The sequence below is a fragment of the Fictibacillus sp. Mic-4 genome (assembly GCF_049843615.1).
GTDB lineage: Bacteria > Bacillota > Bacilli > Bacillales > Fictibacillaceae > Fictibacillus_A > Fictibacillus_A gelatini.
On record NZ_JBBHZM010000033.1, the window covers coordinates 1 to 41,493 of the forward strand.

Annotated in this window: 39 protein-coding genes, 1 tRNA gene, 1 pseudogene and 1 other annotated feature; of the genes and pseudogenes, 14 read left to right on the forward strand and 27 right to left on the reverse strand. The window is 42.4% G+C overall.

The window, feature by feature from the left end; translation table 11 throughout:
- The coding region (locus tag WD019_RS17210; RefSeq protein WP_425712303.1) for a 2-oxo acid dehydrogenase subunit E2 at positions 1–121 on the forward strand (121 nt) is incomplete at its 5' end.
- A 153-nt stretch (positions 122–274) separates the two neighbouring features.
- Positions 275–775, forward strand: coding sequence for an acyl-CoA thioesterase (locus tag WD019_RS17215; protein ID WP_425712282.1), 501 nt, complete (start codon positions 275–277; stop codon positions 773–775).
- Between the two features lie 119 nt (positions 776–894).
- Here WD019_RS17215 and argH read toward each other — a convergent pair whose 3' ends face one another.
- The 6 genes from argH to WD019_RS17245 are packed head-to-tail and all read right to left on the reverse strand — an operon-like array spanning position 895 to position 10,077.
- A complete protein-coding gene (gene argH / locus WD019_RS17220; RefSeq protein ID WP_425712283.1) occupies positions 895–2,403 on the reverse strand; it encodes an argininosuccinate lyase in 1,509 nt (502 codons plus the stop codon).
- A gap of 30 nt (positions 2,404–2,433) precedes the next feature.
- The gene (locus tag WD019_RS17225) at positions 2,434–4,119 is read right to left on the reverse strand and encodes an ABC transporter permease (RefSeq protein ID WP_425712284.1); all 1,686 of its coding nucleotides are present in this window, start codon (positions 4,117–4,119) and stop codon (positions 2,434–2,436) included.
- Positions 4,109–5,215 (reverse strand): ABC transporter ATP-binding protein, encoded by a 1,107-nt coding sequence (locus WD019_RS17230; RefSeq protein ID WP_425712285.1) that lies wholly within the window; start codon positions 5,213–5,215, stop codon positions 4,109–4,111. The genes WD019_RS17225 and WD019_RS17230 overlap by 11 nt, the downstream gene beginning before the upstream one ends.
- Before the next feature lie 18 nt (positions 5,216–5,233).
- Positions 5,234–6,319, reverse strand: coding sequence for an extracellular solute-binding protein (locus WD019_RS17235; RefSeq protein ID WP_425712286.1), 1,086 nt, complete (start codon positions 6,317–6,319; stop codon positions 5,234–5,236).
- Positions 6,320–6,340: 21 nt separating this feature from the next.
- The gene (locus WD019_RS17240; protein WP_425712287.1) at positions 6,341–8,851 is read right to left on the reverse strand and encodes an NEW3 domain-containing protein; all 2,511 of its coding nucleotides are present in this window, start codon (positions 8,849–8,851) and stop codon (positions 6,341–6,343) included.
- A gap of 14 nt (positions 8,852–8,865) precedes the next feature.
- Complete coding sequence (locus WD019_RS17245) at positions 8,866–10,077, reverse strand: ROK family transcriptional regulator (protein WP_425712288.1); 1,212 nt, start codon at positions 10,075–10,077, stop codon at positions 8,866–8,868.
- 501 nt (positions 10,078–10,578) lie between these two features.
- Between WD019_RS17245 and WD019_RS17250 the strand changes: the two genes are divergently transcribed.
- The 3 genes and pseudogenes from WD019_RS17250 to WD019_RS17260 form a co-directional block, all read left to right on the forward strand.
- Complete coding sequence (locus tag WD019_RS17250; RefSeq protein WP_425712289.1) at positions 10,579–11,643, forward strand: acyltransferase family protein; 1,065 nt, start codon at positions 10,579–10,581, stop codon at positions 11,641–11,643.
- A gap of 191 nt (positions 11,644–11,834) precedes the next feature.
- Positions 11,835–11,910, forward strand: a tRNA-Arg gene (locus tag WD019_RS17255).
- A gap of 218 nt (positions 11,911–12,128) precedes the next feature.
- Positions 12,129–12,779: pseudogene (locus tag WD019_RS17260) on the forward strand (DnaA N-terminal domain-containing protein); the annotation flags it as partial.
- Positions 12,780–12,802: 23 nt separating this feature from the next.
- On the opposite strand, the gene aroA reads toward WD019_RS17260, so the two are convergent.
- The 5 genes from aroA to aroC all read right to left on the reverse strand — a co-directional run bounded on the left by aroA (position 12,803) and on the right by aroC (position 18,600).
- Positions 12,803–14,080, reverse strand: coding sequence for a 3-phosphoshikimate 1-carboxyvinyltransferase (aroA, locus tag WD019_RS17265; RefSeq protein ID WP_425712290.1), 1,278 nt, complete (start codon positions 14,078–14,080; stop codon positions 12,803–12,805).
- Between the two features lie 18 nt (positions 14,081–14,098).
- Positions 14,099–15,202, reverse strand: a complete 1,104-nt coding sequence (locus WD019_RS17270; RefSeq protein ID WP_425712291.1) for a prephenate dehydrogenase — start codon at positions 15,200–15,202, stop codon at positions 14,099–14,101.
- A 65-nt stretch (positions 15,203–15,267) separates the two neighbouring features.
- Positions 15,268–16,341, reverse strand: coding sequence for a histidinol-phosphate transaminase (hisC, locus tag WD019_RS17275; RefSeq protein WP_425712292.1), 1,074 nt, complete (start codon positions 16,339–16,341; stop codon positions 15,268–15,270).
- Between the two features lie 4 nt (positions 16,342–16,345).
- Entirely contained in the window at positions 16,346–17,428 is a 1,083-nt protein-coding gene (aroB, locus tag WD019_RS17280; protein WP_425712293.1) for a 3-dehydroquinate synthase, read from the reverse strand.
- Complete coding sequence (gene aroC, locus WD019_RS17285) at positions 17,428–18,600, reverse strand: chorismate synthase (RefSeq protein ID WP_026679347.1); 1,173 nt, start codon at positions 18,598–18,600, stop codon at positions 17,428–17,430. Before aroC ends, aroB begins: the two co-directional genes overlap by 1 nt.
- A gap of 93 nt (positions 18,601–18,693) precedes the next feature.
- Positions 18,694–18,918, reverse strand: a binding site (T-box leader).
- A gap of 244 nt (positions 18,919–19,162) precedes the next feature.
- On the opposite strand from aroC, the gene WD019_RS17290 reads away from it, so the two are divergent.
- A complete protein-coding gene (locus WD019_RS17290; protein WP_026679346.1) occupies positions 19,163–20,254 on the forward strand; it encodes a bifunctional 3-deoxy-7-phosphoheptulonate synthase/chorismate mutase in 1,092 nt (363 codons plus the stop codon).
- A gap of 185 nt (positions 20,255–20,439) precedes the next feature.
- On the opposite strand, the gene WD019_RS17295 is transcribed toward WD019_RS17290, so the two are convergent.
- Together WD019_RS17295 and WD019_RS17300 are read right to left on the reverse strand one after the other, a co-directional pair.
- Positions 20,440–21,180, reverse strand: a complete 741-nt coding sequence (locus WD019_RS17295) for a YqjF family protein (RefSeq protein ID WP_425712294.1) — start codon at positions 21,178–21,180, stop codon at positions 20,440–20,442.
- Positions 21,181–21,243: 63 nt separating this feature from the next.
- Positions 21,244–21,651 carry a gamma-glutamylcyclotransferase family protein gene (locus WD019_RS17300; protein WP_026679344.1) on the reverse strand — a complete coding sequence of 136 codons (408 nt, stop codon included), beginning with the start codon at positions 21,649–21,651 and terminating at the stop codon, positions 21,244–21,246.
- 241 nt (positions 21,652–21,892) lie between these two features.
- Here WD019_RS17300 and WD019_RS17305 point away from each other — a divergent pair, with 241 nt between their 5' ends.
- Both WD019_RS17305 and fabL read left to right on the forward strand, forming a co-directional pair.
- A complete protein-coding gene (locus WD019_RS17305; RefSeq protein WP_026679343.1) occupies positions 21,893–22,306 on the forward strand; it encodes a YjdF family protein in 414 nt (137 codons plus the stop codon).
- 215 nt (positions 22,307–22,521) lie between these two features.
- Positions 22,522–23,283: an enoyl-[acyl-carrier-protein] reductase FabL gene (gene fabL, locus WD019_RS17310; RefSeq protein WP_211235591.1), complete on the forward strand. Its 762-nt coding sequence runs from the start codon at positions 22,522–22,524 to the stop codon at positions 23,281–23,283.
- 46 nt (positions 23,284–23,329) lie between these two features.
- Here the strand turns inward: fabL and WD019_RS17315 are convergent, their stop codons facing one another.
- The 6 genes from WD019_RS17315 to WD019_RS17340 form a co-directional block, all read right to left on the reverse strand.
- Positions 23,330–24,235 carry a COX15/CtaA family protein gene (locus WD019_RS17315; protein ID WP_425712295.1) on the reverse strand — a complete coding sequence of 302 codons (906 nt, stop codon included), beginning with the start codon at positions 24,233–24,235 and terminating at the stop codon, positions 23,330–23,332.
- A 683-nt stretch (positions 24,236–24,918) separates the two neighbouring features.
- Positions 24,919–25,089, reverse strand: a complete 171-nt coding sequence (locus WD019_RS17320; protein WP_425712296.1) for a hypothetical protein — start codon at positions 25,087–25,089, stop codon at positions 24,919–24,921.
- Between the two features lie 56 nt (positions 25,090–25,145).
- Positions 25,146–25,970 carry a phosphonoacetaldehyde hydrolase gene (phnX, locus tag WD019_RS17325; RefSeq protein WP_026679339.1) on the reverse strand — a complete coding sequence of 275 codons (825 nt, stop codon included), beginning with the start codon at positions 25,968–25,970 and terminating at the stop codon, positions 25,146–25,148.
- 196 nt (positions 25,971–26,166) lie between these two features.
- A complete protein-coding gene (locus WD019_RS17330; RefSeq protein WP_081412770.1) occupies positions 26,167–26,703 on the reverse strand; it encodes an MgtC/SapB family protein in 537 nt (178 codons plus the stop codon).
- Between the two features lie 17 nt (positions 26,704–26,720).
- Complete coding sequence (locus WD019_RS17335) at positions 26,721–26,936, reverse strand: hypothetical protein (protein WP_425712297.1); 216 nt, start codon at positions 26,934–26,936, stop codon at positions 26,721–26,723.
- 68 nt (positions 26,937–27,004) lie between these two features.
- Positions 27,005–27,832 (reverse strand): aldo/keto reductase, encoded by an 828-nt coding sequence (locus tag WD019_RS17340; protein WP_425712298.1) that lies wholly within the window; start codon positions 27,830–27,832, stop codon positions 27,005–27,007.
- A gap of 169 nt (positions 27,833–28,001) precedes the next feature.
- Here WD019_RS17340 and WD019_RS17345 point away from each other — a divergent pair, with 169 nt between their 5' ends.
- The 4 genes from WD019_RS17345 to WD019_RS17360 all read left to right on the forward strand — a co-directional run bounded on the left by WD019_RS17345 (position 28,002) and on the right by WD019_RS17360 (position 31,933).
- Positions 28,002–28,679, forward strand: coding sequence for a response regulator transcription factor (locus tag WD019_RS17345; protein WP_026679336.1), 678 nt, complete (start codon positions 28,002–28,004; stop codon positions 28,677–28,679).
- Entirely contained in the window at positions 28,676–30,058 is a 1,383-nt protein-coding gene (locus WD019_RS17350; RefSeq protein ID WP_425712299.1) for a sensor histidine kinase, read from the forward strand. The genes WD019_RS17345 and WD019_RS17350 overlap by 4 nt, the downstream gene beginning before the upstream one ends.
- A 79-nt stretch (positions 30,059–30,137) precedes the next feature.
- A complete protein-coding gene (locus WD019_RS17355; protein WP_425712304.1) occupies positions 30,138–31,238 on the forward strand; it encodes an ABC transporter permease in 1,101 nt (366 codons plus the stop codon).
- Positions 31,238–31,933 (forward strand): ABC transporter ATP-binding protein, encoded by a 696-nt coding sequence (locus tag WD019_RS17360; protein ID WP_026679333.1) that lies wholly within the window; start codon positions 31,238–31,240, stop codon positions 31,931–31,933. The genes WD019_RS17355 and WD019_RS17360 overlap by 1 nt, the downstream gene beginning before the upstream one ends.
- Positions 31,934–32,066: 133 nt before the next feature.
- Here WD019_RS17360 and WD019_RS17365 read toward each other — a convergent pair whose 3' ends face one another.
- The 4 genes from WD019_RS17365 to WD019_RS17380 form a co-directional block, all read right to left on the reverse strand.
- Positions 32,067–33,233, reverse strand: coding sequence for an ABC transporter permease (locus WD019_RS17365; RefSeq protein WP_026679332.1), 1,167 nt, complete (start codon positions 33,231–33,233; stop codon positions 32,067–32,069).
- A gap of 3 nt (positions 33,234–33,236) precedes the next feature.
- A complete protein-coding gene (locus WD019_RS17370) occupies positions 33,237–33,974 on the reverse strand; it encodes an ATP-binding cassette domain-containing protein (RefSeq protein ID WP_026679331.1) in 738 nt (245 codons plus the stop codon).
- A 230-nt stretch (positions 33,975–34,204) separates the two neighbouring features.
- On the reverse strand, positions 34,205–34,291 hold the full coding sequence (locus WD019_RS17375) for a putative holin-like toxin (RefSeq protein ID WP_407636419.1): 87 nt from the start codon (positions 34,289–34,291) through the stop codon (positions 34,205–34,207).
- Positions 34,292–34,367: 76 nt separating this feature from the next.
- Positions 34,368–34,727: a hypothetical protein gene (locus WD019_RS17380; RefSeq protein WP_051291618.1), complete on the reverse strand. Its 360-nt coding sequence runs from the start codon at positions 34,725–34,727 to the stop codon at positions 34,368–34,370.
- A 232-nt stretch (positions 34,728–34,959) separates the two neighbouring features.
- On the opposite strand from WD019_RS17380, the gene WD019_RS17385 reads away from it, so the two are divergent.
- Both WD019_RS17385 and WD019_RS17390 read left to right on the forward strand, forming a co-directional pair.
- On the forward strand, positions 34,960–35,307 hold the full coding sequence (locus WD019_RS17385; RefSeq protein WP_026679328.1) for a hypothetical protein: 348 nt from the start codon (positions 34,960–34,962) through the stop codon (positions 35,305–35,307).
- A gap of 14 nt (positions 35,308–35,321) precedes the next feature.
- The gene (locus WD019_RS17390) at positions 35,322–36,737 is read left to right on the forward strand and encodes a protein kinase domain-containing protein (protein WP_425712300.1); all 1,416 of its coding nucleotides are present in this window, start codon (positions 35,322–35,324) and stop codon (positions 36,735–36,737) included.
- Here WD019_RS17390 and WD019_RS17395 read toward each other — a convergent pair.
- The 4 genes from WD019_RS17395 to WD019_RS17410 all read right to left on the reverse strand — a co-directional run bounded on the left by WD019_RS17395 (position 36,728) and on the right by WD019_RS17410 (position 41,145).
- Positions 36,728–37,543, reverse strand: a complete 816-nt coding sequence (locus WD019_RS17395) for a GNAT family N-acetyltransferase (protein ID WP_026679326.1) — start codon at positions 37,541–37,543, stop codon at positions 36,728–36,730. The two genes, WD019_RS17390 and WD019_RS17395, sit on opposite strands and share 10 nt — an antisense overlap.
- 41 nt (positions 37,544–37,584) lie before the next feature.
- Complete coding sequence (locus WD019_RS17400) at positions 37,585–38,703, reverse strand: mandelate racemase/muconate lactonizing enzyme family protein (protein ID WP_425712301.1); 1,119 nt, start codon at positions 38,701–38,703, stop codon at positions 37,585–37,587.
- Between the two features lie 108 nt (positions 38,704–38,811).
- Complete coding sequence (locus WD019_RS17405; protein ID WP_425712302.1) at positions 38,812–40,143, reverse strand: hypothetical protein; 1,332 nt, start codon at positions 40,141–40,143, stop codon at positions 38,812–38,814.
- Between the two features lie 444 nt (positions 40,144–40,587).
- Entirely contained in the window at positions 40,588–41,145 is a 558-nt protein-coding gene (locus tag WD019_RS17410; protein WP_026679323.1) for an isochorismatase family protein, read from the reverse strand.
- Between the last annotated feature and the right edge of the window lie 348 nt (positions 41,146–41,493).

Here is a 41,493-nt window from a genome sequence, read left to right on the forward strand (position 1 = left end):
AATGATGTATATCGCTCTATCTTACGACCACCGGATCGTCGACGGAGCAGAAGCGGTAAGCTTCCTCGTCGCGATTAAGAAAATGCTCGAAGATCCAGAGCAATTATTGCTAGAAGGTTAAACAAATAAATTTTTAAAAATGGCTTCCTGGCAGGAAGCATGCTAGATTCTTGCCAGGAAGCCAAAAATATATCATGGAAGTTAAATGTTGAAACGCCCTTAATGGTGGGATCATAGTATGAATAGATTTCGATTAGTTTAGGGAGAAGTGTCTATGGAAGCGAAATATTGCAAAGAATCTCGAGTGATTCGGACAAGCCGGGTATTCCCAAACGATGTTAATAACCACAATACGTTATTCGGCGGCAAGTTAATGAGTGATGTGGACCAGGTCGCCTCCATTTCCGCAGCGCGCCACAGTCGAAAAGAATGCGTAACTGCTTCAACAGATTCAGTCGATTTTTTGCATCCCATCCAGCCAACAGATTCGGTTTGTTTTGAATCTTATGTAACATGGACAGGCACATCGTCAATGGAAGTATTCGTGAAAATTATAGCTGAAGACTTAAAAAGCGGTGAACGCAAAATTGCGGCAACTGCCCTCCTGACATTTGTCGCACTTGATGAGAATAAACGCCCAACGCGTGTTCCGGAAGTCATCCCGGAAACAAAAGAAGAGAAAAAATTGCATGAAACCGCACCCGAGCGGGCAAGAATGCGGAAGAAAAGAAAACAAAAAAGTAAAGAATTAGCTGCGTTTTTGACGATCGCTTAAAAAATACCGGGCCGCAACGATTTTGCGACCCGGCATTTTTGGTAAAAAAAGGCGTGGATCGAATTATTATCCCAAAACGCCTTCCTGCTATGATGCTTCATAGTTATCAAAAGTATTGATTAAACAGTATCTTCGGTTATGTTCCTAACCGCACGGTCTAATTGTTCAGCGGCAGCTCTTAACCTTTCTTTTTCCGTACATAATTTATTGATCGCTTCGTTTAACTGTTGATCCCTTAACGTAATCATTCTTGAAACTTCTTGCGGATTTGGCCCGCCCTGTACTTTTCTTCTTTTTACGAACTCGTTCGGGCATGTGATCGCTTCCCAATCTTTTTGTGAAACTTGAGCCGGGTACACATGCGCAATCATTTCATTTACTTCTTCAACCGAAAGCTCATGCAGCTCTTTGTTTTGGGATGTGCACGTTTTTGCAATGATGCTTGCGATTTTGTGTGATAAGCGAAACGGCACATGCTTCTCCCTCGCTAAGACGTCCGCCAATTCCGTAATTGTAATGCAAGATGTTCTTGCCCGCTTTGTCACTAGCTCTTCATTGACCGTCATTGTTCGAATAACCGCATGCATTAAATGCATCACCCGATTGGCTTTTTCATAACTGCGATATAAATGAGGCTGCAAGTCATCCTCCGTATCAACGATATCCCCAAACGGCGTATTATGGATCATTTGAATTGCAGATAGCGCTTCCCCAACTGAACTGCTTGCAAGCGAGCGGGAATGTTCAATCGACACCGGGTTTCGTTTTTGCGGCATGATGCTGCTAATTTGTACATAAGGATCGGCTACCCGAATAACACTAAATTCACGTGTTGCTTGCAGGAGAAAATCTTGAATCCACCTGCCTGCATTGGTCATTAGCGACAAGACGGAAGTCGCCGTCTCGATTAAATAGTCACCTGCGGCAATGGCATCATACGAGTTCTCAACAAGTTCTTGAAATCCTAATAACTCCCGGACCCGGTTGCGGTTGATCGGGAACCCTGTTGTCGATAGCGCCGCCGCACCTAGTGGCGAACGGTTCACGCATCTATAAGCAGACCATAATCGGTCAACATCCCTTGAGAGCACATCATGGATCGCAAGCAAATAGTGCCCTAACGTTGTCGGCTGGGCCGGCTGTGTATGCGTATAAGCCGTCATTACGGTATGCTTATGGCGGTTCGCTTGTTCCAATAATGCTTCTCCTACTTGCAAACTGCTTCCAATTAACTGCAAGATATGCTTTCGCAATACCATCCTATACATGGCCACACCCATATCGTTCCGGCTGCGGGCAATGTGAATTTTTCCTGCCAGGTCAGATCCGATTTCCTCGCTTATCTTCTGTTCCATCATAAAAAATAAATCCTCAAAATGCGGATCGTATTGCAAGCTGCGGTAATCCGTTTTTGATACGTTCTCAATTCCTTGCAGCATGACTTTCGCTTCGCTTTGCGGGATAATGTTTTGTTCGGTTAACATGACAACATGCGCCCGGTGGATTTTAAACATATCCGTAAACAAATAATCGCGTTGATCTTCAAAGACGTGGCGCAGCAAATGCTCAACATAGGATTTCCCTGGAAACACAGAGCCTTCTTGCTCGATAAACTCTTCTTTTTTCATTATGCCGGTTCGCCCCTCCCTATTTAAAGACTAAAGTGACCGCTCCGCTTTCACACCGAAAAATTTGTTGGATATAAACAGCACAATGGCAATTAAACTAATTTGAATCATTCCATACGCTGCAGCCTGGCCCATATTAAACATCCGAAGCTGGTTCATAATTTCGATTGATATCGGCCGGTTGTTTAATGTATAAAGCAGCACCGATGTCGGAAATTCGCCAACTGCTTCTACAAACGCGAGCAATGTCCCGGAAAGAACGCCCGGCAGGACGAGTGGCAGCACGATCCTTCGAAACGTATAAAACCACTTTGCGCCTAAATTTCTCGACGCTTCCTCCAACGAATCATCCAATTGTTCCAGCGCCGCATTTGTTGAACGGACAACAAGCGGGATATGGCGAATAAAGTAAGCCAGCGGCAAAATCCAAAACGTCCCTACTAGTATATGGCCGAACGTTAAGATCGATCGTTCATTGAATGCCAGAATAAGATTCATCCCGACAACGGTAGCCGGCAATGCCCATGGAAGCATGACCATACTATCAACCAGGTTTTTACCGATAAACTTGCGCTTCACTAGCACATAGGAAGTTATGACGCCAAATACCAGGTTTCCGAGTGTTGCAATAAATGCCAGCGTCAAACTGTGGCGCACGGGATCCCAAATAGCCGGGTCCTTAAATAGCAACATATAGTTTTCAAAATTAAAAACTGACGGATACGTTTGCCATGTCCACGTGCCGTCCGGAACGAGTGATAATACTAAAATCGTCGCATGAGGAAGCAGCAAAACAATAACCCCTATGACACCGATTGCGACCATCGTCCATTTGACAAACAGGTTCTTTACCTCGCTTCGGTGGGCACCGATTCCTTTCGCCTGCATCCGGTAATCTTTTCGATTTTGGTACCATCTCATAAATAATAAAAAGGAAATCGATACAATGGATAAAATGACGGATTGCGTAGCGGCCATCTCCATATTTCCGTTTATTTTTGAAAAATAAATTTGCAAACTTAAGACTCGAAATCCACCGGCGAGAAGAAACGGAGCGCTGAAGGACGCCATCGATGTCATAAATACGAGCAAGGATGCTCCTACTATCGCTGGTGTTAATAACGGCAAGGTGACTTTACGAAAAACCGTCAAGCGGCTTGCCCCTAAATTGAATGCGGCTTCTTCAAGCGACGGGTCAATATTTCGAATGGTAGAGGAGACGGTCATGTAAAAATAAACATACATCGTGTACGCATGGACGATTAAAATTCCGGATACGCCGCCGATTTTAAAAGGCACCTTTTCAAGTCCAAATAAATCCTTTATTGCATTTGGAATAAGACCTGACTCCCCGTATAAAAACATAAACGCCATCACGCCAACTAGTGAAGGAAGCACCATCGGCAAAATGGCAACACTTGAAAAAAAGCTGCGTCCCGGAAATTCATATTTATTAAAGATAAATGCCAGCGGAATGCCGATAAGGGCACTGCATAATACACTTAGCAGCGAAATATACACCGAGTTCCACAGCGCCTCTAAATTAGACAGGCTTTCCGGGCTAAAGAATGCCTTATAGTTGCCAACCCCTATGCTCCCTTTATAAAAAAAGCTTTCCCAAAGCGTCCGGATCGATGGATAAAGAACATAACCGACCAAAACAAGGACAACCGGAATAAGAAGGAACATCGTAAAACGCATCTCTTTATTTCTCATGGGCGCCCTCCCCCAATACATTCGGTATAATCCGCACATATTCTTCAGGGAATCGGATCCAGACAGACTCGCCCTTTTTCCGCTCACTCCAAAGGTGATTATTTAAAACAAGCGCCTGGATCGTTTTCTCTCCAACTTTAATAAATAGATGTTCCGCCGCACCCGTAAACTGAACCATCTCTATCGTTCCTTGAAAACAATTGGTTCCTTCTAATTCTTTTGTTGAAACTTCAACCGCTTCCGGGCGGATGGAGAGAGCGGAAGGGGTGTCTTTTATCGTATTCGAACGATCCTTTGGAATAACCATTTCCGTTGTTTCATCATTTTCTAACCGAACATAGATCTTTTCATCATCTTCCCTTGCCAATTGTATGGAAAGTAAATTCGTCTCACCGATAAACGAGGCGACAAAATCATTGGCTGGTTCATCATAAATTTGTTTCGGTGTCCCGACTTGCTGGCACTCGCCAGTGTTGAAAACAGCGATCCGGTCACTCATCGTTAAGGCTTCAACCTGGTCATGCGTCACATAGATGGTTGTAATGCGATATTCTCTCTGCAAACGGAGGATTTCCGCCCTCATTTCATCGCGAAGTCTGGCATCCAAATTACTGAGCGGTTCATCCAATAACAGGATGTCCGGTTCAATGACAAGGGCCCGAGCCAATGCAACACGCTGTTGTTGGCCCCCGCTTAACTGGCTGACTTGCCGATCGATCAATTGTTCAAGCCGCACTTTGCGCAACGCTTCCTCAACCCGCGTTATGACCTCGCTTTTTGCGCATTTTCTTACCTTTAAACCAAAGGCTACATTCTCAAAGACGGTCATATAGGGAAAAAGGGCATAGTTTTGGAAAACCATGCCCGTATTCCGCTTTTCGGGGGCAACGCGTGTCATGTCTTTATCCCCAAAATGAATCGTACCGATTGTAGGATAATAGAATCCGGCAATCATCCGAAGTGTTGTAGTCTTCCCACAACCACTCGGCCCTAAAAAGGTGAAAAATTCTCCCTCTTTAATTTCAAGGTTCAACTCTTTGACAGCACTGAATGTATTAAATTTTTTTGTAACGTGCTTTAGCGTAATGGATGACATCGTCCTTGCCCCCTATGCTTACTCTTTCTTCTCTTTTTCCTTGCTCTTAATGTTCGTATCCCAATACTCCATCCACTCATTCGTTTTCTTCTCAAACACGTTCCAGTCAATTTTCATCGGTTTAATTTCCGTATCCTCAATCCACTTCGGAAGACCATTGATGTCATTGCGCGTTGGGATCCGGTAATACTTTTCGGCTAGAATTTTGTTCGCTTCTTGCGAGTTGACAAATTCATAAAATTCCTTCGCCGCTTTCGGGTGCTTCGCTCCTTTCACAAGCGCAATTCCTTCCGTTAATACAGGCGTTCCGCTTTCCGGAATGACAAATTCAAACGGGTATTTCTTCTGTTCTTTTAGCATGACAACATCTGGCATATCCCAAACCGTAATGCTTCCTTCTCCTTTTGCAATTTTGTTGTACATGATTTCAGGATTTGCAGCGTATTCCTTTGTGCTGCTATCCAGCTTCTTTAGCCAGTCATAGCCTTTTTTCGGATCTTGCGTGTCTTTATAGTCGCGATAAATCATCGCGGCGAATATCGTTTGCATCGTTCCCGAGGCGAGAGGATAGCGGATAATAATGTTGTTTTTCCATTTTGGGTCCAATAAATCGTCCCAATCTTTTGGGGCTTCTTCCTTCTTTACAAGCTTGGAATTGTACATAATGACTTCAGGTGTTTGGCTCGTTCCTGACCAGTACCAATCTTTGTCATGGAATTCATCTGCCAGCGCTTTCGAATAGCTCGGCTTGTATTTTTCAAGCAGCCCCTGGTCTTTTGCTTGATTAAAAAGAACAGAAGGCGCTCCCCACCAAAGATCCGCTTGAGGGTTGTTTTTTTCTGAGCGGACGCGGTCGAAAACTTCTTGTGATCCTAAGTCCAGCCATTCGACGTCCACATTGTATTTTGCTTCAAACTTTTTCTCAAACTCTTGCAAAATATCTTTTCCGTGCGGTGAATAAATGACGACTTTCTCTTCTAAGCCTTTCTTATTCCCATTGGATCCGCCACCCGCCTTTTCACTGCTTCCCGCCATGCAGCCCGTCAATAGCAAGGAAAAGCCTAGCATTAGCGCAGATAAACCTATCCCTTTTTTCCCTATCATTTTTTAACCCCTCCTTGTCTTTTACTCTCCGTTATAATCCATTAAATTGGTAAAGAGTCGATAGCCTCCCGGGACCTGGTTTTGGATTTGCCGGTACCAGACGAGGCTTGAATAAATGTATGTCCCTTTTCCGTAATGGGCGAGTAAAATGCCGCCATCGAACGGCTTTTCATTCGGGTCTGCCATACGCACCAATGGCTCAAATTGATCGGACCATTCACTAGGATAATAGAGTCCCCTTTCTTGAATCCAGTTGTCCCAATCTTTGTCCGTTATTTTGTTTGGCGTGTTAAAGAGTGCATGCTCTGGCTTCAATACCGTTACGTTTGCCTGCTCGTCGGTTACCCGCCATTGAATGGACGGACTCCCGATAACGAGTTTATATGGCGCTGTGGAGTCTGCGTCCCAATGATCTTCCGGTTTATTGTATTGAACGACAAGATGCCCCCCGTTTTTGACATAGTCTAGCAGTTTTTGATTATTGGCAAGCAAATCTTCCCTTGAAAGATAAGCGCGAATGCCGAGGACAATCGTGTCAAATTGCGAAAGGTCTGTCGTTTCCAATTGCCCTTCTGTCAAGCTTGCTATATTCATCCCAACTCTTCGCAACTCATCCGCGACATTGTCAAATCCGCTTTCAACATAGCCAATTTTCAAATTCTTATTGAAAGCGAGCGGGAATGAAACGCCTTTTGTTTTTGCATCATATAGATAATAGAATGTGCCAATATGATCGTAGTGAATGACTTGAACGGCCGTATTGACCATTCGCTGATGAACAACGGCAAACGGATCGAAAGTGAAGTTCCCTTCCTTTACGTCTTTAGGCGGCTTCACTGTAAACGTGACTGTTTTTTCTTCGTTTTGCTTAGTAAACGAAACTGGGACGGCACTTGGCGTTACCTTCCAATTTCTTGGCACCTTTAATGAGAGGACAGAATGCAACGGCCCTTTTTGGTAATTTTTCGCTTTAACGCTAACTTCCATTTTTTCTTTCACGTCAGCTGTATTGACAACAAGACTTTCGGGATCAGACTGGAGGCTAACTTCCGGCAGAACCGTTACCGTTTGTTTCGGCTCAAATTGATGGGTTGTTTTCGTCCGTTTCACGTCATACGTCACTTTTGAGTGGATGACCGGCGGATCATACGGCTGGTAATAGGATGCGTTTTTCGGAACATGAACGGTGAAGTGAATGACAGCCCTTTCCCCGGGTTTTACCGTTTTCGCTTGATCTTTTCTCGTTACTTTCCATTGCTCAGGGACCGAAAGATTAACATTGACATGCTGGAGCGCCTTTTTCCCGTTGTTCGAAATCGCAACTTTCACTTTCGTCGATCCGTTTCTAACGAGTGTTGGATTTTCTACGTCTGTTTCAACTTTTACTTTTGAAGCGACTTCACTTAGTTTAGTTAACTGCTGTTCCTTAATTGATAAGCGGAAAAGCAAGTCTTCCTTTGTCGTTTTATCCATGTTGCTTGCCTTTACCATCTTCGCCACTTGCCGTTCATGCTGCAAGACATCATAGGTTAAATCAGCGATTTTGTCATCGTTCGGATAAAGGCTAATCAATTGTTCCAATTCATTTTGCAATTTCTTTAATTCTGTTGAAATCTTCGGTTCATTTGAAACGTTAGCGGCATATTCTTTAAAATCATATGGAATCGAATCAAACATGCTGCTTTCCTTTACCGGAATACCCGTCACGGATTTCGCAAGGTTTAAATGAATCGTTCGAGGCTCGGCAGGGATTTTCTTCCCCATCCCCTGGCTTTTATGTAAGAATCGAGATTCTTCGCCGAGCTGCGGGTAAGTCATGCCATAAATGTCATCGTACATCCCGATTTCAAAAGAGGTCGTGGCACTGCTATCTGACGCAGGCAAGTATAACTTTTTAATTTGCCATGGACTCAGGCCCTCTTTTAGTTGTTCCGGGAAAACCTTAGGGTCAGCCGCGTCTTTGAATGCCCGGAGCGTCAAAACATTAACTGTTCGATGATGTCCGTGTTCAGTATTCACATTTAAAAACGACGGCATGATAATATCCGGCCGGTATGTGCGAATAATGCGGATCAATCGCTCATACGCGACATCTTCCCCCCATTTAGATAACGTCTCTTCGACCGACTTTGAAAAGCCAAAATCATAAATTTCGTCGTCAGGATTCTGGCTTAAATGAAAAACTTGAACGCTAGTAATTTTGGCTGCTTCCATCAATTCCCTTGAGCGAATAATTCCAAGGGCGTTTCCCAGTTCGTTCCCAATTTCGTTTTGTCCGCCTTCTCCCCGGTTTGCAAGCAGGCTTGCCGTTCGGACACCGCGGCCTCTTGATAAATAGGCGAGCATGTCACTTCGTTCATCGTCCGGATGCGCACCCGTATTCATAAAACTTACGATCGTGTCCAGCGGTTTCAGTGCCCCCCATAGTTCTACAGGCTTTTGGTCTTTTTCCTTTCCGTTTGCTTGAATAGGGACCATAAGTGAAACCAATAATAAAAAGCTGGCTAAACAAGAGAACCATTTTTTCCGCATTCGACAGACTCCTTTCAACTAAGAGTTTTCAAGACGCATTCCCTTTCCCTTAAAACTAATGAAACGGCTCCAAGCACGCCAATTTCCGAACCGAATGCTGACCTTTTCACTTCTGTCGGAACTGAGGCAAATTGCGAAATGATTTCTTCCAATCTTGGCAAATACCAATCGGCGCTTTTGGATATCCCACCCCCCAGAATAATCACCTCTGGATTTATAATTGAAATCACATTGGCGATGGCAAAGCCAATATGATCAATTACCTCTTCGATAATTTTTAAAGCTATAGGATCATCTGATTTCGCATAATCAAAAACATCTTTTGCGGTTATGAGCGCCTTCTCTTGCAACGGGTGATTCGATTGTTTCTTCAACGCTTGACTCGCCTTGTTGGCGATCCCCGCCCCTCCAGCATGGCGGTCCAAGAAGCCATACCCGCTATAAATTGGATCATCCTTTTGCTTTGCCTGATGAATATCTGTGACGAAGTAGCCAATTTCTCCAGCCGCCCAGGAAGACCCTCGATAAAGATTTCCTTCTAAAATCATGCCGCAGCCAATTCCAGTCCCTATTGAAATTAATACGACATTCGACATTCCTTTCGCTGCTCCTAACCATTGTTCTCCTAAAACGGCGACGTTGACATCGTTATCGATAAAAACCGGCCAGGGGAATATTTTTTCTGCCTCATGTTTCAGTGGGTGCATTTTCCATCTTAAGCTCGGCGCATCAATCACAATGCCGTCTTTTACATTTGTCATCCCGGGAACGCCGATGCCTATCCCGAGAACTTTTTTTTCATCAATATTCAGTTCAGCCAGCATTTGTTTGGCTACCATATTCACTTTGTGAAGGATCCCGCATTGAACTTCTTCTTGTGTGTGAAATAATGTTGTGGCCAGCAAATTCCCCGATAAGTCACTAATGGCCGCCAATGTTTTTGTTCCGCCGATATCCACTCCGATAACAAAACGAGCTTGATGGTTAAACATGATCTGAATCGGCCTCCTCCCCCCCTGGGCTCCTGCAGTTCCAGCCCCAATTTCTTTAATCCATTCTTCCTGCAAAAGCTCCTCTACTATAGAAGAAACAGTAGGCTTGCTTATTTTGAGCTTTTCTGCGATTTCTGACCGGGATAGAGGCGAATCGTCTTGTATGCATTGCAAGATCAGACGCTTATTTTTTTCTTTCATAGTAAAAGGAGTTCCTTTTTCAAACACACTCATCTCTCATCTCCTTAATCAAACGTAAAAAGTCCCTCAACTCGTTTCATCCGTTATAGTTTCAGGCGACCGTTATTCGATCCTTCAACAAATACTCCCGAAGGTTAGTTTGTTACCTTTACTAACTTAATCGAGTCCATCATACTATTTATTTCCAGAATGAAAAAGACCTAATTTTAGAAATTTTCAAAATCAGGTCTTTCTCTCTAGTTACGGGACTAATGGATTAAAAACCGCACAAGATGATCCTCATGCGGTTTCCGTTCATTTTATATCAATGGTTCTTTTCCCTATCCTTTTTCTTATTAACGACTGAGCCGAAAGACTTATCTCTAAAACGATCGTATAAGAAGAGAATTCTGAACCCCCCTGAAAACTTAATTTGTTCCGAAAGTCTGTAATAGATTTTCCATCTAGAATAGGGCACTATCCAATATGTTCTATTGATTGCGCGGGATTGAAAATGATTCGATTCTGCCGAAATTAAGTTTTGGAGGAGGTAGAATGGCAAAACAACGCATACCATGGTTTGATAATATGAAAGGGATTTTAATCTTTCTAATGGTATTTGGACATTTAATTGAAACGTATCGTGACAGTTATTTCTCGGCTCATTATTTATATAACGTGATCTATTCCTTTCACATGCCCTTATTTATTTTAATAAGCGGATATTTTTTTCGCCCCAACCGAATTGACCGAATCGTGCAAGTACTATCCGTTTTTGTCATTTGGCAACTAATCAATGGCGTGTTTCAGAAATTAATCAATGATAATGAAATCGTAAGCTTTTCATCAGATAGCCGAATCATGGATATTTTTGATCCGTATTGGGCGATGTGGTTTTTATTAGGGATTGCCGTTTGGAGCGCGATCACACCTTACGTATTGCGACTTCGTTATCCTTTGCTTTTTGCGTTAGGATTAGCGATCTGGATTAGCTATGTAGATGATGTAACAAAATGGTTTTCGTTACGTAAATTAATTAACTTTTATCCTTATTTCTTAATTGGCTACTATTTAGCGAATAAAAACATCGTAATGTCTCTTAAAAAGAGAGCGCATTCATGGAAACAGCCGTTTCGCTGGGGTGCCATTGCCATTGTGCTCGCCTATTTCGGTTCGGCCCTGTTCTTAACAAAAAAAGGCGGCTTTACGGAGCTATTATTTATGAGCAAATCCTACGATTATTTCGACTGGTCCTTTCTCAAAGGCGGAACGATCCAGCTTATTCTTTATGGAGCTATAACCATTTTATCTATTGCATTAATGCTATTAGTGCCGCAAGAAAAGAAGCTCGCTTTCTTTAATAAGCTAGGTGTGTATTCGCTTTTCATTTATATGATTCATACGAATATTGTCCGTTTATTCCGCAAATTTGAAACCGAATTATTAACCCTTCATATAGCTCTGGCATTAGTGATTTGCTTGCTATTTGCTGCAGCAATTTGTTGGCTAGTCACACGACAACCTGTTCTCAACTTCTTTAAACCTTTAATACAGCCAAAAATGCGCTGGTCATTAAAGCAAGTTAACGACCATTCAAAGCAAAAAGAAGTCGCTTCTTGAAACAACTGCACCCCAACTTTATCAATGAGGGGTGCAGTTGTTATTTTGTATGCTATACCACTTCTAAATTTTACATTCAAAAGTCTAATTACTTAATTCAAGAAAAAAGTAATAGAAAATCTTTTCAAATGGAACGTCCTATTATATAATATTTAATGCACTGTATTTTGAATTGACAAATGAAAAAATAAGGCTCCGTAGCTCAGTGGATAGAGCGTCGGTTTCCTAAACCGTGCGTCGGAGGTTCGAGTCCTCTCGGGGCCGCCATACATACAAAATTAACTCTACATTACAACAATCAATTAACTGTAGGTATGAACACGTCACTTTTTCAATTTCAAAATAATAGGATCATGTATTCTGGCACCGTAGCAAGTAGCCCTCCAGCCGTTATAGACTGAAGGGTTTTTATTATTTCTTTACAATTTGGAAAGAAAGTGCAACAAATGAACGAGGCTCGCGCATTATGAACAAACGTTTTACAACACCTTGAACATCAAATGAGCAGGCCGAGTTTTGAAACGTGGTTAAAACATACAACCGTAAAAGAGAGGAACGGTGACAGCTTAATCGTTTTAGCCCGCAATGAATTCAGCAAGGATTGGCTCGAAGCAAGGTATTCCTCTTTCAAACTGGAATCACGGCTTAGCTGGGGAATCACAACGGACATTCAACCGCCCGATGAAGACTTACAATATAAATTAATCGATTTTTACTGTAAAAGAGAGGGAATTAGTTTGCCAGAGAAATTAATTGAACACTATAATCGACAGTCTTTCAAAAACGTGTCCGAATTGTTTTCAACATTAAAAAATGCGGCCACCCATGAAGAATTAACAAATCAATGGCCCGCTATTGAAGAAGAACATCCTGACGTTTCAATAAAAAGCAAGTTTTACGAGAATGATCAATCTATTGAAAATCAACATGAGTTGATGTCGAAGAATGAGGATCCTTTTTCCGATAGTTTCGATGATAAAATTGAGTCTTCTTTACACGATATCCCTGAAACGAGCCATGAAATGAATTTAATGTACGAAAAACAAATTGCAGCCTTGAACGAAAAAATGAGTACATTAATGAACAAACTTGAAAAACTCGAAACAGAAGTCAACATATTAAAGGAACATAAGTAGTAAAACTTATGTTCCTCGTTTTTTTATCGAGATAATTCGTTTAGCTGGTCAAAAAAGCCAGGGTAAGATACGCGAACGGCATCGCTGTTGTTGATGGTCATTTCGCCAGTTGCGATGCATGACGCAATTCCGAGCATCATACCGATCCGGTGATCGCCGTGGCTATCGACAGAACTTGCCGCTAAACGGGTTTTCCCGTGAATGATCATGCCATCCTCTGTTGCTTCAATGTTAGCGCCAAGTTTCTTCAGTTCATTGACGACCGTGTCAATCCGGTTCGTTTCCTTTACTTTTAGCTCGGCAGCGTCTTTAATGACCGTTGTCCCTTCCGCCTGTGTCGCCATAAGGGCGATAATTGGAATTTCATCGATTAATCGCGGAATGAGTTCTCCACCAATTTCAATGCCTTTTAGAGAAGATGTTTTAATATGAAGATCCGCAAATGGTTCAATCGCTTCGTTTTGTGCATTTTCAATCGAAAGATCCGCTCCCATCAGCTGCAAAACATCAATGATGCCCGTGCGGGTAGGATTCATTCCGACTTTTTGAATCGTCAGCTCGCTTTCCGGAACGATCGCCCCGGCTGCCAAAAAGAAAGCGGCAGAAGATATGTCGCCGGGAACCTCAATGTTCGTTCCTTTCAGCTTCTGCTTTCCTTCGATGGAAACCGTCAATCCATCGACCTGGACATTGACGCCAAACGCCTGAAGCATTCGTTCGGTATGATCCCTTGATTTATGCGGCTCGGAAACGGAAGTCACACCTTCCGCCCCTAATCCGGCAAGCAAGATAGCGGATTTCACCTGGCCGCTCGCGACCGGAGATGTATATTGGATGCCTTTCGTATTTCCGCCGCGAATGCTGAGCGGTGTGAAATTGCCTTCTGCACGGCCATCGATCGCCACCCCCATTTCAGTAAGCGGAACCGTCACCCGCTTCATCGGCCGCTTCGCAATCGATTTGTCACCGATAATGCAAGAATGGAACCGCGTATTCGCCAGGGCACCTAACATTAGCCGGATCGTTGTTCCTGAATTGCCGACATCGAGCACTTCTTGAGGCTCTTTTAACCCTTCAATTCCATTGCCGTCAATTTCGACATAATCGTCTTCTTGATGAATATTGACTCCAAGTTTTCTGAAACAATCAATTGTACTCAGGCAGTCATCGCCCGGCAAAAATCCGGTCACTTTTGTTTTCCCCTCGGCGATAGCGCCAAACATGACGGAACGGTGGGAAATGGATTTATCGCCTGGAACTTTCATTATACCTTTTAATCGTTGAACATGAGATAATTTCATATTGTTTTGTCCCCCCTCCTACATCGTGATGTATGACTCATAGTTATTTTCTTCTAAACAAGCTTTAGCTTTCGCCCGATCATCTGCCGTTTGAAAACTGATCCTCAACACTCCTAACACATCTTCCCTCGCTTCGATGATCCGTATGTTCGTAATGCTGATTCGCTCAATGGCGAGCAATGTCGTAACATGCGAGATGACTCCCACCCGATCGGGCACATCGACATATAAGTCGTAAAACGATCGGATCGCACCTTTGGAACCGGACGGCAACGAATCACGAAACGCTTTTGCACCGGCGAAATAGTTAAACAGCTCCTCACTGTCTCCTTTTTCAACAAGGTGGCGAACTTCTTCCATTTCCATCATCCATTCATTTAATAAGGAAAGAAGTGTTTTTCGGTTTTGCTTAACGATATCCCTCCACATGTGCGGACTGCTTGAGGCGATTCTCGTGATATCGCGGAATCCACCGGCGGCAAGGCCGCTCACAAGCTCATTTTCATTCGCATGGCTCTCCACCTGGCGGACAAGGCTAGCAGCAACAATGTGAGGAAAGTGGCTGACGATGCCTGTCAGTAAATCATGCTCGCTGGCGTCAAGAGTGAGAAAGTTTCCTTTCGTCCCTTTCAGCCATTCTTTTAATTCCTCTACCTTTTCCTTTTTCGTCTCCGGATGTACCGTCAACATGTAATAGGCGTTTTCAAACAAATGCGCTTTAGCGCTACCTACTCCTGTTTTATGGGATCCCGCCATCGGGTGGCCACCGATAAACGCAATGCCCTTTTTGATAAGAGGCTCTGCCCTTCTCATAATTTTTTCTTTTGTGCTGCCCACATCCGTAATGATGACATTCTCTTTCAATTCCCAATGAAAGAATTGATCGATGAATTTCTCCGCTTCCTCTACGGGAACAGCCAGAATGATCAAATCTGCCTGCTCCGCTTCTGCTTGTAAGCTTTCGGCGCATTCATCAATGACATGCATCGCTTTTGCGAGCTTGCAGTGGTCCCTCTTCACATCAAAGCCGATAATCGTTACTTCTTCATGTTCTTTTTTAATCGAAAGGGCAACCGAACCGCCGATTAAACCCACTCCTATCAGTAATACGCGTTTCTCCACTCCGATTGTCTCCTCTTATCTCTATCCAAATTTGATCGCGTCTTAACAGGCGAGCTATTTAAGATTTAAGCCTGAACGGTAATCAATTCTTTCAACGCCTCTAACACGCCATCATTTTCTTCTTTCGTTCCAACGGTAATGCGTACGCCTCCTTTTTGCGGGCGAACGATATATCCTTTTTGCTGAAGAAGCTGGAACACTTCCATCGGGTCTTTGCCCGGATCCATAAAGATGAAATTACATTGCGAAGAATAATATGGAAGTTGATGCGTTTCGCAAAACGTATAATACTGCTGCAAACCTTTCCGATTTTCCTCTACACAATATTCGATAAACGCTTGATCATCAAGCGCCGCCATGGCAGCTATTTGCGCAAACGTTGAAGTATTAAATGGCAGCCTTGCCACATCCAGCTTTTGCATGAACGACGCATGTCCGATCGTATAACCGATACGGAATGCGGCAAGACCATAGGCTTTTGAAAATGTGCGCATGATCAACAAGTTTTCATAATCATTTAAAAGGGGAATCGACTCCGGATAGTCCTGCGCTACCGCATATTCATAATAAGCTTCATCTAAAACGACGAGCGTTTCTTTCGGGACGTGCTCTAAAAAGTGTTTCAGTTCCGTTTCATTAACATAGGTGCCTGTCGGGTTATTCGGATTGCAAATCCAAACGATAGCAGTTTGCTCATCCACTTGCGCAAGCATCGCCTCTAAATCGTGACAGCCGTTTTTCAGCGGCACTTCACGAATTTCTGCCTGTTCGATTACGGCATGATGCTTATATTGCGGAAACGTTTGTTTAGCCATGACAACATTTGTATCAGGCGAAAGCAATGACCGGCTGATGATTTGAATCATTTCATCCAATCCGGCGCTGAAAATAATCTGTCCCGGTTCGACACCTACATGCCTGGCGAGCTTTTCACGAAGCTGAAAAGCTGCTCCATCCGGATAAAGCGCGTAATCGGTAAAGTCGTTTAATGCTTCACGCACTTTTGGCGAACAACCGTATGGATTTTCATTTGACGCTAATTTGGCGATTTTCGTCAAGCCAAACTCTCTTTTCACCTCATCGATCGATTTTCCCGGTTGATAGGCTTTCAATGATAACAACTGTTTTTTCACTTTCATAAAACTACACCTCCGCGATGAATTCATTTAATAATGGAAGAATGAGATCATCTGACACTTTTACAACTTCTAAATGACCTACTTCTTTCATTAATACCATGCGAATGTTGCCGTATCCTGCTTTTTTATCTTTTTTCATGTTTTGTAATAAATTTTTCGCATTCAAATTTGGAGGCAAATGCGGAAATCCGTAAGAATTAAACCACTTTTTCATTTCTTCATATTGTAAATCTTTTTCATAGACAATTTCACTTAATCGTGTCGCAAATAACATTCCGATTGCGACCGCATCGCCATGTGATACGTTTCCGTAGCCCAATTCCGTTTCGATTGCGTGGCCTAACGTATGGCCGAAATTTAGATGCGCCCGGATGCCGTGCTCTTTTTCATCTTGCAAAACGACATTCGCTTTGACGGCGATCGCCCGCTTTAAGGCGTAAACAAGTTTTTCGCCACGCAAATCTTTTACGGATTTAATCTCGCTCTTAAGCCATTCATAAAGCTCAGGATCGCCTATAAAGGAATGTTTGATCATTTCAGCAAAACCTGAACGCCATTCTTCTTCAGGCAATGACTCTAAAAACGGAAGATGATAAATGACCGCCTCAGGCTGATGGAACGCGCCGATCATGTTTTTTCCAAGCGGATGGTTTACCGCCACTTTCCCGCCTACCGCACTATCATGAGCCAATAGCGTCGTAGGAATTTGAATGAAGCGGATGCCCCGCATAAACGTCGCTGCGACAAATCCGGCCAAATCTCCGATCATTCCGCCGCCAAGGGCGAGAATCAATGAATGACGGTCAAGTCCGGATTCCAAAGCATACGTCTGGCAATCATAATAGTTTTCAAACGACTTGGACGATTCGCCGCTCGGGATGACCTTCGTAAACACCTTATGATGATGGCCTGCCGCTTGTTTGACCGTGTCGAGGTAAAGATCGGCGACCGCTTGCTCGGAAATAATAAGAATGTTCGAGACATCAGGAGTCAAATCAGCGAGGAGTGAGCCTAACCCTTTAATCGCGTCATTTCCTAAATAAAGCGGATATTCTTTTGACTTCGTTTTAATGGCCATGGTTTCCATTAAAATTCCCTCGATCGCTTCTTATGGTTTTCAATATTTTCTTTTATACAATCGATTCGATCTTTGCCAAATTGATCGACAAGCGCTTTGGCAAGCTCCCAGGCAACAACCGCTTCTGCAACGACGCTTGCGGCAGGCACTGCACAGCTGTCAGAGCGTTCAATGCTTGCTTTAAACGGTTCTTTCGTATCGATATCGACGCTTTGAAGCGGCTTATAGAGCGTTGGGATCGGCTTCATCACCCCGCGAACGACGATCGGCATGCCTGTTGTCATCCCGCCTTCAAATCCGCCGGCATTGTTCGTTCTTCTCGTATATCCGTTCTCGGCATCCCATAAAATCTCATCATGGACGAGGCTTCCCGGCTTATGCGCAGCATCAAAACCAATTCCGATTTCAACACCCTTAAAGGCATTAATGCTGACGATAGCGGCGGCCAGTTTCGCATCAAGCTTTTCGTCATAATGAACATAGCTTCCGACTCCGACCGGCATGCCTTCAACAACCACTTCAACAATCCCGCCGATCGAATCGCCGTTTTCTTTTGCGTCATCAATGGCTTTCATCATTTTTGCTTCCGCTTCTTTATCAAGACAGCGCACAGGTGAAGCTTCCGTTTTTTCTTGAAGCTCTTCAATTGACTCGTATTCGGTATGGCTTGCTTTCACGCCGCCGATTTCAATGACATGGCCGGCCACTTTCACGCCCAGCTCTTCTAAAATTCGTTTCGCTACCGCTCCCGCGGCCACTCTGACAGTCGTTTCACGCGCTGATGATCTTTCGAGCACATTGCGCATATCGCGGTGACCATATTTAATCGCGCCATTTAAGTCGGCGTGTCCCGGCCTAGGTCTGGTGATCTGGCGTTTTACTTCCTGCGCTTCACCTTCGCTTAGCGGCTCAGCCCCCATAATTTTTGTCCAATGGGTAAAATCCCGGTTTTCAACGGCTAAAGTTATCGGCGAACCTAAAGTTACACCATGGCGCACTCCGCTCAAAATTTGCACTTGATCCTTTTCAATCTGCATCCTTCTACCGCGGCCGTGGCCTTTTTGCCTGCGCGCCAGTTCAACGTTAATGTCCTCTGCAATGAGCGGAAGACCTGCCGGAACTCCTTCAAGTATGGTCGTTAATTGCGGGCCGTGTGATTCCCCAGCTGTTAAATATCTCATTTTCTCTCTCCTCCTCTATTTCTATCAAAACTCCGGTTAATTGCCCCCGGAGGGAATTCCTTTCCAAAACATCAAAAATCGCCCCTGCATAATCGCAGGGGCGATGTTCATCGCGGTACCACCCTAATTGTGGAAAAACTCCACCTCTTCATTTCGATAACGGCTTTGCCGCCTTTTCTTAATAGACAAAATAATACGTCGTTGGGAAAAGATGCTCAAGGGGTAATTCGCGTTCAACTTTGTACTGATTTTCCACCGACCATCAGTTCTCTGGGTAACAGGGAGATGAACACTACTTTAACCTTTCATCGCGTTTTTTTTATTTGATTTATAAGAAGTTGTACCATGAAAGAGCTCTTGTTGTAAAGAGGTAATTTGTATTTTTAAAAAATTTCGAAACAACCGTGAAAAACTTTAAAATTTTTTCTTGACAGTTGAATGATTTCTGGTTTACAGTATAACACAATATCGAACCATTCGTACACAGATTAATGCGTTAAAGCTCGAAAGCATTCTACTTTAACGCTTAAAAACAATATAAAAAACCGGGGAGGAACTTAAAGTGTCAAACAACGAGCTTGAAGTATTGCGTTCTGAAATGGATCAAGTGACATTGCAAATTTTAGAGTTATTAAATGAACGCGGCAATATTGCGAAAAAGATTGGAAAAATAAAAGAAGCGCAAGGAGTGAAGCGTTTCGATCCTGTTCGCGAGCGGAACATTCTTGATCTTGTCGCGAATAACAATAACGGACCTTTCGAAACGTCTACACTGCAACATATTTTCAAACAAATTTTCAAAGCGTGTTTGGATCTTCAAGAAACCGATAACCGAAAAGCGCTTCTCGTATCCCGCAAGAAAAAACCTGAGGATACGGTCGTATCTGTAAAAGGTGAACATATTGGCGACGGAAATACGCATTTCGTAATGGGCCCATGTGCAGTAGAAAGCTACGAGCAAGTGAAATCTGTTGCGCAGGCAATGAAAGAGCGAGGACTTAAATTGCTTCGCGGCGGCGCATTTAAGCCGCGGACCTCCCCATATGACTTCCAGGGCCTTGGCATCGAAGGGTTGAAGATTTTGCGTCAGGTTGCGGACGAACTTGACATGGCGGTTGTCAGTGAAATTTTAAATCCGAATGATATTGAAATGTCATTGGATTATGTTGATGTCATCCAAATCGGGGCGCGCAACATGCAAAACTTTGAATTATTGAAAGCGGCAGGATCGGTTTACAAACCGGTATTATTAAAACGCGGACTGTCGGCGACAATCGAAGAATTCATGTATGCTGCTGAATACATTCTTGCTCAAGGTAATGACCAGATCATTTTATGCGAACGCGGCATTCGCACGTACGAGAAAGCGACCCGCAACACATTGGATATTTCCGCTGTTCCAATTTTGAAGAAGGAAACACATTTGCCTGTCGTTGTTGACGTAACGCATTCTACTGGACGCAAAGACTTACTACTTCCATGTGCAAAAGCAGCGATTGCGATCGGTGCCGATGCGGTCATGGCAGAAGTGCATCCAGATCCGGCTGTTGCACTTTCCGACTCTGCTCAACAAATGGATATTCCTCAATTCCATCAATTTATGGATGATCTCGAAGCGTTTTTAAAACGCCAACCACAAGGAGCTCATGTGTAATTTTTAAAAAAGGAGTGGTCTCGCATTGACCGCTCCTTTTTGCTATTTTCAAACCGCTTCCGGGTTCTTTTCTCTAACGGTTTTCCCATCATGATCAAGTTGATCGTTGCTTTTCGCTTGAGAAAAGAAGAGATTAAATCCATCCGGTAAAGCCTATTTATTTTTATAAATGAATAACAGCACTTTCACTTTTTCACCTGTATGATTGGCCAAATAAGTGTTTTATTGCAGGAAGCGTAGTGTAACAGCGGTTTTTCATCGGGTAATATAATCCCATGTGAAGAAGTGAGTGTTTCCGCTAAAATTTCCCCTTCGGCTTTTTGTAACTCCCATTTTTCGTGGTGAATATCGATCCGATACATGTTTTTTCCGCTCGACGTATATAAACAGTACCGCTCTGTTAACCATTCATCCAATGAACCTTTTTCGGATTGAAAATTTGTCGAAGATGGAGAAAATAAACCTTCGAATTCACCGTTTCCGCCGTTTCTGCCCTGGCGGCTGCTTTTATACGAAATTTCCCCATCCTTCTTCGTTACATCTATTTTTGCAAAATGATAGGCGAGCGGAGTAAACATTCGGGCTAATCGAGCCGCCATCCAGTGGCCGGCATCAAGGCTAAAAAAATAAACGCCCGGTTTGTCATCGTAAACCACATACGTGCGCAAATTGATTTCGGGAAAAGCATCCGTAAATGGAATCGAAAAGACGTCTCTTACTTTGAAATCCGTGATATGAAACGGGACGATTCCGATCCATGCCCGCCCTTCGAACGTATCAATTTCCAACTGCGGAGGAACTTTATCCTTAAGTTGATCAATAGAAATTGGCCAATGAGCAAAAATCACATCATTCCACGTCTGTGTCATGATCCACGGGCGTTTTGGCAATGGATATGGCCGATGGTTTGTTTGCATTTTCATCATTTGTAACCTCAAAGTCTAGATTCACTTTATAGGTTCCCCATTTTGATCAAGTTTAAAATGAAGCTATACATATTTGCCTGACGTTTTTTGTTTCCGATAAGTGACCCAGTCACCATCCAGTATGAAACGTTCCCGCATTACCTGGCCCTCTTTCATCACGTAGACGAATGCTTCAATCGACCCTTTTTCAGTATAAATCGTTTGAATGATCCGATCATATCGTTCTTCCTCACCGGTTTGATTGTAGCCTTCCAACTGATCCAATGCCTTTAACGTCGGACCGTCAACCTCGTACACCTCTCCAACAACCTTTTGTACCCTATCGATGATCATTGCCGGATAACCGCAGCCCGTGTCATACAGCTTTCCATACGTCCAGCAGTTTTCTTCTAATCGTTTTGCAGTTTTCAAATAATGGTGATACTTTTCCCCTTTTCGAAGGGTCCCATAAACAAATACGTTGAAGACCATACTTTTCTCCTTCTATTCATGCCGTTTTCTTTGACTATACACGATATTCGCCCATTTCGTTACGATTTTGTTTTTGCCAGTCATCTCTTGTTCAGCTTATTTTTTTGGCATATAATGTTAGTCGGGAATGTAAAATCACGGTCCGGTTGGTAGTCCGGGCGCATCGCAATTCATGCGGTGTCAGTAACCTGCCCTCCTCGGGTTGTCCATCATTCCTCAAGTTTTTTGAGGAGGGATTTTTATGAAATTGACTGTAATGCATGATGGTCAATTTTGGGTCGGCATCATCGAAAAGATAAACGGCTCTAACTTGAAAGTGTACCGATATGTTTTTGGTCCTGAACCGAGCGATCCGGAAGTATTAAGTTTTGTTAACTACCAGCTTCTACCCCTGATCGAGCAAAGCAACCAAAAAGGGATTTCCGTTACCACGAAAGAGGAAACGAAACGAAATCCGAAACGGGCCCAAAGAGAAGCTGCCAAAGAACTAAAGAAAAAGGGCGTAACTTCTCAGGCGCAAGAAGCGATGAGAATCCAAATTGAACAAGCAAAAAAAGAGCGGAAAACGTTATCCCGTCTCCAAAAAGAAGCGTTAAACGAACGGAAACGAGAAATTAAGCGGCAAAAAGCGAAAGCAAAACATCGCGGGAAATAGAGCCAGAGCTTTTTTAGGAAGACGAATAAGTAGCCGCTTAAAACGAATAAGCGCTCAAAGTAGACGAATAAATTAACGCATAGCTGCTTTTTCCGGAAAAACTGGTACACCATCCCCCCTGCTTACTACAAGCAGGGGTTTATTATTTATTTGACATCCCCTTCTTCCGTCTATAAAATTAGTACCAGGTAATAACATTAGGTTCTAAGGAGACGATCATATTGAGCAAAAAGGTAGCATTAATTACAGGCGGGACGCGAGGAATCGGAAAAGCGATCGCGTCGAAATTCGCCTCTGAAGGATATCATCTTGTCTTAAATTTTATGCGCAAGAAAAAAGATGCTGAACAAACGAAAGCTGAATTGGAAGAAAAATACGGGGTTCAGGTTCTAATCGTTAAAGCCAACGTTGGCGAAATTGAACAAATCCGCCATTTGTTTGCTGAAACGAAAGCTACATTTGGACGCCTTGATGTGTTCATCAACAATGCCGCTTCGGGCGTTCAGCGGCCACTGATGGAAATTGAAGAACACCATTGGGATTGGACGCAAAATATCAATGCGAAAGCGTATTTATTTGCCGCACAGGAAGCAGCCAGGCTGATGGAAGAAAATAACGGCGGCGCTATCGTTGCCCTTTCTAGCTTAGGATCCATCCGCGCTCTTCCAAACTATGTCGTTGTCGGCGTTTCAAAAGCTTCCGTTGAAGCAATCACAAGATATTTAGCGGTTGAATTAGCGCCAAAAGGCATTGTCGTAAATGCGGTATCCGGGGGCGCAGTTGATACGGATGCATTGAAGCATTTTCCCAACCGAGAGGAATTGCTTGAGACTGCCAAAAAGCGAAACCCCGCAGGTCGGATTGTCGAACCGGAAGACATGGCCGAAGCTGTCTACTTTTTATGCACGCCGGCAGCAAGCATGATTCGCGGGCAAACAATCATCGTTGATGGCGGATTGTCTCTGCTTGCAGAATAAGGAAAAAAGGCCGCAGGCTGAATTGAATTTCAGCCGCGGCCTTTTTCTACATTTTTTCCGGTCTTTTCAATGTTTGCAAGCAAATATAACTTAACATACCGAACAATAATGTGATAAAACCAGCGTGAGCCAGAGTCGAGAAAATGTTCAACCTTGTTAAAACGACGGAAATTCCGCTGGCAATTTGCGCTAGAACTAATAAAAGAGCGATGAGGCTTGCAACATAAATATCCCGTCTCGTTTCTTTAAAATGACGTACCGAGTACACCAGTAAACCGATTATTAAAAAGAATAGAATGACAGCGGCAACACGGTGGGCAAAATGGACCCCAGCCAGCCCTGTAAGATTAGGAATAAATGTATCCGGATAACATTTAGGAAAATCCGTACAGGCTAAGCTTGCCCCCGAATGCCGGACATACGCGCCTAAATAAATATCTGCATACGTATAAATCACCGTTATCCAGGCAAACACTTTAAATCCTTTTGATACAGGCTGTTTCACCAACTCTTTTACCTTGTCCCGCTGCAAAACAAAAATCGAAAGCAAAAAGACGCTCGTAAATGCCATAAGAGAAAAGCCAAAATGAAGAGCGAGCGCTGATGGAGATTGCGGCCACATGACAGCCGCTGCCCCTAACAACGATTCAATGACAATAAATAAAATCCCGATAAATGAAAGGATCTTTACTTCGCGGTTTCCCCTGTAGCGAAGCCATGCCCAGACGGAAAATACAATAACAACCATACCGGCAAAGCCTGTAATAAGGCGATGGGTATATTCGATCATCGTTTCGACGGTATATTCGGGAATAAACTTGCCATGGCAGAGCGGCCAATCATTTCCGCACCCCATTCCGGATCCCGTATTCGTCACTAACGCTCCGGCAATCATTAATATAAACATAATCACTGTTGTAAAAACAGCCATCCATTTAAAAGCTTTATCCATTCAAAAACCCCTTTTCTATTACCCGGGTAAATCTTGCTTTGCTTCTCACCTACATTATACCTATTTTCACTGTTTAATTAAGGGCAATTCTATGAACAAATGATAACGATTTAGTTTCGGTTATTCCCTTGTTTTTCCAAAATAGACGTTCTATATCTCAAATATCCCCAATAAATGATATATTGTGTAAGAGGTGGAATAATATGAATGGAGACTGTCTGGTCTGTAATTGCATTTCAAGAATTAAAAGAAAGTCAGGTATCCCGTTAGTAAACGAAATGCCCGACTTTCCTACTGTTGCAACAATGTTTCTGCTTTATCTTCTTTAAGCTGTTTAATTTCCTTATTTTTTCTAGTGCCCCTTCAGTTTTCCTAAATTTTCACCTGTAAAAAAGATTAGAAGTTGGAAGCAAAAACAGGATCAAATTTCTCTAGTATGGTGCTATTTTCATGGCATTTGGACAATAAACAGTCGATTTCCGACAATAAATAGATATCATCGGACAATAAATGGCCTCAGTCGGACAATAAAATTAGTCTATTTTTCACTTATTATCCAAAAGTATGATTGTATTTGTCTAAACCGGATGATTTATTGTCCAAATACGATCACTTATTGTCCGAGAACGAAATCATTTTAAATGATGTAACGATTCGTCATCGTTTTTCCTCATTTCACAGATCTAACGAGGTGTTCTAAAAATAACGAATGTTCGATTACTAAAATCCAAACTTTTTTCTAGAGGGGGCACTAGCTTTTTAAAAACCATCAACGGTTCAAAGGCTTCTTCCTGAACAAGAAGCCTTGTTTTATCGACTACTCCTTTTGTGATAAGTTCGGTGGCGATTTCCATAACCTTTTACCTCATCAAAAAAAGTTTGTATCTAAAATAGGACGATTTTAAAAAAATTAGTAGTGGCACCTTTCCATTTGAGAGATTCTCCGGTCGATTTTCGGTATGACTTGATCTAATTCTCCGATACTCTCAATCACATAATCTGCACCGGCGTCTTTAAATCGTCTGGCGACCACTTTCATTCGATTTGCCAGTACCCCCGGGTCGCATTCATTTACTTCTTGTTCACTCATCCCGAGCTCGCTTCCGCCTTTAATAACACCGACCGTCCACGTCCCGGCATTGATTCCTTCTTGAATGTCACTGATCGTATCCCCTACTTTCACAATATGTTTCATCGGGTATACTCCTAAATTCATCGCATTTTGATAGATCATCCACGGATAGGGGCGCCCTGCAGGCATTTCACTAGGCGTAACTATAGAATCTGGTTCATAGCCCTGCCGTTTTGCTTCAGGCGTGACAATTGACATCATTTCAGCAGTAAAGCCGGTGGTCGATCCGATTTTCAAGCCCATTTTACGCAATCGTTCAACGACTTCAACTGCTCCAGGAATAAGCGTGCAATAGTTGGGGAGAATGGAAAAAAGCATCGGTTCAAAATCAGCATATAACGCATCAATATCTTTAGTTTCCGGAAGCCGTCCATATTTATCTTTCCAAAGGTTTGCGATCCGATCCATTTGGCACATGGCTTCAATGTGATCCCATTTCAGAAGCCCCATCGGCTTTCGTGCTTCTTCGTGCGTGACGTCAATCCCTCGTTTTCGAAAGACTTCAACGAAAACAGCTAACGGCGAAAAGCATCCGTAATCGACTACCGTTCCGGCCCAATCAAAAATGACCGCTTTAACATATTTCGGAGATTGATCATCCATTTACAGCCCTCCTCTTCCTTAACCTTTACGTTCTATCCTGCCTGAGATGGTTCTTCTATCTTTTGTATATACTACTAAAACCAATTGGTTTGCTTAATAAAAGTATATCACAATCATTTGGTAATAATTTGTATTTCTATTGTTCTTTAAATATAAAATAAGCTCCCTTTTTTGATCAGGGAGCCATGAGCAAAGATTATCCTTGCGCTTCATAAGTTTGATTTGCTTTTTTTTCTTTTTTGTCCTTTTTCTTTCTTGGGGATAAAAGCAAATTTCGCTTTTCTAGAAAAAGGCTAATTTTCGCTAAAATAAATGTTATGAAAACTGAAAAGATGACAATGCCGTAAAATCCTGCTCCAATTCCTATCCCGACGCCTCCAGCAAAAAATATCATTGCGGCTGATGTTAAGCCTTTTACTTTTACCCCATCCTTCATGATCAGACCCGCTCCGAGAAACCCGAGGCCGGTAACAATTTGCGCGGCAAGACGCATTGGGTCCATCATTTTTCCGCTGTTGGCTTTTGAAAAAGCTTCTGCGCTATAAATTGATACGATGGTGATTAACGTACAGGAAACGCAAGTGTATAAATAGGTTTTTAGTCCGGCGGGCTTGTTTTTAAACGAGCGATCCCAGCCTATAAAAAGTCCTAAAAACGCACTAATGATAATCCGTATATACATTTCCATATGGTCTAACACTTGATGGACATAAAGGCTGTGCAATGTTTCCAATGGTAACCACCACCTTCCTATGAATGATGGCTATTATGATTCGCTATTCGCTTTAGCCATGTTACATTTTTACGATCTAACCCAAGTTTCCATTCCACCGGGCAATCCTTATCTGATATTTGTTTTAGTTTAGTATAAAATGGCTCAATTTTAAATTCTTTATTTTCCAGATAATAAAACGGAGTAATGAAGGCTGGCTGATAGCGATACGGAAGCAATGCTTTTAAAGACAAAAAAGCACCTCTCATGGTTAGAAACTATCTAACCATGAGGGTGCCATTCAACTTCGGTACTTATTTGTTTAGAAATTAAAATTGTCTGGATCCGGACCGACTCGCTTATTAAGGTTTAAGCCGTCGATTTTCTTCATGTCTTCACGGGAAAGTTCAAAATCAAACAGATCGGCGTTTTCTTTAATCCGATGTTCCTTGACTGATTTCGGGATGACGACAACACCGTTTTGCAGATCCCAGCGCAAGATGACTTGAGCCGGAGTTTTCTTATATTTATTGGCGATTTCGACTAAAGTTGGATCGCCAAGCAATTCTCCTTGCATGAGCGGGCTCCACGCTTCCATTTGGATGTTATTTTCCTTACAGAATTGAAGAAGCTCTTTTTGGGAAAGGCGTGGATGGGTTTCGACCTGGTTGACCATCGGGACAATTTCAGCGTCTTCCATCAAATCTTTTAAATGGTGAATATGGAAGTTGCTGACACCAATCGCCTTTACGCGGCCGTCTTTATATAATTTTTCAAGCGCTCGCCATGTTTCTTTATACTTTCCTTTGACAGGCCAGTGAATCAAATAGAGGTCGACATAATCAAGATCGAGCTTTTTTAGGCTTTCTTCAAAAGCGGAAAGCGTAGATTCATAGCCTTGATCGTCGTTCCACACTTTTGTCGTAATAAATAACTCTTCTCTAGGAACACCGGCTTCTTTAATCGCTTTTCCGACGCCTTCTTCGTTTTTGTAAACTGCTGCCGTATCGATGCTGCGATATCCTGCCTCGATCGCCCATTTAACCGATTGGACGACCTCTTCCCCTTCATTAACCCGCCATACGCCAAGACCGACCCATGGCATTTTCACTCCATTATGTAATGTTGTTGTGTCCTGTAAGCTTTTCATTCTATCGCCTCCAGTTTCTTTAATCATCTAACCTACTATTATAATGACACATCATTAAAGAAATAAAAATTGATTTGCTTACTTATATTTGTCTCCATATATTTTCATTCAAAAATAAAATCGAGTACACTTGAGTCAACAGAACATATTGTAAGGAGCTGTCAATTCGATGATTCATATTTTAATTGCTGATGATGATGCCCACATTCGTGAATTGGTCAGACACTATCTGCAGACGGAAGGTTACATTGTCTTTGAGGCGGCAGACGGGGAAGAAGCCGCCACTTTAATTGCAAAAGAGCACATCCATTTGGCCATTGTCGATGTAATGATGCCAAATAAAGACGGATATCAGCTGTGTGCGGAAATTAGAAACGATTATGATTTCCCGGTCATATTACTTACAGCGAAAGATCAGCTGGTTGATAAAGAAAAAGGGTTTTCAGTCGGAACAGATGATTATTTGACCAAACCATTTGAGCCGAAAGAGCTGCTATTCCGTATCAAAGCGCTGCTCCGGCGTTATCAACTGGTGAGCGCAGAAAGAATTGCTCTAAACGATACTATCATTGACCGAAAAAGCTATGAAGTGCATTGTGATGGAAAACTATTGATGCTTCCATTAAAAGAGTTTGAATTGCTCTTTCAGTTAGCCAGTTACCCGGAGCGCATTTTTTCGCGTGATGAATTAATACAGCTTATCTGGGGGCCAGATTTTAACGGGGATGACCGGACCGTGGATGTCCATATTAAGCGGCTGCGAGAGCGTTTTGCAGGACGAACCGATGATTTCACCATTAAAACGGTTCGGGGAGTCGGCTATAAACTGGAGGTCTTAAAGAAGTGAAAACATTATATTTACGGATTGTCGCAACGACCATCTTTGTAATGATTTTAAGTAGCATCCTCGCCTTTATTATTTCAAATGTATATTACCAATACAGTTTAAAACCGTTCAATGATGCAAAAGTGACAAAGATGGCAAGAGACGTTAAAACATTTTATGAAAACCATCCGGAAGTAAACAAGGATGATTATTTGAAGAGCATCGGCCAATTGGGCTATCAGCTTTACCTTGTGGATGAGAAGGAGCGGGGTGTGTTTTATGGGAGGACGTTCAGAGAAAAGGGATTAAATCCCGATATTGTTAAAGACGTTTTGAACGGACACGTTTACCACGGAATTTCTCATTTTCCTTCCAAATTGTTTATCACTGGTTTTTTTGACAACGTTCTTGCCAATACGATCGGGGTTCCCATTAAAGTAAACGATCAAACGTATGCCCTTTTCATCCGTCCAAACGTTGAAGTTCAATTTGGGGAATTGCGCATCTTTTTTGCAATTATCCTTCTTTTCACCATCGTATTGAGTATTCTTTTCGTTTTGGTCAGCACCCGTTATATCGTGAAACCCATCATTAAATTGACGGATGCCACAAAACAACTCGCACAGGGGAAATATAACATTAAATTGAATGTGAAGCGGCGGGATGAAATCGGCAAACTGGCCAGCCATTTTTCACAAATGGCAAGAAGTTTGGAGCAGCTTGAAGAAATGCGCCAGGAATTTGTTTCAAATGTTTCGCATGAAATCCAATCGCCGCTTGCCTCCATCCAGGGGTTTTCACAAACACTGCAAACTGAAAATCTATCCGAAGACGAGCGCCAGACGTATCTTTCCATTATTGAAAACGAAAGCCGCAGAATGTCTCAGTTGAGCAAACAATTATTGACTCTTGCTTCCCTTGATAAAGAAGAAAACATTCTGGAGAAAAGCACGTTTGACGTAGCCGCTCAAATGAAACAAGTGTTAATGATGACGGAATGGAGCTGGCGCGAAAAAGAGCTGGCTATTGATATGGAACTTCCATCGGCCTTCATTCGCGCTGATGAAAAGTTGCTTCACCAGGTATGGACAAACTTGATTACAAACAGCATTAAATTCACTGAAAATGGCGGATCTATTTCACTTCGGCTGAGAAAGAATGACGGGGAATGCCAGATTGAGATTAAAGATACGGGAATCGGCATTTCAGAAAAGGATCTTCCCCATATTTTCAATCGTTTTTATAAAGCGGACAAAGCGAGAAGCCGAAAAGAAGGCTCGAGCGGTTTAGGCCTTGCCATTACGAAAAAAATTGTTGAATTACATGGTGGACACATTCATGTTGAAAGCCAATTAGGAAAAGGAACAACCTTTATCGTGAATCTGCCAAATTGTAATTAACCGTTCATCTTCCGTTCATATTTCATTCCTATACTTTCAATCAGGGAATTAATTTTTAATGAATGGAGATGAGCGAATCATGTTTCTCGCATTGCGCGAATTTCAATATGCCAAATTGCGCTACCTTCTAATTGGTTTGATTATGGTCCTCATTGCCTGGTTAGTCTTTTTTGTTTCGGGTCTGGCTAAAGGATTATCGTCTGACAATGCTTCTTCGATCCAAACTATGAAGGCGGACTATTTCGTACTTCAAAAAGACTCAGATCACCGATTCAACCGGTCATTATTATCTGAAGATCAATTACAAGACGTCCGTCAATTTGTCGGGAACAATGCCTCGACTCCTCTAGGCGTGCAAATGACGACTGTTACGAAAAAAGGATCATCGAAAAAAATCGATGCCACGTTTTTCGCCATCGATATGAATGGGATGCTGGCGCCGGAACTTGCGGAAGGCAATTTGATCAACAATTCAACTAAAAATGAAATCATTGTCGATCAGTCGTTTAAAAATGAAGGCTTAAGTATAGGCAGCCGAATAAAGGATCAACTATCCGAAAAAGAATTTAAAATTGTTGGCTTTACGAAAAATCAGTCGTTTAGCCACACGCCCGTTATCCATATGAACTTTAAAGAGTGGGCTTCTATCCAACCATCCAATGCCCAAAATAAATTATCCTTCAACGCTCTAGCCTTGAAAGCCGATCAGGGCAAAGCTGACAACATTGAGAAAAATGTTAAAGAAGTCGACGTTTTAGCTAAGGGCAAGGCGTTAAAAGGCATTCCCGGATACAAAGAAGAGCAAGGCTCACTTATGATGATGATTGTTTTTTTATTCATTATTGCCGCTTTTGTATTAGCCGTCTTCTTTTATGTCATCACGATTCAAAAAATGAATCAATTTGGTGTCTTAAAAGCAATCGGGGCAAAATCAAGCCAATTGGCGCGGACGATTCTTTTTCAGGTGCTGATGCTTTCCATTGTCAGCCTGGTTATCAGTATGGCATTGACTTATGGCATTTCGGCCGTTCTGCCAAACAGCATGCCGTTTGACCTCAACCCACTATTGGCGTTCGGCTGTTCGGGTCTATTTTTAGCGGTATCTGTGGCGGGTTCATTGTTATCACTCTACCGCGTCGTTAAAATTGATGCGATTGAGGCGATTGGGAGGGCTGTCTAATGGAATATAAACTTGTACTTGATAACATAAGCAAAGTTTTCGGTGATGGGGATACGTCTGTGAAAGTGCTTGACCATGTTTCGCTTCATGTGAAAGCTGGTGAGTTTGTCGCATTAGTTGGCCCATCCGGTTCCGGTAAAAGCACGTTTCTTTCGATCGCCGGCGCTTTGCTTTCACCTTCGAGCGGACGCATTATCCTTGGCGGTGAAGAAATTAACGATCTTTCGCCAAAACAAATGAATCGGATCCGGATGGAAAAAATCGGGTTCATTTTTCAAAGTTCCAATTTAATCCCGTATTTAACAGTTCGTGATCAATTACTGCTCATCCCGGAATTGGCGGGCACTCTTAATGAAAAAGCAGAAAAGAGAGCGGACGATCTTCTCAAGCGGCTCGGGCTCGCCCACCGGAAAAACAACTATCCAGAGAGTTTATCGGGTGGCGAACGCCAGCGGGTGGCCATCGCCAGAGCATGGATGAATGACCCGGAAATCATTTTAGCTGATGAACCGACAGCAAGCCTTGATTCAGAACGGGGACGCGCGGTCGTCCAAATGCTTGCCGATGAAGTGAAATTAAGAGATAAAGCGGCCATTATGGTCACGCATGACAGGCGAATGCTCGATTTATGCGACCGTGTCGTATTTATTGAGGATGGAAAGCTCTTAGAACAAACAAAGCGAATGTCTCTTTAATATAAAGAAGCACATTTTAGATTCATTCTAAGATGTGCTTTCTTGTAATTTCCTATCGGTCATGTTTCTAACAAGGATTTTTTCAGGTGTACTATCCGCCAATCTTCAGGCTTTCTACAAGCTTTCTCTTATTCTAAGATTTCTCAAGCACCCAGCGATCTTTCCCGAACATCACCCGGGCAATCGTAAAGAATATGACGATACAAACAAGTGTGCTTCCGATCGTTAGCAGAACATTTTGCAGTGAATAAACACCGTAAATTAATTGCTTAATCAGCGCATAAATGTTTAAAAACGGAATGATGAAATGCATCGTCGTCATTTCGTTGACGGAAACCGTAATTAAAAAATAATAAGGAAGCATTCCGAGCAACATAAGAGGAGAAATGTAGTTTTGCGCTTCTTTCATCGTATTGGCAAACAAGCTGAAAATGACCTGGATGCTTGCGACTAAAAAAGCGAATAAAATAATTGCAATCAACAATGCTGCGATGAGCTTTCCGCCTCCGTGTTCTAGATCAAACACATTTGGCAGATTCGTCGTAAAAAATTTTATAAAGACAACTAATGTTACAGTTGAAAATATACCGGTAATGGCCCCCAGCACTGAAATCGTTAACCATTTTCCCGTAATTAAATGACTCCGTTTGACTGGTGTGATCAACAAAGCCTCCATCGTTTTCCGCTCTTTCTCTCCGGCAAACAAATCATTAGCCGCCGAAACACCGCCCATCATCACCCCGAGTACGATGATGATTTGCGCAAACAGAGAAACCAAATACATTCCGCCATCGTCATCTTTGGCCACATTTTTCACTTTCATTTGAAACGGGTTAAGCACTTTCGGATCAATATGCGCCGATTGGAGTTTTTCATTCACAATGGTTTGCTCGTGCATAGAAATTATATTTTTTACTGTTTCAACTGCTGCCGAGCTTTTTGAGCTTCCAGAATCTGAATAAATGGTTAACTCGGGAGAGCCTCCATTTTTTAGTTTTTGGTCAAAGTCACTTCCAACCTTAATGCCGACTTGCGCGTCTCCGTCCTTCACTGCTTCCATTGGATCAGAAAGTTCCTTAATTTTCGTATTTTTCATATCGTACAGCCACTTATAAATGGTAGATTGGCTATTTTGATTCACTGCAATTGTCATCGTGTCTTCTGATTTATTCAGCACTACACGATCAAATAGTAGCATTAGTCCTGCATTTAAAATAATCGGAATTAATACGCTTAAAACAATCGTTTTCCGATCCCGCAATGAATCGATCAATTCCTTTTTAAAAATTCCCCAGACCATCCGTTACGCTCCTTCCACTAATCGAGACATAAAGATATCATTCAAATCTTCGCTTTTCTCTTCGGCATATAGGTCTCTAAGCTTCCCATGATACACTAATTCACCTTTATGGATCATAATGACAGACTCGCAAAGGAGCTTCACTTCTTCCATGATGTGGCTTGAGAAGATAATCGTTTTTCCTTCTGTTCGAAGCTCATGGATCAGCTGGCGAAACATATTGGCTGATGTGATGTCTAATCCTGTTGTGGGCTCATCGAACAAAATCACTTCAGGATCATGAATTAGCGTTCGGGCTATCGCCACTTTTTGCCTCATTCCTTTTGAGAATCCTGCTACTCTTCGATCCAAGTATTCTTTCATTCCAAAACGGACGGACAATTGCTCCACTTTCCCTTTTGCCTCATGATTGTTGATTCCGTAAAGCTTTGCAAAATAGAGCAAGTTTTCTCTGGCTGTAAGCCGTTCATAAAGCCCTGTCTCACTGCCGAATAATACACCGATCTTCCGCTTAATTTTCATCGGATCTTTTAAAATATCTATACCGTCAATAAGGATAGACCCGCACGAAGGATGCAAGACCGTAGCAATCATTCGCAGCATTGTCGTTTTCCCCGCCCCATTTTCACCTAATAATCCAACAACTTCTCCTTTTTGGATGGAAAAAGAAACGTCATTTACTGCCGTTATCGTCTTTTTTTTGTCTTTGAACGCTTTTGTCAGATGTTCAACCTCGATCACGTTAACCCTTCCTTTCAAATTTTCATGTTTTGATAATCTATAAAATTATCGTCTTTCAATAGTTGTTGCCGTTTATTTAATTGTATCCTATTGGAAATGACGTGTAAATTCTTCCATCCCATCCTGTGAATTTCCTTTATGGTTCGAAATGCCATTTCTTGAGCAAATGACAGCAAAGTGCCCCCGGGAAACAATATTCCCGGGGGCACTTTGTCAAGTAACCGGATCCCCTAGAGCGACTTATTGTTGGAGTGAAGGAGTGCGATAACGAGCATTGAAAAGTTAATCATTAATGAAATGGTTTCAAATACTGTCATGCCAATTCCCTCCTTTCCCCTAGTGTGTCCGCTCCAGAGTTTGTCCTATTCAAAATTTTATAAAATAATTTTTAAATTACGTTTTATTTAACTGTTGCTTTAACTCTTCGGCCAGTTTTTGCAATGCATCGCGGTGTTCACGTGCAAGAGCCAACTCTTCCTTTACAAGGGTAAGCTCTTCCATCACCGCATCATGCGTTTCGTTAATGATCTTTTCCTGGTTTTCCCCGGCGATTCTTGCGACATATCCCAGGACAGGCAATGCCACCCCTTGAAAGATGCTTTGTACAATATATTGAACCCATCCTACGAGAGTGTCCGGATGCTGGAAAAAAAGCGGTATAATCACAAGTGCAGCAACCACGTAAAAGCAGGCCATCGTTGAGAGCCAATAAGCCAATTTATCTCCAATACATGCGTTAATTCGCCTTATCATTTCCCTCACCTCATTACTTTTTATTAATAGATTATGAGATTCGCATAAGAAATGAATCGGACAAGTACGGATGTTTTAGTAAACAAAAGTTGTACACGCATTTTTTTGGCCAAACCCCCGGACAACGATAACCTTCCATGATTATACTATTTAGAAAGAGATGTGAATTGGCAGCATCTTTTGCTGTTTCGGCTATATAAACTGCCCTGCAGTTATGGAGGTTTTTAATAAAATGAATATAAATGAAATTTTACAGCGTGCGACAACCGATAAAGAATTTGCCGAGAAAATGAAAGCCATGGTGATTGAAAACGCCAAAAATAGGAACGAGGATCAGGAATGGTCGGAGGTTTTGAATTGCTTTCGTTCAAGCCCGGAAGATCTCGCCAGTTTAGGAGGCCCTGATAGTTCAGGAGATGGAAGGTTTACAGTGATAACAACCGCTGGAGTCGTTACAACTAGTGCGATAGTTACAACAGCTACAACAGTTACGGCGGTTACGATTACGACAACAGCTACTGTTCCATTCACAACAGCGGCAACGACAACAATTGGTCCATTTACGACGACCACGTATTAATTGAGGATGGAATAATGAATCCGCATTTATTATATGATCAGTTAGAAAAAAAGTGGAAAGGCCTTTGCAAGCAATACCTTCCCCTTCATCATGAAAATTCAATATGGAGACAAAACCGGCTGATTACACCGGAGGAACCCGATCAGGGATGGAAGCTCCATCTTTCCGCAACAGTCCTCTCAGCATGCCATCTATTTGAAAAAGTAGCCCCATTTTTATCAGATCTAGGCGTTCTTTTTAAAGCTCCCCATTCAATGTTAGAATTAAAAAGGTTAAACAGCGGTTTATATTATGGGTTTAATCAAGTAGGAAAGTTTCTCACCATTTATCCTCGAACGGATCAAGAAGCGGTTTGGCTTGCGAATGAGCTGCATATCATGACAAAATCATTTCCCGGCCCTGCCGTCCCATACGATATCCCATTTATAGAAGGCAGCCGGGTCCATTACCGGTATGGAGCATTTCGGAATATGGAAATGGAGGACATAGATGGCAACCTCATTCCCGCTTTACGAACTCCTGAAGGCCAATTTGTTCCCGACCTTCGCGGGCCCGGGGCAGCCGTTCCTTCATGGGTAAAAAATCCTTTTCAAAAAGAACCGAAAGAGAACCTACGAAGACCGTTAAGCCCGCTTCAAACGATGACGTTAGTATATGAAGCGATCTCGCAAAGGGGAAAAGGCGGAGTTTATCGCGCCCTTGATCTAAGTGTGAGCCCGGCCCGGCTTTGCATCTTAAAAGAGGGACGAAAATACGGCGAAACCGAATTTGATAACCGGGATGGCTACTGGAGAGTAAAGCATGAAACCGAAGTTCTTCAGTCCCTGGCTTATAACAGCGTAAATGTCCCTCAAGTATATACAACGTTCGAAGAAGGTGGTAATTACTATTTGGCGATGGAGGAAGTTGAAGGCACTAATCTTCAATCCTTGTTAGATGAGAAACTCCCCACTGAGAAAGCCCTTAATTACAGCATTCAATTAGCGAAACTGTTAGACGATATCCACTCCGCCGGATGGGTATGGAGGGACTGCAAACCAATGAATGTCATTGTAACGAAAGACCATTATCTTCGTCCCATCGATTTTGAAGGGGCTTGCCCGGTTGAATCACCGGACAGCTTGGAATGGGGAACACAAGGATATGTGCCCCCGGAATACGGAAGGCCTTTTGATGGGAAGTCTCAATTGCCAGAAGATCTGTATGCCCTCGGCGCTACGATGCACCAACTTTTTAGCGGGCAAATGCCGAAAGCTCCCCCTCTTGAGCCAATTGAAAAGCTTAATCCAGCAATCCCCTCTTTGGCCGGAGAAATTATAGCCGGTTTGCTTTCCGCTGACCCTCATTCCAGACCTTCAGCTCATACAGTATTTCGTCGATTAGAAACGATCACATCAACTTCTGCCCCCAATAAAGAAGACTATTTTTGACACTCCAAAATATAAAAACATAAAGCAGAGTCGACCGGACTTCGAATAAGGTCAACAGCTGACCAGCCATGATGAAAATAATGTAAAAACACGTGCCGCGAATTCATTCTCCATGATAAGGCTAGATCTGCATTCATTTTTTTCAGTTGCTGAAAATTGCTCGGCACGGGCACAAGGAGCAAGCCTTTTTCTTCATGTCTTGTTACATCCATATCGACAGGTACAAGAAAGCCTTCTGCATCTTTTTCCACTCGAATTAAATAAGGATGGTCATCATGTTTAATGTTCCTTCTATTGCGTTCATCCTTTATTCTCCACTCTACTAAAAAGCGATCAGAAGGCATCCCTTGATTCAAAGCATCATCCATTTCGCCATAACAATTTTCAATGTATGTCGAACAAACGGCGCCTAATTTGTGCAAATTCAAATGCCCATTGACAGTTTCCAGCGGATCATATGTCCAGACGATGCGTTCATATCCCTTTTCAATCGCAACTTCTTTTTGGCGGGTTTTAAGTTTTTCTCCAATGCCTAATTTTTGAAACTCGGGGTGAATGCCTAAAATGTGCGAACATAAGTAGACATTTTCCCCGTCAAAGCCAGGGAAACTATACTGAAATCCGATTAGCTCGCCACCCTCCGAAAAAGCGCCAATGACCATGCCGCCATTTTTAACAGCCGTCAGTGTCTGATGGCTAGGAGTCGATTCAGAAGAACTCCAGATGAGAGACTCTAATTCTCTTACTTTCTCAAGCTCTTTAACCGATTCAAGGGAACGAATCATAATGTTGTCTGCTCTGCCCATAAAAATACCCCCTCGTATTAATCGTTCTCTTATCATCCTTTCTACTTCAAATGGACAATCTCCTTTTTAACTGTTAGTTCATTGAGTGCTACTTCGTCGACATGAACACCCAGTCCCGGTTTTTCGCTTAAATGGACCAATGGAATTGAATAGTGCAAGTCCCCAATATCTTTACTGAATAAAAGCGGTCCTGTTAATTCCGTGCTCTCTATATTTTTTCTTGACATCGCCGCATGGTAGCCGGCAGCTGACCCGATGGACGATTCGACCATCGATCCGATCTGGCTGGTGATTCCTGCATATTCTGCCTGTTTGGCCAAATGAATGGCCGGATAAATTCCGCCGCACTTCATCAATTTAATGTTGATTTTATCGGCGGCATTTTTCTTGATGATTTCAGTAAGATGGCCCCCGTGATGTATTGTTTCATCCGCCATAATCGGAATGACAGATTTCTTTTTTAGTTCAGCAAGTCCGTCAATGTCGCCCATTTTGATTGGCTGTTCCACCCACGAAATGTGAAGAGGCTCAAGCAACCGAATGGCCTGCACGGCAGTGGAATAGTTCACCCATCCCTGGTTCACATCGACGCGAATTTGCACGGCTTCTCCTACTGCCTCCCGGACGCTTCTTATCCGGTCAATATCTTTTAGGAAATTCGCTTCCCCTACTTTTAACTTTAGCGATTGATAACCGTCAGCTAACGCTTGTTTTGCCTTCTCTGCCATCACTTCCGGCTCCTCGATGCTTAACACTCTGGCATATGTAAGCTTTTCATGGAACTTTCCGCCGATCAAGTTGTATACGGGTTGTTTGGAGTATTTCCCCATCAAATCGTAGCAAGCAATATCAATCGCAGCTTTTGCAGCCGGATTGGCAGCGATTCGCTCGTCCATCACTTGATGGATTTTTTCAATTGCAAAAGGATTCTCTCCCATAACGGAAGGAAGCAATTGATGTTTTAACACTTCAAATGCGCTTAAAAACGATTCCCCTGTTACATGTTCATCAGGAACAGCCTCTCCGTACCCGACCACGCCGTCATCTGTTTCAAGTTTGACGATGATCGATGGCATATGCTCATATGTTCCATACGAAATAATAAAAGGCGATTTTAAAGGCAAATGAATACCAATAATTTCTGCTTTTATAATGTTCAATTTAATTCCTCCTCAAAATTTAACGTCAATCAAGCGAAATGTCGTTTATATGTCGTTAATTGCTTAGATTTATATTAGACAGTAAATTCTAAAAAATCAAGCAGGAAACTAAATGGAGATATATTCTTTTAGCTTCCCTGTAATATTGTAAAGCGCGCGTGGCCGTCCCTGATCGTAAGGTTGTTCCTCTCCTGAAATTACCAGCAACTCTTGATCAAGAAAGCGTTTGATTAATCTTTCCGCAGAACGTCTGCTTATTTCAAAGTAACCCGCCAAATCCTGTGCCGAAAACGATCGGAATTGATGAACGCGGATAAAATCAATAAAACGGTTCAAATTTTTAGCGTTCATTTTAAGCTCTTCAGCTAACTTTTGAATGTTTGGATTTTCGTTTTTCAACACATGCTGTTTTTCATTTTCAAACAGAGGTCCGATTAGCTTTTTATTTTCATCTAGAACAAAAATGGTTGTTTTTTCGGCACAATGCTTTTCCGCAAATTGTAGCGCTTGTGCTGCGTGGTTTTCGGCATCATACATTGTATAACCGAAACCGATACCAATTTCGAGCGGACCTTTTATTTTCTCCTCAAGTGCCAGGATGAACTGTAAATTCCTATCGTTTTGCACTGCTTCGAGTGATCCGCGATTTGTGTAAACGAGAAACGGTTGATAGTGCTCCATCGACACCCTTGCGTTTAGCCGTTTTCCAATCTCGTGTAAATGTTGCAACAATTGAAGGCGAAACACTTGATCATTAGAAGTTGGATAATCACGTATTTTTATCGAAATAACGGCGATTTGCGATTCTTTCGTTTTGTTTAACTTCGCCAGTGTAACGGCTTTTTCCAATCCTTCTTTCAGTGATCGTTCCGGCTGAATCATATAGGTTGATGGGATTCCCAACTTTTGAAGCTCCTCATATACGGCATGAATGCTCGTCAAGGCAAAAGCCGTTTTTTTCTCCTGATACAACGCTGTGTGAAAGCGGACAAATTGATCAATATCAAGTGGTTTGACGTCATCATCTATCTTATAAATCCATGGATAATCTTTTACGAAAAGCGGCCGGTCAGAAATTTCGGTTTCAGTTAAAACGTGGTGCAAAAGATCATGATTCGGCAAATCAATCGACATCTCTTTTAACGGAATTTTTTCGCGATACGAAACGGATAATAGCGACATGGCGACCATAAGCTCATTGAATGGGATGTAGGTTGCTTTTAACGGGTATTCGGCTCGTTTCTTTTGTCCGTAATAAAAGGCGATGATTCCGGAAAACAGTAAAAAGTCGACCTCTCTTCCTGCCTTCTCGATCAAGTGATTAATTTCCCGTGGGGATTCATAGGTATAGGAGACAAACGAAACCTCAGGGAATAAAGAATAATGTTTCGAAACCGCCTCGATAAAAAGATTTGACCCTAATACACCAACGACAATCATTTCTTTGCACCTCATAATGTTAAACTATTAATGATCTTTTTAGAATACCTTTTTGTCTTATTTGTAAATTCATAGTAACATTTCTGTCAAGTAGTACAAAGTTTTTGTGCTCTTATGAAGGTGCCTAATGCCTTTGTGATTTCCCATAAATGATATGTCTTTTGTACTTAATGGTAAATACGATGTGATTCTTACATTTCCCAGTCGTACGTGCAAAACTATGAGTATCCTCCGTATGCTGATATTTAGGTTGGCGAGCCAGAAATATTCAGTTTCTGGGGGGAGTTTTTTCACTGAAAGCTTTTTGAAACCCTTAGTCTGAAGGGTTTTCTATTTCATAAATAATAGCCGCACTTTTTCGATGAAAATGCGGCTATATAATATCGCTTAATTGCCTGAAACCACTAATTCTTCCCAGAACTTCCGACCAGACAAAATGGCTTATTATCGGTAATTGTCGTGGATGGGTTGAAATAAATCTTCTTGTGCAAGGCGAACAACGGAAAAATGGTCAACATTGTAATGACCATGAAGGATTTTATTATGATGACTTATTATTTTTTCGGCCGGTAGTATAACAGAATCTGTCGTTGAATGTCCATCGCCTACTAAAGTAACATCAAAGTGATTGACTGTCGCCGTTCGAACCGCTGTGTCAATACATTGTTCCGTTTTACATCCCATGACAACAAGATGTTCAATCTTGTTATCCTTTAAAAAGCTCAATAGCGGCGTTCCGTAAAACGAATTTGTAGCCGCCTTATCAAATATTTTTGTTGCTTTCGGCACTTTTATTTTTGGATGAATTTGAAACCCCTCTCCTTTGCCGCCAGCAACATCTTGATCTCTTATAAAGACGATGAAAGCATCTGATTCAATCGCTTTATTAATGACCAAATTCACGTTATCCAGCAATAATTCTTTATTAAACACACTTTTCTCTTCATGATTCCCATCAACTAATTCTTGTTGGGCATCAATAATAAGCAACGCTTGTTTCAATAGAAAAACCTCTTTTCTATAAAATTTGTATTCTGTCCTCTAAACCTTTTTTCGAATTGATTGACCATACATATCGCCCCCTTTCACTTAATCAAAATCACCCTAAAGCCCGGCAGGAAAAAGGCATCCGGGGTTTGAAAACAGATACGACAAAATAAGGAGTGTAGGCGGAATTATGTCCAATAGAACCTGTCTCAAGGACAAAAATAAGCCCCTGAGATGAATTTATGTCCAATAGAACCTGTCTCAAGGACAAAAATGTAGCCCTGAGATGAATTTATGTTCAATAGAACCCGCCTCAAGGACAAAAATGTGGCCCTGAGGGAGGCCACTGAAAAACTAAGGTGT

Coding starts and splice junctions, on each gene's coding strand:
- WD019_RS17360 (WP_026679333.1), top strand. CDS start 31,238: ATGGAATATAAACTTGTACTTGATAACATAAGCAAAGTTTTCGGTGAT.
- WD019_RS17305 (WP_026679343.1), top strand. CDS start 21,893: ATGAAATTGACTGTAATGCATGATGGTCAATTTTGGGTCGGCATCATC.
- WD019_RS17355 (WP_425712304.1), top strand. CDS start 30,138: ATGTTTCTCGCATTGCGCGAATTTCAATATGCCAAATTGCGCTACCTT.
- WD019_RS17300 (WP_026679344.1), bottom strand. CDS start 21,651: ATGGTCTTCAACGTATTTGTTTATGGGACCCTTCGAAAAGGGGAAAAG.
- argH (WP_425712283.1), bottom strand. CDS start 2,403: ATGAAAAAAGAAGAGTTTATCGAGCAAGAAGGCTCTGTGTTTCCAGGG.
- WD019_RS17245 (WP_425712288.1), bottom strand. CDS start 10,077: ATGAGTGTGTTTGAAAAAGGAACTCCTTTTACTATGAAAGAAAAAAAT.
- WD019_RS17365 (WP_026679332.1), bottom strand. CDS start 33,233: ATGGTCTGGGGAATTTTTAAAAAGGAATTGATCGATTCATTGCGGGAT.
- WD019_RS17320 (WP_425712296.1), bottom strand. CDS start 25,089: ATGGAAATCGCCACCGAACTTATCACAAAAGGAGTAGTCGATAAAACA.
- WD019_RS17375 (WP_407636419.1), bottom strand. CDS start 34,291: ATGACAGTATTTGAAACCATTTCATTAATGATTAACTTTTCAATGCTC.
- WD019_RS17390 (WP_425712300.1), top strand. CDS start 35,322: ATGAATCCGCATTTATTATATGATCAGTTAGAAAAAAAGTGGAAAGGC.
- WD019_RS17345 (WP_026679336.1), top strand. CDS start 28,002: ATGATTCATATTTTAATTGCTGATGATGATGCCCACATTCGTGAATTG.
- aroA (WP_425712290.1), bottom strand. CDS start 14,080: ATGAAATTATCTCATGTTCAACGATTAAAAGGTATAATGAAAGTTCCA.
- WD019_RS17240 (WP_425712287.1), bottom strand. CDS start 8,851: ATGCGGAAAAAATGGTTCTCTTGTTTAGCCAGCTTTTTATTATTGGTT.
- WD019_RS17295 (WP_425712294.1), bottom strand. CDS start 21,180: ATGATGAAAATGCAAACAAACCATCGGCCATATCCATTGCCAAAACGC.
- WD019_RS17230 (WP_425712285.1), bottom strand. CDS start 5,215: ATGTCATCCATTACGCTAAAGCACGTTACAAAAAAATTTAATACATTC.
- WD019_RS17395 (WP_026679326.1), bottom strand. CDS start 37,543: ATGGGCAGAGCAGACAACATTATGATTCGTTCCCTTGAATCGGTTAAA.
- WD019_RS17340 (WP_425712298.1), bottom strand. CDS start 27,832: ATGAAAAGCTTACAGGACACAACAACATTACATAATGGAGTGAAAATG.
- aroC (WP_026679347.1), bottom strand. CDS start 18,600: ATGAGATATTTAACAGCTGGGGAATCACACGGCCCGCAATTAACGACC.
- WD019_RS17385 (WP_026679328.1), top strand. CDS start 34,960: ATGAATATAAATGAAATTTTACAGCGTGCGACAACCGATAAAGAATTT.
- aroB (WP_425712293.1), bottom strand. CDS start 17,428: ATGGAAACCATGGCCATTAAAACGAAGTCAAAAGAATATCCGCTTTAT.
- hisC (WP_425712292.1), bottom strand. CDS start 16,341: ATGAAAGTGAAAAAACAGTTGTTATCATTGAAAGCCTATCAACCGGGA.
- WD019_RS17405 (WP_425712302.1), bottom strand. CDS start 40,143: ATGATTGTCGTTGGTGTATTAGGGTCAAATCTTTTTATCGAGGCGGTT.
- WD019_RS17235 (WP_425712286.1), bottom strand. CDS start 6,319: ATGATAGGGAAAAAAGGGATAGGTTTATCTGCGCTAATGCTAGGCTTT.
- WD019_RS17315 (WP_425712295.1), bottom strand. CDS start 24,235: ATGGATAAAGCTTTTAAATGGATGGCTGTTTTTACAACAGTGATTATG.
- WD019_RS17215 (WP_425712282.1), top strand. CDS start 275: ATGGAAGCGAAATATTGCAAAGAATCTCGAGTGATTCGGACAAGCCGG.
- WD019_RS17380 (WP_051291618.1), bottom strand. CDS start 34,727: ATGATAAGGCGAATTAACGCATGTATTGGAGATAAATTGGCTTATTGG.
- WD019_RS17250 (WP_425712289.1), top strand. CDS start 10,579: ATGGCAAAACAACGCATACCATGGTTTGATAATATGAAAGGGATTTTA.
- WD019_RS17225 (WP_425712284.1), bottom strand. CDS start 4,119: ATGAGAAATAAAGAGATGCGTTTTACGATGTTCCTTCTTATTCCGGTT.
- phnX (WP_026679339.1), bottom strand. CDS start 25,970: ATGGATGATCAATCTCCGAAATATGTTAAAGCGGTCATTTTTGATTGG.